Origin of the sequence: Niabella sp., assembly GCF_030150205.1 — a bacterium.
Taxonomy (GTDB): Bacteria; Bacteroidota; Bacteroidia; order Chitinophagales; family Chitinophagaceae; genus Niabella.
Genome location: NZ_JASLGT010000034.1, coordinates 173,015 through 216,656, shown reverse-complemented (window position 1 = coordinate 216,656; position 43,642 = coordinate 173,015). Strand labels below are relative to the sequence as shown.

Sequence of the window (43,642 nt, the reverse complement as noted above, 5' to 3'; positions counted from 1 at the left end):
TATTTAGCGTTCAGCCCGCTCTCACTCTCCTCTCACCTTTATTAAACTCAAAACTATTGGTAACTTTGATCTATATCTCAAAGAACTTTTTATAATCAAACATAGGAGTTCTCAGTTTTCATTCATTGTTGTCCCGTGATCGGTGATTTAACCTTCAACATCAAGTACCAAACAGAATTAACCTGGAACCAGGAACTGGCATTCAGCGTTCAGTTATCAGCTATCAGTTTTCTCAGTGTCATAGCTCCCATTCGGGGTTATAGATCTATACAAGATCCACATTGAATAATGATCTTCTTATTCAAACGTTCCCATCTGATAACTGATCGCCGATAACTGATAACTCTGATAGCCGATAGCTGAATGCCGGATCTTTGACTTTTAAAATTTGCCCATTAAATATTTCACAGTACCTCCGGTTCAGTACTTCAGCCATTCTCTATTCACTGTTGCCTATTCACTACTCCCTATTGACTACTTCCTATTCACTATTGCCTATTCACTATTGCCCACTGCCTGTTCCCTCCCTACAACATCCCCAGCACTTTTTTCGAATGACTCTTAAACCGGTATCCGAGGGTAAGGGATAATTCATCATCACGGGTGTTCAGCTTTCTTACAATAAGATGGGTTTGGGTTACCTGCAGGTTTCCGTTTATATAGGCATAAAATACCGGGCCGCTGTAGCCCGCATTTATCCAGGCCTGCAGGTTGAGTACGGGTTGTACGGACCGGGCATTATTGAGCTCCTTAATACCGCCAACACCTCCGATCAGTGCAGGCGATATGATCCATTTGCCCTTCTGGAATACCCAGTTATAATTATAGCCGGCGCCTACGACCATACTCAGCCATTGGGGATCCGAAGCCAGCAGCTGGTAAGTAACCGAATCATGGATCAACGCCCGCGAAGGGGTTTTCCAGTTGATCTTTTGCCATTGGGGAGTTGCACTCAAAACGATCCCCCCTGCAGAACGAAGCTGCCGTTCTGAAAAAGAAAGGCCCGCCCGGTATCCGTAACGTTCAGTATTGGTAAAATAATATAATTGCGTGCCCGCGCGAAATAACTGCATACCGCGGAATGAATCAAACCGCGGATGTGGCTTTGCCGTTTGAAGCAGCAGCCCGTCGTATCCGTCAAAAAAAGGATAGATGCTTAATCGGGGCCGGTTATAACGGAATGAGAAAGAAATATGTTTCAGCTTAATGCCCTTGGCCAGTTCTGTACCCGGTATGCCCCAGGCATATTGAAACGCCAGCCATTTATAGTTTACATAGAAGCCGGCATAGGCATTGGTATTTGCCGTAAGCTGGAAATGCGAGGGCCTTTTTCCGAAGCCCGAAAAATTGAACCGGGTCGTATAATATCCCGGGTATACTTCAACGGTATTTTCCCGGGCGTATTCGCCAATATAAGCCGTGTCCCTTTTTGTTTGGGCCTGCGTCGTATGCAGCATAACCAGCAAGCCGCATACCATCACATACCTGTAAAACGTTTTCATCAGAAATGACCGGCAACTATTTTTACAAGATCCGCTGTATCGCCTCCAAAATGATGCCCACCTTTTAAAACGGTTGTTTTAAAGCCCGCGAGCTTCACCGCCTGCACGGGAAAATCGTTGCCATCACCCGGCAGGATCGCCACGATCCGCTGACCGGCAGCCCGGTTGATCTCAGCCACCACATCCATGCTCCTTTTTTTGGGTGTGCCCCACATATCAGACACACGGATAACAAAGTCTGTAGTAGGTGATGGTGCCATCAACACGGTACGCAGCACATGGCTTTTAACAAAACTACCTAACCGATTCAGGATAAAAGGCGTTACATCTGCTCCGAAGGAATACCCCACAATCAGCAATTGCTGGTTGGGCCGGCTTTTGAGTACACCATCCAGGTAGGCCGTAAGTTCTGTTCCCACCTGCTCCGGCGTTTTTTTACTCCAGAAATACGATTTTGAATTGATCGCCGTAACGGCGTAGCCCGATTGGCTGATACCCTTGCAAAAATCATTGGTAAAGCTGTTTAATCCGCCATCCCCGCTTATATAAAGTACCAGGGGCATTTTATCATTGCCCTGCCAGCTCTTCAGCGGCAGATCTGCCGCACCGGCAGCTGCCGTATACAAAGACAATAATATTCCACAAAAAAAACAGATCGTTTTCATATCTTAATTTGTTTCTGATAAAGGTTTCATCGCTTTTCTGAGTGCTCCTGGAATCTGTAACAGGTCAAAATCATTTCCAAAGATCATGTACTTATTCTCCCAGATGGTGGCATACTTTTCTTTAAAATCGCGCAGTGTTTTGTAGTGCCGGAAACTGCCCATACGCTGCGATGCATATTTAATAATCCGTTCAGCGGGGTTGTCCGGAGCATTCATGCCGTTCAGCGGAATCATTCCCAGGTTGAGATATTTGTATTGCTTTGCTTTTGCATACTCCGTTAATTTAACGATCATGGCATCCATACAGCCCCCCGGAGCATCCAGCCGTTTACGGATCAGATCATAGGTACATTCTTCCGGCGTATAATCCCGGATGATGTTCAGGAAGGCCTGCACCGCTCCTTCGGCATCTTTAACCAGGATCACATCCGATTGCCGGATCGCTTCCCGGGTGAACATTCCCTGCGAAAACACCATTTCTTTTTTTTCAAATTTATCCAGCCATTCTTCCGATACCGACTCCAGCTCCTGCAGCAAGGCATCACTGTGCGGCGCCGGAACCAGTATGGTTTCATATCCTTTTTTCTGCAAACTGTTCAGCCCGTTGCGCAATGATTTCCGGTCCTTTCCTTCCAGCGTAAATTGCCCTACTTCCATAATGGCTTCCTGTCCTATAAAGATCTTCATTTTTTTCAGATCTTCAAAATGCAGCAGGCTGCTTTCATCTACCCGGTAGTATACGGTCTTTAAACCTTCCTGTTTGCAATACGCCTCAAACTCCATTAGCACCTCGATCTTGTCTTCTGCCGCACAAACCGGCTCTTCCAGCACCACTGCAAAATCATTCGCTACCCGGTAAGCCGTAAACCCGCTGGTAATACCGGAAAAAAACAACTGTTTATCGGGCATCGTCTTAAAATAATCCACTGCCGACCGGCCATGCTCATCCAGGATCTCCCTTGCCAGCTCAGCCGCCGTTTTGGCATCGGGAACCGTATCCTCAAAGATCCTTGGGCGCAGCAGCGAATAAATCAGCAGCAGCCAGGAACAGGAACCCAGGAACCGCGTAATATTTATAAAGTCGCGGCCAAAATGTGTTTTAGGCGTAAGCTCGTCATCCGAAAACAACAGGAAGCTTCTTAAAGTATAATACAGGGACTGCCGCCAGTTGAAATCGATGCCAAAATGCCGTTTATCAATAAAATAAAAACTCAGAAAATCAAAGAGACAAACCGAAAACAGGGTGATGAAAAATGTGGCGAAGCCGATACGGATCCACCGCGGATTTTCCCGGATCCGGTACTGTTTGCTGTTGGTGATCAGCAGCACCAGTATAAAACCGGCCAGCAGGCTTTCTTCGTAATCCAGCGCTTTAATAATATTGCCAAAAATAGAAAGCGCGGTAAAGATCAGCGCGGCAATCCAGGCAGCCCTTAACCCCTTAATAAGGTAGGCAGAGGTTACCAGCAACGACACCCCCAGTACCAGCACCATCAGCTTGGAAGCGTGAATGGCTTCCACCGGGAGGTAGTACCGGTCCAGCCGCATACGTTCGGCCAGCGGCGGTGTAGCAACCGAAATAATATTTACAATGCCCAGGAAAAAAATTGCAATCGCCGGCATAATGCGCGCCACCAGTTGCCGGCCCCTCCATATAAACGCAAACAATCCCAGCATTAAGGGAATCCAGAATTCAAATACCCGGTACAGTAAGGTAATGCCCAGTCCTTCTGCATGCCGGTAACCATATCCCATAAATATATAGAGCATGGTGAACTCCACCGCTCCCAAACCACGTAAAAATGGTGACAGGATCATTAATACCACCGAAAGTGTATACCCTACTGCTGCTACCTGGAAGGAGGGCGCAGCGCCCAGTGCATAAATGCTGATGTATACATGTGCAATGCCGCAACATTCAATGGCCAGCGAAGCCGCAATGGTTAGCCAAAGCTGCCGTTTGTTGATGGTTCCGGAAAAGATCTCATCCACATTATTGATGAGCGAAGGAAATTTCCGGCTGGTCCACCGGTATAGCCGCCCTTTTTTCCGGAAAGAATACACCAATAAGAACACACCGCCCAGCAGCAATCCCAGTAATAACAGGGAAAGTCCCGCAGCCCCGGCATGTTGCTGTTTGCCAATGGTATAAAGGATAACGGGCACCCCGATCAGGAAAACTGTCAATAAACCAACGTAGCCATAAATGGCACTTGCCTGGTGGATCTGCGTGGCATTCAGATTCCGCTTGCGCAACTGCGATGTGGTATAGGCCAGGGAGCTGATTCCTCCGGCAGGAAGAAATACGCTTAAAAAATTCCGTTTCAGGAAGAGTTCCACGGCATCCGATAATTTAAGCCGCATACCCATGGCCCGGAAACTATAAATATACATCAGCGCCTGCAGCAATACATACAGGGCCGTTACCACCAGTCCGGCAAGGATCCAGCGGCTGTCGGCGGCCCGCAGCTGTGGCAAAATGGATTGCAACTCCTTCCGTTCGCTTCTGAAAAACACAAAGGCCAGCAGGATTACGAGCACCGCGAGAATTTCCTTCCAATAGGTCTTGGGCGAAAACTTCCGGAACTGTTTTAATATCCGCTCTTTCATAATAGATTTGGTTCAGTTTATTTGAGCCGGTAAACATAGCCCAATTTTAATGCAAAACCATGGGGATTTACATCTAAATTGTTAAAAGAAAGATGATAGGCTTTCATGCCCGCCTCGAAGAACAAACCGGATTTACGCGACAATGTATAACGGGTGCCGGCACCTCCGTAACCGAAAAATCCACGTTCTCTTATGGGATAGCGGGGACCGGGATTATCGAGTAATTCTTTATCATACCGGGCAAAACTAATCCCCTCCTGCAGATGCACATAGGGCGCCCAATGATTAAAGTCACCTATGTAAAAATATTCGCTCAGGTAAACCGGTATAAAACGAAGGTTATAAAGGTTCCAGCCATTATCGTCATGAAAAGATGTTCCGGAATATTCGATACCGCCACCCAGCTCCCATTTATGTCCGAAAAACCGGTTATAGGAAGCGCTCACACCCGGAAAATGCGTACCATGCGTACTGTACAGATCCTCAACATTCACCCGGAGATTGGAACCGCTTTGTGCGTCCGTTTTCATAACCGGGAACCAACAGATTACGGTAAACAAGAGGGCGCATCTCTTATAAAAAGCGTATTGGTTTAAAAAATGCATATGCAAAAATAAGGCTAAAAAAAACAACCTCACCAGGTGAGGTTGTCTCAAATATCCAGGCTGCTGCCTGTATCCACATGTATGAAACGGAACGCGATCACTTCGTTTTCTTATCCTTTTTTTCGGTAACTTTTTTCACCGGTGCATGATGCATCTTATCTGCCTTTCCTTTTTTATGCGCTTTGCTCATTTCTGTTTTTGCGGGTTTATCCTGCATATACATACCTGTTGCATTTACGGCGGCGCCTGTGGTTAATAAAATCATCGCGGCAACTAAAATCTTTTTCATTGTTATACTTTTAAAGATGATTAAATATTGTCTTTCTGAGTTAAAGCTACGCCAGGGCAACAGCCATTCAATGACGCAATAGGCAGATCGGCAAAACGGATCGTTGAAAACGGAGCATCTGTTTATTAACAACCGGTTCCCTTAACCACCATTTGTCTTAAATTGCGATGGCGGCATTTCACAAAAAAGCCCCCTGTTATCAGCAGGGGGCACCTTAACAATCAAGAACTCAAAACGTATTTATTTCTTATTTTCTTTATAACGCTTGTCGGGTGTGCCGTCTTTTTTAACATGTTGGTTTTCTTTGTAACGTTTGTCTGGCGTACCATCTTTTTTTACATGCGCTGTTGCAGGCGGCGTTGCCTTTACTTCAGCCGTCGCCTTCTTTTCTGCAGCCTTGGGAGCTGGTTTTGCTGCCTGTGTTTTTGCAGCGGCCTTGGCTGGCTTTGTCTGAGCGGGGGCTGTTTGTGCCTGCGACAGGTTAAAAGTGATCAGCGCAAGCAGAGCGATAAAAAGTTTTTTCATTTTTTCTATTTTTATATTTACCTGTTAAAGATACATCCGATCTGCGAACCATTATATGTTCAATAGACGAAAAGGCAAAAACAATCGTTGAAACTAAAAAAGAACGCGGCCGGTACCTAAGACCGGGTTGCGGTTAAAGGTTAAATCGCAAGGGACGCAAGTTTTTTTTGCAAAGGACGCGAAGGGATACCGATAGCCGCAGAAGCACTGAAACACCCAGGCGTTGATGTTACGTTTTTACCGCAAGATCAGAATATCCAATATCACCCCCTTGCGACCGTTGCGGATTTTTTGCGCACCTGGCGTTTAACCCTAAACCGCAAGGAGTGCAACGGTTTCGCAAAGGACGTGAAGGGATACCGATAGCCGCAGAAGCACTGAAACACTGAAGTGTTGAGGTTAAGTTTTATCGCAAGGGCAACATATCCATTATCATCCCTTACGACCGTTGCGGATTCCTTGCGCACCTAGCGGTTCAATAGCAGTCGCAAGGTTGTTCGGGAACATTCTAAAAATATTATCCCTATAAGTTCCATTAACCATAATGTTCCGCGTAATATGCAGCAGCTTCTTCCAGGGCATGCCGGCACAGTTCCTGCAAATGCTGAAACACCTGCGAAAAAGCAGGATCTGCAGGCTCAATATGTTCCAGTGCCGACAGATAGGGCTCCGTATGATCCGTAAGTCCCAACGCAGCCACAGTTGTTTTCATACTATGCGCCGTTCTTCGTACCCGGTCCGTATTACCCTGGTCCCAGGCCATTTGTATCCGTCCCAACTCTTCCGGCACCATTTCACAAAATTGTTCCATGATCTCCTTTTCATATTCCCGGTTGCCCCTGCTTACCATAAACAGATAATCTAACTGCAAATAATGCAGCTGGTTATTTACCGGTAACGCAACCGCTTCCGTTGCCGTATCCATCCGCTCAACGGGCGTATCCAGCCATTGTGCCAGCAGCTGGTATAATACCGTCTCATCCAGCGGTTTTGAAATATAGTCATTCATGCCCGCGTGTAAACATTTCTCCTTTTGAGTGGTCAGGGCATTGGCCGTCATGGCAATAACCGGCACCGTACATTGCAGTTCATTCCGGATCACCGCAGTGGCCGTATAGCCATCCATCTCCGGCATCTGGATATCCATCAATACCAGGTCGTATTGTTTTTCCTTCAGCAACCGGATCGCTTCGCTCCCGTTAGGCGCCATCTCAAACCCAATCTGCCAGCCCTTAAGCAATTGTGCCAGCAACAGCCGGTTCATTTCATTATCCTCAACCACCAGTATCATTTTGTGCGACCAGTCTGCCTGAAATGCTTTTTCCGGTACCGCAAGCCGTTCATCTTTTGCTAATCCGTGCACCAGGCGGAAGGGCAGCTGTACGGTAAACACCGTACCGGTACCTTTTTCTCCCGCAACCTCTATACTGCCATCTGATAATTGCACCAGGTCTTTTACTATGGTTAGCCCCAGCCCTGTTCCCCCATACCTGCGCGTAATACTTTCATCGCCCTGGCGAAAACGGGTAAATACTGCAGCGCGTTCTGCCGCATCCATACCAATACCGGTGTCCGACACCGTAAAGGCCAATATTACTTTATTGCCGGAGTGCTGTTCCTGGTTAACGGCTACCGTTACCTGCCCTTTATCCGTAAATTTAATGGCATTGCTGACCAGGTTAACAATAATCTGCGTTAGCCGTACCTCGTCACCTTCAACGGTTTCCGGAACGTCTGCGGCCACCAGAACAGCAAACTCCAGTCCTTTTTCCTGGCTCCGCTGCCGGTAAAGATGTTCAATATTTGCCACCGTTTCACGGAGATTAAATGCCGTTTTTTCCAGCGGCATCATGCCCGCCTCAATTTTCGAAATATCGAGGATATTATTTACGATCTGCAGGAGGTTTTCGCCTGCCTTATGGATCAGATCTGTGTAACGGCTCGTTTCCGTATCCGTTTGCTTTTTTTGTAAGAGCCCGGTAAATCCTAATATGGCATTCAGCGGTGTGCGGATCTCATGGCTCATATTTGCCAGGAAATTTTCCTTGGCCTCTGCCGAGCGCCGGGCACGCTGTTCGGAAACATTCAGTTGATGAATGAGCCGTTGCTGTTCCCCGATTTTATACGAGATATAACCAAAGGCCAGCAATGAGGCCACGGCCGCAATTACGGCAAGAATGGTTCCAAATGTTTTGGCATTCCTTCCGTTCCGGTCTGCATTCCGGATCAATTGCGTAACACTTACCTGGTATTGCTGATCGATCTGGTGCGACAGGCTGGTGATGGAGTCTGAAAGCAGGGTTTCTTCCTGGTCGTTGATCAAGGCTTCCGCAGCATCCTTTCCGTCGCCCGCAAAAGTGCGCAGCACCTCCTTATTCAGTTCGATCTTTTTATTTACCTGGCGTTTCAGCTGCAAGATGCCGGCACCAACAACCGGGTTGATCTCGAAGGAATCCAGTGTCTGGAACGACTGGCTTACCTTTTTTGCCTGTTGCTCAAACCGGCCATCCCGCAGGTCATGCCCGCGGATCACGATACTTTTGGTTTCGGTTTCCAGCTGTGTTACGTTCTCCTGAACCTTCTGCAGTTCCATTTTCAGCTTTAACACATTCATCAGGTCTTCATTACCATTGATGAGCTGGTTGATGCTTTGACTGGAATTAAACTGCAGGAACACAATGACAATAACGGCCACAATAAATGTAACTACAAGTATGTATCGAAAGGAAGATTTCATAACCCGGCAATTCCTGTCAAATATAGTTTAATTCTCAGGCATCGTCGCGGCGACTGGCTGTAATGTTCCAGAACAGTTTTACAAAAACAATGAGGTCCGCTACAATAAGGGCTAAAAAAAGGAAGATGATCAGCCGGTTCCGGACTACGTATAGTTCATAAAGCAGGCCATATACAAACCCTATCAGCAGCAGTACTGAAAGCGCCATGTATATGATTTTCCACGTATTCACGATTCCGGTTTTTATCTTAATGATAAAACTACATCCTTACCCGAGGGGTGTACAGAAAAAATCGCCGAATCGGCAAAAAGGATCGGTGGGGGTTTTAGAGCGATCAGTTTTCAGCTATCAGTTATCAGATGATTCGTTCGGGATAAGCAGATCTTTAATTCAATGCGAATCCTCAACTGATTTATCACACCCGAACGGGAACGCTACAACTGATAACTGAAGACTGAGCACTGAAAACTGATCGCTCTCGTACTGACTATCAGTTTTCAGCTATCAGTTATCAGACGATTCGTTCGGGATAAGCAGATCTTTATTCAAATGCGAATCCTCAATTGATTGATCACACCCGAACAGGAACGCTACAACTGATAACTGAAGACTGAGCACTGAAAACTGATCGCTCTTGTACTGGCTATCAGTCATCAGCTATCAGTTATCAGCTATCAGTTATCAGCTATCAGTTATCAGATGATTACGGACGGGTTAGCAGATCTTTATTCAAATGCGAATCCTCAATTGATTGATCACACCCGAACGGGAACGTCACTGCTGAAAGCTAAAGGCTAAACGCTGATCGCTCTCTACTGGCTATTAGTCGTCAGCTTTCAGCTTTGATCATCAGGCATGAAGGCGCTACCTGAAACATTCCTAAAGCACATTCAGCCGTTTATTAAGGGCATTTCTGTAGGCATCGGCAACCGGTACGGGTTTGCCGCCAATGATGAGCGCTCCCTGCTCCACGCTGTCGATCTTATCCACCGCTACAATATAAGAACGGTGTACCCGGATGAATTGCTGCACCGGCAACCGCTCCTCTACTGTTTTTAACGGGCTATGCACCGCGTAAAACTTTTTAGCCGTATGTAATTTTACATAGTCGCCCATAGCCTCAGCATAAAGGATCTCTTCAAAGCCCAGGCGTTTTACCACGTTAGAGTCCCGTATAAAAAGAAAGGCATCCTTGTGCACATTCAATTGTTGCTGGTTGCTGGCAATAATTTCCCGGGCACGGTCAATTGCCTGTAAAAAACGTGCCGGCTGTACCGGTTTAATAATATAGTCCGCTACATTCAGTTCAAACGCTTCGATCGCATATTCCTTTTTTGCTGATATAAAGATGATCACCGGCCGGTTGTCTCCCAGTAGCCGTGTCAGCTCCAGCCCCGTCATTTCCTCCATTTCGATATCCAGCAGCAACAGGTCTACCGGCTGCTGCCGCAGCAGGTTGCTGGCTTCCAGTGCGCCGGCAGCCTCGCCCGCTATTTCCAGGTCGCTTACCTGTGCCACCAGTTGTTTCAATGTGGTACGCGCAATCTTATTATCATCAACGATCAAACAATTCATAATACCGCTCTTTGAATCAACTCAAAAATAGGGCTTATTTTTGGTTTGCACCAATCCGTTACGGAGGCATGGCGTCCCTGCTTCCGACAACGTATTTAAAAAAAAATGTAAAAAGCCGGGCTTCCGTTTCCAATAATTTTCGTCTTAACCCCGGAACTTTGCATAAGTTTTTGAAACGGATACCGATGTTTTATCAGCGGCCTTATTCCCCCACTCTTTAAAATGGATATCTAAACAGGATGTTTTATTTTTAGCTCTCCATTACGATTATCATTCAATATATGAAACCAACCATCGCATTCCGAAAAGGCATATTCCTGTTCCTGCTGTTCTTTTGTCAAACCGCCTTTACCCAACCGGGGTTTCCCAAACCCTTGCGGCTGGGGTTTAATATCGGGGTAGATAAAGTAACCGTTGAAGGCATGAAGGCGGCAAAAGCTGCCGGTATCGACTGCATCGAAATTGGCATGGGCGGCATTGTGGATACGGCACGCAATTTTTTAAAGGCCGATGAAGCCTTCCTGGAAACCGCAAGGCAGGCCCGGAAGGCTGCGGATGAAGCCGGCATACAGATCTGGTCGGTTCATATGCCCTATGGAAAAAACATCGATCTTTCCCTGGGCGATGAAACGGAGCGGAAGGCGGTGGTGGCCATGCATGCGCGGGTGTTAAAATACGTTGCGGTTCTAAAGCCTCATATCGTTCTTTTTCATCCCAGCTGGTTTTTAAACCGGGATGAACGGCCGCTGCGCAAAAGGCAGCTGGTACAATCCGTAAAAGATTTAAACCCGATGGTAAAGCAACTGGACGCTATTATGGTCATTGAAAATATGCTGGGACCGGAATTGCAGCACGGACCTGTACGGGAACGGCCGCTGTTGCGCACCGTGGAAGAAGCGGTTGAAGTAATGAATCTGCTGCCCCGCGATGTGTATTCAGCCATTGATCTGAACCATATCAAATACCCCGAAAAGCTGATCCTGGCAATGGGCAGCCGTTTAAAAACACTGCACGTGGCCGATGGTACCGGCCGGGAGGAGAACCACTATTTTCCCTGTAACGGTAAAGGAGAGAACAACTGGGTTGCCATCCTGCAGGCCCTGGACCAGGTGCATTACGACGGTCCTTTTTTATATGAAAGTCATGCGTCAAATGTGGCCGATTATAAATCCTGCTACCAGTCGCTTTACGCTGCCGCATTCGGTACCGGCGCATCGCTTAGCCCCACGTTGGCACAGAAAAACTTCCCGCTGACAGCGCAGTTGAACGACTTACAAACGACCCCGGCTTTTCAAAGCAGTATACAGGCTCCTACCCAGGGCTATGCGGCTTCGTTGCAACAGGCAATTCAGAACTGTACGGATAAATCCTGCATGGCCGCGGCCTTTAGCCTGTCGCCCGAACTGATCCGGCAAACCGGTGATGCCTGGGTAAACGAATATGCCCGCAATGCACGGTTAAAGGCCATTGTTGCCACATTAAAGAAAACGGAAACCTATTACCGGTTCCATACATTAAAAGACACCGCCTACCTGCGCCAGGTTTGGGAAAGCGAGGCCGGAAATATCAACCGCATCTTCAATATTTATATAAAAGGCGATGCGCCCCGGTATCCGAAAATCGATTCCATTCGCTTTAGCGCAAAAGATAAAGTCTACCCCAAAACCCTGAAAGATTATCTCGTGCAGGCTGCTGCTGCTGTAGCATTACCCGCTACGCCGTTCCGGGCGGCCATCCGGGTACTGGAACTCAACGGGCGCTATGAGGCGGCCCGCTTCGAGCCCCTGCAGTCGGGTCTTAACCAGTCACCATTTAAGCAACTGAAAAAAACCAGCTGGAGCCGTTATGCTTACAGCCTGATCCTGGTACCGGGGTTAGGTCCCGAAGATCCGGTTGTAACACTGGACTCGGGTGGCGCCCGGCGGTGCCGTGCTGCAGCAGAACTTTATAAAAAAGGGCTGGCCCCGTTTATTGTGGTATCCGGCGGTAACGTACACCCTTTTCTAACGCCCTACAATGAGGCGGTAGAGATGAAACGGTACCTGACCGGTGTAATGGGTGTACCGGAATCTGCCGTTTTTATTGAGCCCCATGCCCGGCATACTACCACCAATATCCGCAATACCAACCGGATGATTTACCGGTTTAAGATACCGGCCAACAAACCGGTACTGATTGCCACTGATGCCAGTCAAACCGCCTATATCCGCAATAATATGACCAAAACGGCGATGCGGGATCTGGGTTATCTGCCCTACTATAATATGCAGTCTGTTGAAGCCGAGCTCACCGCTTATTATCCGAATAAAGACTGTTTGCAAACGGATGCATCGGATCCGCTGGACCCGTAGTATGGGCATCTGCCAGGAACTATATAAAACGGACCGGGGCAAACCGACAAGGGTGTTAACCAGAACGCCGGGCCACTGAAGATGTTTCCGGTCGGCAGGGACATTCCGGCTGAATATTATATCCTAACGTATAAAAGAGATTACAAAAACACTGGAACAAAGATTTGTTGCTGAATAATGAAAAAAATCTTGGACAATATCAAACAATCCTTTATGTTTGCGCTCCACTTGGGGGATTAGCTCAGCTGGCTAGAGCGCTTGCATGGCATGCAAGAGGTCACCGGTTCGAATCCGGTATTCTCCACCAGATTAAGAGGCCGTCTCAATACGAGACGGTTTTTTTATTTCATTTTAGCCGGTTTTATGGATCAGGTTGAATACTTGGGGATTTGTAGGTTAGGCATAAATTTTAGCGCGTCTAAACAGGAAAAAGGAGATATCTCTTTTAAGTATTCTTCAACTGCACTCGCAAGTGATATTAACGGTACCAAATTATATTAAATATCTTTTTGCGCCCAAAAAGCAACCTTTGCAGGGATAATCCTGTGCAAATTTTACTATATTTAAAGGATTCCAGTTATACAAACCTGGAAGTTCGTTACCGAAAATGAGCACACTGCAATTCTTCACTCCTGAACTGAAATTGGAAAATAAGTCCGTTTTATTAAGACCAACCGCGATGGCCGATTTCGATGTACTAAAATTAATTGCCGATCCTGCTATTTGGGAACACACTTCCACTACCCTGGATAATGAAGAGCAGTTCAGATGCTATCTACAAAATGCCCTGGAAGAGCGCGAGACAAAAAAACGCATACCGTTTACGATCATAGAAAAAAATACCGGACAATTGATCGGTAATACCAGCGTCGGCAATATTTCCTGGAAGAATAAGAGGGCCGAAATTGGCTGGACCTGGATGGGCAAAGCATTTCAGGGAAAGGGATACAACAAGCCGATGAAATTTCTTTTATTGCAATACCTAATAGAGGTGGCAGGTTTTATGCGGATAGAATTTCGCACCCGGGGCACCAATCTGCAATCGCAAAAAGCACTGGAAAAGATAGGAGCTACCCGCGAAGGAGTCTTACGTAATCATTTTGTAGATGGCGGTATTTATTACGACATGGTTTACTATAGTATTTTATCGGGCGAATGGCCGGCCATAAAAAATTCCATCTTCTCCAGCGAACTTTAATCTACCCCATAAATAACCTGTATGCCGCGCTATCGACCTGCTTATTGTATTTTATCTTCACGCACCTTTGAAGCCGTGCGGTGCAACAGCCTTGCGATCTGATCACCTGCCTTTTCACTGATAAAATAAGTAGCCACTTTTTGCACCAGCACCGGGGCCACCAAGCGCGACAACCAGCCTGCCTTGCGCAGGATCCCCTTTCTGATTACAAGGTCGGTCAATTTGGTAACGCCCATTGCGATTAACGGGTTAGAGGCATCTGCATTCCAGATATCCTTGGTGGTTTTAGCGATCTGGCTGATCGGATTCAACTCCTGCTTGATTTCTTCGATCGACTGGCGCATCGCGGTTTTACGCTGTCGTAGCCGGGCCTTGAGGCGGGCCTTTTCCTGCATGAGCTCCTCATGCGTGGTTATAAGGGGCTTAGTCATACAAATTCTTAATGATGATGTTACGGATAATGGGTTGAATTACTTTTTTGTTCAAAGCCAGGATCAGGATCAGCACCAGCAACAGGAATCCTGCTACCACAAAAAAGCCCAGCATCGGGTTACCCAATGCCTGCCCGATCCAGTAACTGGCTCCAAACCCGATAAAGAGGAAAATAAAAAATGCCAGGCCGGTAACCAAAGCCAGGATGAGGAAAGAAGAACCCATCTTACTTCCCTTATCCACAATATTTACCATGGATAGCCGGTAATAGGTCTTTGCAATCTCTTCCACATCTTCGGCAACATGCTCCAGCTTTTCTTTTAATTCAAGCATAGTTTGTGTTTTATAGTTACAATAAAAAAAGGTTGCCTTAAAAGTATATTGTTTTTATCGAACCAACGATTCCGATTTAAACAACAGACCTTGCAGACAACCCGGTTATAGGGATGTATAAACTATCTTACCTTACCGGCGCTGTACTCATCAGCCACATCATTGTATGCGCCCTTGAGATCATCATAACCTTCTTCAGCCTGGTTTTTGAATCGCTGATAACCTTTTTTTGCCTTTTTCACCGCTTTGTGAGAAAGATCAGAAAGGCTTTCCTTACCTGAAGCGATCAGGCTGCCCAGCGAATCGGCCCAGTCATTGGCGGTGTTCTTCATTTTCTTACGGGTCTTTTTGCCTTCTTCTGTATAAAACAGTAACCCGATTGCGATACCTGCCAGTGCAGCCCCGGCAATGCCAAGCATGTATTTGTCTCTATTTTTCATAAACTTCTTATTTATTTTAGTTTATTAATAAGATATCATCAATATCCATAAAAAACCGTACCAAAAAAGTGCTGTCCTTCACAATTCCTGTTTCCCTGATATACTAAAAATTCCGCAGTTGCAGTCCGCTTAGTCGCCCAGGTTTTCTACCTCTTTATTCAGCCACCGCTTTACAGCAGCCGTAGTAACGGATTTGGGACGCTCCAGCGGCATGCCCAGGGCACGATCCCAGCAAAGACTGGATAATACCCCCAGGGAACGGCTAACCGCAAAAAGAACCGTATAGTATTCATACTCCTTCATACCATAATGTACCAGTAACGCACCACTGTGCGCATCTACATTGGGCCAGGGATTTTTAACTTTTCCCAGCGACTGCAGAATCCCCGGAACGGTTTCATAGATCCTCCAAACGGTATTAACCAGCGGATCATCCGGCATATGCTTTTTACCAAATTCCATCTGGGCCGTAAAGCGCGGATCTGTCTGACGTAATACCGCATGGCCATAACCCGGTACAACCTTGCCTTCACTCAGGGTCTTCTTCACATATTCACCGATCTGTTCCGCGGTAGGTGCCTCTGTGTTCAGCTCCTTCTGCATTTCAAAGATCCATTTGATCACTTCCTGGTTGGCCAACCCGTGCAGCGGACCTGCCAAACCGTTCATACCGGCAGCATAGCTCAAATAGGGGTCGCTAAGCGCTGAGCCCACCAGGTGGGTGGCATGGGCCGATACGTTTCCGCCTTCGTGATCTGCGTGAATCACCATATAAAGCCGCATCAGCTCTTTAAACTCCTCATTGTCGTATCCCAGCATATGGGAAAAATTAGCCGCCCAGTCCAGCATACCATCCGGCTGCACTGCTTTACCGCCCTTGTATTTCCGGCGATAAACGAATGCCGCGATATGCGGCAACCGCGCAATAAGATTCAGTGTATCTTCCAGTGTGGCTTCCCAGTAATCTTTTTTTGAAAATCCGTCAGCATAGCGCTTTGCAAAAACACTTTCCGCCTGTAAGGCCATCACCCCTACTACAAACTGTGTCATAGGATGGGTATCCTTGGGCAAAGCTTTCATGGTATCAAATACATAGGTGGGCACGTGGCTGCGGCGCTGCAGGATGGCGCTCAGGTTCTCTACATCTTCTTCTGTAGGAATTTCACCGATCATCATCAGGTAAAACAACGCTTCCGGCAGTGGTTCAGAACCACCCTTTGCTTTTGGAAGCTGCTCTCTTAACTCCGGAATGGAACGTCTTTTAAAACGGATACCATCCTGGGCGTCCAAAAGGGAAGTTTCGGTAACCAGGGCTGTCATCCCCCGCATTCCCTGGTAAATCTGCGCCAGGGTGGTTTCTCCAATAACCGTATTCCCGTGTTCCTGGAGCATCGTTTTAATTTCAGCGCCCAGCTTATCCGCCTGCTCTTTAAACTTCACTTTAAAATCTTCCATATATGCTTCTTCGTCTTAACTATTAAAAAAATGGTTTGCGCTAAAGATAGTTAAAGCCAATTGCCACAACAAATTATATTTTAGTATTTTTTCAGGGGCAATAATTCCTTAACAAATTAGCAGCAAAAGGGTTTAAAATGAGCCGGTTTTAACCGTTGGAGGGACAAAAACAGGCATATCCGGAACGATTATAACCAGCCGGTATGGGCCTTTTTATCATGTTTTTTTGCCAGCCGGCAAACAGCAAAGATTTGTATCCCCCAGGATCTTTTGCGCCAGCATCTCCCAGTCGCCAACCAAGCCCGGATCCTCCCTGTTTCTTGTTGTGATCAAGTGATTTGTAATAGTAATTTTTATTACAAAACTGATGATTACAAAATTTGTGATCATCAGTTTTGTAATCGTAAAAAATATTACAAAAATGTTGATTACAACCGGCAGCGAAGCTCAGCGCACCTGTTCTCCGATCGGGAAATTAGAAATTTAATAAAAATGGAATACTCCGGGGTATTTATTTGGGTGCCGTTTTGTATAACTGCAGCGCCACCAATGTAAAAACAAGATTGGGCATCCAGGCGGCGAGCAGCGGGGGGAAATTGCCTTTGGTGGAGAATACCGTCGAAAACTGGTCGGCCAGGATGAACACCGCTGCGATAACAATTCCCAGGGCCAGGTGCATACCACTTCCTCCACGGGTTTTACGACTGGCAATAACCGCACCAATGAACGTAAGCAACAACACGGTAAACGGTGTTGAAGTGCGTTTATACAACTCTACCTTTAAGGCGTTGAGCCCTTCAGTACCCCGCATTTCTTCATTTTTGATCAGCCGCTTTAACCCCGGTGTGGTGAGTTTATCTTTCAGGTATTCGTCTTTTATCAGTTCATCAGGTGCCATGTTCAACCGCACCACTTTTTCTTTGGAATGGGTTACCCGTTCACCCAAACTATCTACCAGGCGTTCCACCACATTTTCGGCGATCCATTTCCGCTGCCTGTTGGTGGTATCCCAGCGTACAGACTCTGCGCGCAGGTTGTAAACCAGTTTTCCTCGTCTTACCCGGTCCATAAAAAAGGCGCCGCTTTTTTGCGTGGTGGCATCAAAATTCTTTACCCCCATGTACGTAATACTGTCTACCCGTTTATAAAAACAGCTGCTGCAGGCACTCTCCGACCGGTTTTTCAGCGGATCGTTTTTATCGATATACGTCTTCCGGAAGTTACTCATTATGTTGTTGGCCATGGGAATAAAATAAGCCCGGCCAAAAAAGAGAATGGTGGCCAGCAATAGTCCCCCAATCATATACGGACGCAAAAAGCGGGTAAACCGGGTGCCGCTGGCAAGAATAGCGATCACTTCCGAACGAAGGGCCATCTTACTGGTAAAGAAAATAACCGCAATAAATACAAAAAGGGGAAACAATAAACTCCATATATAAGGTATGAAGCCCATGTAATACTTTGTAAAGATCTGCCAGGAAGACAGGCCCGATTTTACAAAATCGTCTGATTTTTCACTGGTATCAATGGCCACAGCAATTACTGTAAATAGCAGCATGCAAAATACAAACGAAATCAACAGTCTGTTGAATATATACCAGTCCAGTTTCTTCATGAAATATAATCTGTAAAAATAACCGAAAAAAAGATACGGTCCTACAGGCGCGTTTTTAACTTAACAATCATTTGGTTTTTCCAGGAATGATAGGTTCCTGAAAGGATCTGCCGGCGCGCTTCTTTTACCAGCCACAGGTAAAAGGCCAGGTTGTGCACGCTGGCAATGGTCAGCGCCAGGAGCTCTCCGCTTTTGAACAGGTGCCGCAGGTAGGCCTTACTGTAAAGATTGCTCATGGGGTTTGGAAGCTGCGCATCGATGGGCGAATAATCAAACTCCCATTTTTTATTGTCGATATTGATCACCCCTTCCGAAGTAAATAACATCGCATTCCTGCCGTTGCGGGTAGGCATTACGCAGTCAAACATGTCTATTCCCATGCCAATGCATTCCAGGATGTTCCAGGGCGTGCCCACGCCCATCAGGTAGCGCGGCTTTTGTACCGGCAGGTGCTGACAACACCAGTCGCAGATCTCATACATCTTATCTTCCGGCTCTCCCACGCTCAACCCGCCAATGGCATTCCCCGGCGCATCTTTCTGCGCAACAAAATCGCAGGACTCTTTTCTGAGGTCCTTAAAGGTGGCGCCCTGCACAATCGGGAACAGGTTTTGGGTATAGCCGTATTTATCCGGCGTGGAGGTAAACCGCTCCCAGCAGCGATCGAGCCAGCGGTGCGTCAGGTCGAGGCTCTTGCGGGCATAGCTGTATTCACTGCCACCGGGCGGACATTCGTCAAAGGCCATAATAATATCCCCCCCAATCACCCGCTGAATGTCCATGACCCGCTCCGGGGTAAACAGATGTTTGCTTCCGTCAATATGCGAAGCAAAGGTTACGCCCTCCTCTTTAATCTTACGGGTGCCCGCCAGTGAAAAAACCTGGAACCCGCCGCTATCAGTAAGAATAGGCCTGTGCCATTGGTTAAACTGGTGCAACCCGCCGGCTTTTTCCAGTACTTCCAACCCGGGCCGCAGGTACAGGTGATAGGTATTTCCCAGGATGATCTGGGCCTGCACGTCAGTTTCCAGCTGGGCCTGGGAAACCGCTTTTACGGAACCGGCCGTACCTACAGGCATAAAAATGGGGGTTTCGATCTGTCCGTGATCGGTCTGGATCAAACCAGCCCTGGCGGCAGATCCGGTGTCGGTATGTTGTAACTGAAAACTGAGTTGTGCCATAAATTGGCCGCAAATTTACGTAATGGGGGGAATTTGAAAATTTGGAAATGTGGAAATGTGGAAATGTGAAAATGTGGAAATGAAGACTCGGGAGTATACCCAAAGGGCAGGCAGGCAGTTTTCAGCGATCAGCAATCAGCTTTTAGCCGTAACTTCTCCTGTTCGGTGTCATAAGTCTATAGAAGATCTACATTGAATAATGATCTTCTTGTTCCAAACGCACATGGAAAGACCCGCTTTTAGCCTTTAGCAATCAGCTTTTAGTTGTAACTTCTCCTGTTCAGTGTCATACGTCTAATAGAAGATCCACATTGAATAACGATCTTCTTGTTCCAAACGCACTCATCTGATAACTGATTGCTGATCGCTGATAACTGATCGCCATGGAAAGACGAACTTTCAGTTTTTAGCCTTTAGAAATCAGCTTTTAGTTGTAACTTCTCCTGTTCAGTGTCATACGTCTAATAGAAGATCCACATTGAATAACGATCTTCTCGTTCCAAACGTACCCATCTGATTACTGATTGCTGATAACTGATTGCTGATCGCTGATAACTGATCGCCATGGAAAGACGAACTTTCAGCCTTTAGCCTTTAGAAATCAGCTTTTAGCCGTAACTATCCTATTCAGTGTCATACGTCTATAAAAGATCCACATTGAATAACGATCTTCTTGTTCAAACGTACTCATCTGATAACTGATTGCTGATCGCTGATAACTGATAGCCATGGAAAGACAAGCTTTCAGCCTTTAGCAATCAGCTTTTAGCCGTAACTTCTCCTATTCAGTGTCCTACGTCTATAAAAGATCCACATTGAATAATGATCTTCTTGTTCTAAACGTACTCATCTGATAACTGATTGCTGATCGCTGATAACTGATAGCCATGGAAAGACGAACTTTCAGCCTTTAGAAATCAGTTTTTAGCCGTAACTTCTCTCCCCTGGGGATCTCTGCCGGATACTATTCAGTGTCATACGTCTATAAAAGATTCACATTGAATAACGATCTTCTTGTTCCAAACGCACTCATCTGATAACTGATTGCTGATCGCTGATAACTGATAGCCATGGAAAGACGAACTTTCAGCCTTTAGCAATCAGCTTTTAGCCGTAACTTCTCCTATTCAGTGTCATACGTCTATAAAAGATTCACATTGAATAATGATCTTCTTGTTTCAAACGTACTCATCTGATAACTGATTGCTGATCGCTGATAACTGATAGCTAATGTCTGGGCGCTAACCACTGAAAGCAGATAACTCTGTCCCTAAATTAAAAATTAGAGCCCTATATTTGCGGCATGCCGGATCTAACCCCTGGATATATTATATTTATCGCTTTACTGCTTTTTACAGCTGTTCTCCTGTTCTATTATTTTTATTTTTTTATCCGGCTGGTGTTTTTTAAGCCCCAAACGAAAACCAGCATGCAGCAGCACCCGGTAAGTATCATCGTGTGCGGCAAGGATGAGGCCCGGAATTTTGCCCGGAACATTCCCGGCCTCCTGTTCCAGGAATACCCTTCCAGCCACCAGATCCTGGTAGTGAATGATAATTCGGTTGATGATAGTCAATATATATTACAGGAGCTGAACGCCCAATACGGCGGCTTAACCATTTTAAACCTGCAGCAAAAAGCCCAGCATATACCTGGTAAAAAATACCCGTTATCGATGGGAATCCGGGAAGCCACGCATGAAATTCTTTTATTGACGGATGCCGACTGTGTACCGGCTACCGAATTTTGGCTGCAAAAGATGCAGGAGCCTTATGAAGACGGTGTCGAAATCGTATTGGGTTATGGCGCCTATCACAAACACCCGGGCTTTTTAAATAAGGTGATCCGTTATGAAACCTTTCACAGCGCCCTGCAATATTTATCCTATGCCCTGGCCGGACATCCATATATGGGCGTGGGCCGGAACCTGAGCTATAAAAAAAATCTCTTCCTGAAAAACAAAGGGTTTTCCGATCTCAATCATCTCCCCGGGGGTGATGATGACCTGTTTATTAATAAAGTAGCTACCGGGAAGAATACGGCCATCGTTATTGACGCAGCGGCTCATACCCTCAGCAGCCCCAAAAAAACCTGGAAAGACTGGCGTTATCAAAAGACAAGACATTTCAGCACCTCAAAGTATTACAAGTTTAAACACCAGGTTTTGTTGGGATTATACAGTCTGTCTCATTTTCTTTTTTACTTTCTTGTGGCAGCCTGTTGCATCTGGTACGACTGGCGTGTTGGACTGGGCATTCTTTTAGGGAAATCGATCATTCAGCAGGTGATTTTTGCCCGGTCTTTAAAAAAGCTCAATGAGGCCGATCTCCGGAAATGGGTATTGCTGATGGATCTTTGGATGGTGTTCTACTACCTGCTTTTCGCCCCCGCACTGATAAGAAAAGAAAAAAAAACCTGGAATTAATTATTCCGGCTGTTGCGAAACGGTTTATTCCCGCGTCTTTGTCTGGTGTAACTAATTAAACCAGACAAACCATGAACCAATGGCGATTGTTTTACCTGGCCGCATGCACGGCAATGCTGGCGGGAAGCTGCTCAAAGGCCCCGCTGGAAAAGGCGCCTGTTGACCAGGGGCAACCAATTCCGCAAACGCCAAAATCCAAAGCAGAAAATGAAAATCCGGTACTGATCTCTGCGGCTGTTCACCAATCCATGTCTGATTTTTCATTCTCCTTTTTTAAAGCGCTTCAAAAACAACAGCCGGCCGGCAGCAATATTTTTGTATCGCCTTTAAGCCTCCATATGGCATTAAGTATGCTGGCAAATGGCGCTTCGGGAACAACTAAAAAAGAAATATTGAACGCGCTGCAGGCAGCAGATCTATCTGATAGTGCGCTGAATAACGCCTGTCGCACCCTTTTAGAGGAATTGCCCAAGGCCGACCCTGCGGTAAATTTTCAACTGGCCAACGCCGTATTCTATAAAAATGTGTTTCCTGTTAAGGCGGGCTTTTTGAAAACCCTGGAAGACTATTATAAAACACAGACACAGGGGTTGTCTTTTCAGCCCTCCGACCTGCCCCTGATCAACAAATGGGCCAGTGATCATACCAACGGGAAGATTCCTGCCGTGTTGAGCGAGCTGGACCCCGAGCTGGTGCTGCTATTGATGAATGCATTGTATTTTAAGGGAGACTGGAGTACAAAATTTGATAAGCAGCAGACTGTAGCCGCCCCGTTTATAAAAGAAGATGGCTCCCGGATGCAGACAGCCATGATGCGGCAGACCGATACCGTGCTATACGCTGCAACAACCGATTTTCAAACCATTCAAAAACCATACGGCAACGGACAGTTTACCATAACCATTCTTTTGCCAAAAACAAGTGCCGTTGCTGACCTTTTTAACCAGATGGACACTCAAAAGTGGAACGCCCTGCTGCAATCTTTCAAACCGACCAAGGTGGGTATTGAAATACCCCGGTTTAAGTTGCAGCAGGAATTCAAATTGAAACCTGTATTGGAGGCTATGGGAGTAAAAAGCGCTTTTATACCCCAGGCCGCCAATTTCAGTGCATTCAGTCCCCTGCCTACCTTTGTAAGCCTCATACAGCAAAATACATTTGTTGCTGTTGACGAAGATGGTACAGAAGCTACGGCGGTTACAACAATTGGGGCTGTAGGCACCAGTGCACCGTCGTATCCTTTCTTTATCTGTAACCGTCCTTTTGGGATCATCATCAGTGAAAATACTTCAAAAAGCATCCTGTTTATGGGAAGCATTTATCAACCCGTAGCGATACCATAAAGAACACACCAGATCAGCGCCCTGCACGCCTTTCGGCCTGCAGGGCTTTTTCTTGCCGCACCGATAACACTATTTCTCCAGGTGCTTCTTTAAAAGATCCAACAGGGATTCAAACTCCTTTTTATCGTATCCCACCGACCGGTAAATGACCTTTCCCGTTTCATCCAGCACCAGGTTCCGGGGAATAAAGCTATCGGCAAAAAGCGAGAACACGCGCCGGTCGGGATCGGCCAGTACAGGAAAGCTAAATTTCGTTTGCTGTACAAAAGCGTTCATTTTTTCCCAGCCTTCCTCCCGTCCAAAAACGAACAATGCGAAACGGGGATTATTTTTATACAGGTTCCAGATCTCCTGTTGCACCCTTGGCAACTCTGCCCGGCAGGGACCGCACCAGGTGGCAAAAAAATTGATCAGCACCAGCTTGCCTTTGTAGTCGCTGATCCTTACCGAGTCGCCTCCCTTTTTAAGCGAAAAGCCAAAGTCGGGAACAGGTGCGCCCACCGGTATTTTCCAGACACCACTGTCCTGGGCCCCGGCGTGAAGCAAGCTGAGCGTAAGCAAGCCCATTAGCAGGATATTTTTCATCATAATGCGTTGGTTCTATACCCGCGAAATTAGCATTCCTTTTAAATATTCCGGGGCTTATTTATACCGGCTTATGCAGATTGCTGAAGGCTAAATTGTATATTCGCAGTCCAATTTTACTAATATTTAAGTACAGATGATCATATCCTACAAATGGCTGAATGAATACCTTCCTGTAAATGAAGCAGGCCTCCCGATAAGTGTGGAACGACTCAGCCAGATTTTAACTTCCATCGGACTGGAAGTAGAAGCGATTCACGAATACGAGGAACTGAAAGGTGGTTTAAAAGGCCTGGTAGTGGGTGAAGTGCTGGAAACCCAGCCCCACCCCAATGCCGATAAATTAAAGCTGACAAAAGTGGCCATCGGTACAGACGCTCCGCTGCATATTGTATGTGGTGCTCCCAATGTGGCCGCCGGTCAAAAAGTGATTGTAGCACCTATAGGTACCACCATTTATCCCTTAAATAATGAGCCGGTTACAATGAAGCTGGCCAAGATCCGTGGTGAAGAAAGCCAGGGAATGATCTGCGCCGAAGACGAGATCGGACTGGGCGCCTCTCATGACGGAATTATGGTATTGCCGGCAGATGTGAAGCCCGGAATACCGGCATCTGAATATTTTCAAAGTTATTCCGACACCATTTTCGAGATCGGGCTTACCCCCAACCGGATGGATGCGATGAGCCATTGGGGCGTGGCGCGGGATGTTTGTGCTTACCTCTCACACCATGATAAAAAAGCGGTACGGCCGAAACTTCCCGGTACCAACAACTTTAAAGCCCCCAAAGGCAAAACACCTTTGAAGATTACAGTGGAAAATAAAACTGCCTGTCCCCGGTACAGCGGCATTTGTATCGACGGCATCAAAGTGGCAGCATCGCCTAAATGGTTACAACACGTGCTGAAGGCTATTGGATTGAGGCCCATTAATAATATCGTGGATATCACCAATTTTATCCAGCATGAAACCGGGCAGCCGCTTCATGCTTTTGACGCAGATAAGATCCGGGGCAACCAGGTCATTGTTAAAAACCTGCCGGAGGGTACGCTTTTTACCACACTGGATGAAAAAGAACGCAAACTCAGTGCGGATGACCTGATGATCTGCGATGCGGAAGGCGGTATGTGTATCGGTGGTGTGTTTGGCGGACTGGAAAGCGGTGTGACCGATCAAACCACCCGCATTTTCCTGGAAAGTGCTTGTTTTGACCCGGTAACCATCCGTAAAACCTCCTTCCGGCATGGGTTAAGAACCGATGCTGCTACCCGTTTTGAAAAAGGAACGGATATTTCGGCCACCGTACAGGTACTGAAACGTGCCGCCGCGCTGATCCTTGAGATCTGCGGAGGCAGCTTGAGTTCCGATATCTATGATGTTTACCCCGAACAACAGCCCCGGAAAGAGATCGCCCTGAAATACCATTATATTAAAAAATTAAGCGGTAAAAATTATCACCCGGATGCGGTAAAATCGATCCTGCAATCGCTGGGATTTGAAGTTGAAAAAGACACCATCGACTCATTACTGATCTCCGTTCCCTACCATAAACCGGATATCCAGTTGCCGGCAGACGTGGTAGAGGAGATTCTGCGCATTGACGGACTGGATAATGTAGAGATCCCCACTTCTATAAAAATAACACCTTCAATGGATGAAACTATTGAAAGTGAGGCAATAAAAGAAAAGGTCGTATCTTTTTTAGTAGGTTCGGGTCACCACGAGATCCTGACCAACTCCATCACCAACAAAGCCTATTATTCCGAACAGGAACTGAGCACTGTAGTAAAGATGAAAAACAGTCTTAGTGCCGAATTAAATATCATGCGGCCGGATATGCTGGAAACCGGGCTTGAGATCGTAGTGCGGAACCTAAACCGGAAGAACGATAATTTAAGATTATTTGAATTTGGCAAAACATACAGTATCAATAAGAAAGGAAAGTTTGAAGAACCCGAACATCTATGTATTTACCTCACCGGTAATCAACAGAATGCCGGCTGGAAACAACAGGCGGTCAAATTCGATTTCTTTGCACTGAAAGGTATTGTTGAAAAGGGCCTGCAGTTATGCGGTCTTACCGGCCTTCAATTCGGCGAATTACAGGAAACCAATTTCCTGTATGGACTGGAGTTAAAATCAGGAGCTGTAAGTCTGGGTAAATTAGGCGCCGTTCATAAGAACCTGCTGACGCGGTTTGATATTAAACAATCGGTATTTTATGCAGACCTGAACTGGACCGCTATTTTAAAGGCCGCCTTAAAACATAAAACCCAGTTTGCCCCCATCCCCCGTTTTCCGGCGGTACAGCGGGATATAGCCATGATCGTTCCGCAGGAATTACCCTACCGGTCTGTTGAGGCAACCATTCAAAAATTAAATCTCAAGAAATTGCAATCTGTGCAACTTTTTGACGTTTTTGTTAGTGATAAACTGGGGGCTGGTAAAAAGTCGCTTGCGATCAATTTTACCTTCCTCGATGATGAAAAAACATTAACCGATACGGAAATTGATGGCTGGATGAAGAAGATCATGCAAAGTTTGGAAAGAGATTTGCAGGTAGAGATCCGGAAATGATCGTAACCGTTCACATGAAATTGTTTACTGATGAGTCAGGCAATCGAAGAAAAAATAAAGCAGATACAGGAAAAACTGATCCAGCTGAGCCGGAAAAACGCAGCTATTGAAAAAGAGAATAACGCCCTGAAGCAGGAGCTGGAAGAAACCCGCACTGCAGCAGCCATGGCCGTTGCCAATATGGAAACGGCGCAGCAGCAGCTGGATATTGCCCGCTATGGCAACACCCCGATGAGTGCGGAAGAGCGAAAGAACTTTGAAAAAAGGATCAACGGCTATCTCCGCGAAATAGACCGGTGTATTGCATTGCTGAGTGTTTAACCTAAATGTAAAATCATGTCACAGGAAGAAAATCTGATTCCCGCCAATATTATGATCGCCGACCGGCATTTCCGCATCAAGGTAGAGCCGGCCGATGAAGAAACCGTTCGCCACTCCATCAGGATCATCAATGACAAGGTGATGGAATTTAAAAAAACATTTCCGGGTAAGGATATGCAGGACTATGTATCGATGGTACTGATCTGGTTTGCCACCGAATTTAAGGCCGAAGCTGCTTCATCAATGGACTCCGGCAGCATTATGGAAAAGCTGGACCAACTGGAAGCGATCCTCGACAGCGAGCTGGGGAGTTAAAGAACCTGAAGCAAAATTTTGCTCCCGAAAACGTTATAGCAAAATATCTGTTTTTTAGACATCATTATTCCGCTTTGTTGGCTAAATTTAACCTGCAGTGCATCGGTATACTGTTTTGCACCGCCATTAAAACGAAGCCATATGTCTCAATCAAGAAGAAAATTTATTAAACAGGCCTCCCTCGCTACCACCGGTACCTACCTGGCCTCGATGGGGTTCTCAGCAAAAAGTTATGGAAATATCCTGGGCGCCAATGACCGGGTACGTGTGGGTATTGTAGGGTTCTCCGACCGGTTCCGAAGCTCCCTGTTCCCTTCTTTTATGAACCATTATAAAAAACTGAACTTCGATATTACCGGGGTATCGGATCTGTGGAATTACCGGCGTGATCAGGGTACGGAATTCCTGGGGGAAAAGCTAGGGCATACGGTAAAAGGATACCGCAATAACGAAGAACTTTATTCGGCCAAAGATGTGGATGCCGTGATCATCAGTACAGCCGATTTTCAGCATGCCCTTTGTGCCATTGAAGCCGTAAGTGCCAAATGCGATGCATATGTGGAAAAGCCTTTTGCCGAAACTATGGAAGATAACCGTGCGGCCCTGAAAGCGATCAAAGCATCCAAACAGATCATCCAGATCGGATCTCAGCGCCGCAGCGGTGCCAATTATAAAGCCGCCGACGAATTTATTAAGTCCGGGAAATTCGGTGATATCAATATGGTAGAACTGACCTGGAATGTAAACCAGCCGGGACGCTGGCGCCGGCCAGAGCTGGTGGCAAAACTAAAAAAAGAAGATACGGATTGGAAACGGTTCCTGATGAACCGGCCTTATGAAGACTGGGATCCGCGTAAATACCTGGAGTACCGCCTGTTTTGGCCCTACTCATCCGGTGCCTTTGGCCAATGGATGAGCCACCAGATTGATACGGTACACTGGTTTAGCGGACTAAAACATCCCCGCAGCGTAACGGCCAACGGAGGCATTTACCAGTGGAAAGACGGCCGCCGGAACTGGGATACCACCACTGCAGTATTTGATTATGGGCCAGAAAACGATGCATCCAAAGGATTCCAGGTGGTGTTTATGAGCCGGATGACCAATGGCGATGAGCGGCCGGCTGAGGTTTATTACTCCAATGGTGGTGAGCTGAACCTGATCACCAACAAGGTTTCACCCAAAGGCGGGCTGGAAGAAAAATTTGCCAAGCCCATGGGTATGCAGCCTAACCTGCTGCCGGAATTTTCGCTGACCGAGAAAGCGGAGAAAGTAGAAACTTCTGCCAATACCGGCGCGGATCCGCTTACCAGCAGCCATATGCTTAACTGGATGGAGTGCGTACGCAGCCGAAAACAGACCAATGCCCCTGCAGAAGCCGGCTATATGCATGCCATTGCTAATATTATGGCCACAGCAGCAGCCCGCACTGGCATGAAAGCTACTTTTAATGAGCAGACACAGGAGGTGATGGCTGGAGGAAAAGTGTTTAAGTATTAAAATGCAATGCTGTTCGAACTAGGCTCTGCGAAACTTGAAGTTTCGCAGAGCCTAGCTTTACAACCGCACTCTATGCTGAGCATTCAGCACAGCCTCCGGCTATTCAGGCGAACCTATTTGATCCTATCCATTTTCCCGGTATCTTTTCTGTACTTCGGTAGCAAACGTGGTAATTCATCTTCAAACAGACCCACTTGAAAATTGTCGTTAATAATCGCCCCTTTGTCACTGACAACAGCATACCTTGGAATACCATTGAAACGGAATAATTCCCTTAAATATCTGTAATCATCTATATTCAGGTAAACAGTATTTTCCAGTTCCTGTTCTTTTATAAAATCGTCATAATCTTTTTTAGGAGACTCGTTTTCAGAGGTAATAAACAAAAAAACAAAATCAGGATTATTCTTATACTTTTGTCTTGTGAGCTTCATATTTTTAATACCACCAACACAGGGAGCACAGGTTGTGGCCCAAAAATCGATAAAAATTGTTTTCCCTTTATATGGTGCAACGATCTTCTTTAATACCGATCCCGCATAAGATGCAGGCATATTAAATCCTTTTCCTGAATCCAGTGCTTTGGAGCGCGCAAGTATAAAATCGGCTTCGGCTTTGTAAAAATCGTTCTCCAGCGTTGCTTTCAGTTCTTCGTTATACTGGACTTTTAAAGAATCATTGTTTTGCAGACTATATCTGTATGCTTTTAGCGCATACTGTAATTTTAAGGCGTCATAAATCCTCCCTTTCTCCATGTAAAATATAGTTCGGCTTATGGAATCACGAAGGCGATTCATTTTCCGCTCCTTTTCCAAAGGCGCTCCCCAGAATTTATTAAAAAAATTATTTACCGCATTGAAAGCTTCCTCATATTCCAGGCGATTGATCAAATAATAAAATTCTGTAGAGATCATCAGGGCATTATTATTTTGGTCCAGGCGTTTCAGGAAATCAAAAAAATCAGCAGGCAGGGGCTCTTTCAGGGCATTGTTTGTTGAATCTGACATCTTTTCAAATCTTCTATGCATTGTATAGCTCAAAATAAAAAGAGTAAAATCCATATCCTGCTTCGCTTTAATCAGTCTTTTTAACTTGACGGGATAATTATTCCCGGATAACCCAGCATCCAATTTACTGCGTTGCTCATCCCAGTTCTTAAGCACACGGTTTTTAAACAGTTCAGGGGTTACTGTTGTTACATCCTTAGCCAGCTGATCATAATCCAACTCCACAGCTGGAAATTGATTTAACTGCGTATTTATTTCTGCAAGCGGTCCGTAATATTTAAATACCGATCTATCCTTTTCGTTTTTCTGAAACGCTTGCCAGTCCAGCACCATTGCCAGCACTTGCCCTGGTTCTGCATAAAAGGTTACCCATATGTCTTTTAAATCCATATTCAACACTTTGGGATACCACATGGGCACCGTTGTTTCAAACCTACCATCTTCATAAATCTTTACCACAGTTGGAAAATCCATACCATTTAAATCATTTTTGATATAGATAATCCCCGTTTTAAACTTCTGGGAAATATCATAACCTTTCAAATACCCCACCAGCCGAAAGGAATCCCTGAAGAAAAAATCGTTACTGTCAATATTTTGGAGCACCTGCTTTGAAGATTTTTCCAGATGCTGCTGAAACCAGCTCAGTACATAGGGAGGTACTTGTGTCTTTACCTGGCTATACGAAAATGAATGCGCCAGAAATAATAAAACAGCTGTTACTAAACGGCAATTCATAAAGGCATGTTTTGGATTTATAATACCTGTAATTTACCATTATTTTCCGGGAACACAGCATTGTTTATCTACAACTCAAAACTTTCAATCCGGTGCTCCTTTACCAGGTAATCTTCGAGCTGCGATAACTTTTTGGTGGGAATCATTAAATTGAGCGAAACAATCATTTTCTCCGGAAAGGACTCCAGTTTTACCTGTTCAAACCGGGATATATACGGTCTTAGATTGCGGATAATTTCATCCTTTACCTGGGTGTTATTGTGTACCAGCACAATCTTTAACAGGCGGTTGGTTCTGCCCGAAAAAAGTGCCAGGTTCAGATAGCGCCCGGTATAAATAATCAATAAACAGGTAGCCAGGAAAATCGCCGCTAGGTAGATCTTCCCAAAGCCAATAGACATTCCAACCGCTGCCGCCATCCAGATCACACTGGCCGTGGTTAAGCCCGATACCCCGGCACCGTCTTTAAAGATCACGCCGGCACCCAGGAAGCCGATACCACTGACTACATAGGAGGCGATCCGCGCCCCATCGGCATCGGGGCCCATTACTTTTAAGGATAAAATAGAGAACAAGGCCGAACCCAGGCAGATCACAGAAATGGTCTTGAGCCCCGCTGCTTTGTCCTTCAGCTCGCGCTCCAGTCCAAGGATCACGCCGGCAAGCAATGCCAGCAGGGCCTTGTACAGATCTGTTATTTCAAAAATATCCGTCATTGCTTCCATATTAAAAATGCTATGCGAAACTTAAAGTTTCGCATAGCCCTGAACTTCTTTAAGTTTCGCATAGCCCGCCATATCCTTTAAAACAATTCCTGCTGATTGGTCGGCTTTTCATTTTCTACCCACTCCATCACCACCGATTTGTTATAATCCGTAAGCTTTGCACCCACCGCTTTCCAGCCCATTACGTCGGTGATCTTGGCCAGTTTGAACTTGGCGTTGCGCACCTGGCTGCCCTTCCCGCTCTGTACCATCAGCACCGGTTCTTCCATGGTGGTTGCACATTCCAGGTAATTGCCATCCCCTTCTTTTATAAACAGGAATTTATTCTTCAGTGTGGAGGTTTCAATTTTAAACCGCTTCACATTAAATTGTAACAGTTTCTGATCTACATAAACGGCCGTAATGATCTTCTCCGGATCAAACCGTTCAATCAGCAATACTTTATCCGCATCCAGTTTCTGGGTCATTTCCTGGTCGGTTATTTCATAATAGCCGTCCGTATACAGTACCAGTATCCGATCATCCGGTTCAAACATACCCAGGTACTGCCCTTTTTCTTCGGCGCTCAGGCGGCCAAACTTATCATCGAACCAAAGTTTTCTTCCGCTAAGGGTGGCACGGCCTGCCTCCTTAAATTTCACCGATTTGATGGGATACTTGGTTACCTGGTTCCCCATGCTGCTGCGCCCTTTAATACCCAGCTCTTCAAAATAAAACTCCAATTCCTTAACTCGTGCCGAAGAATTCGGACTCAGGGTGATCTTTACTACTTCCGCTTCCCCGTTGGGGTTTACGGTAAAGTAATGCACTTTACTTTTCTCATCTCCTTTTGTAAGGTCGTATACTTTATCGCGGGTAATACCGGTTACGTTAAAACGTTTGGCATAACTTACGCCCGTTTTACCATCTACGTAGATCATATTATACGTGGTGCGTTCATCATTCTTTAAAAAGACGGCGGCATGCAGGATGTCCTTACCCACAAAGGTCTTATCAGACACTTTAATCACCTTCATGATCCCGCGCTTCGTAAATACGATGATATCATCCAGGTCGGAACAATCAAATAAGAATTCTTCCTTTTTCAAACCGGTACCGATGAATCCCCCGGAACGGTCCATATACAGTTTGGTATTTGCGATCACCACATTCCGGGCTTCAATCACCTCAAACTGTTTGATCTCTGTTTTCCGTTCCTTGCCTTTACTGAATTTTTTCAGCAGGTTTTCAAAATAAGCCACGGCATAATCCACCAGGTGCTCCAGGTCATATTTCACCTGTTTGATCTCTGCTTCCAGTCCTTTGATCTGCGCGTTCAGCTCATCAATATCCAGGCGGTAGATCCGGCGAACGGGTTTCTCTGTCAGCTTCAGGATATCTTCCCTGGAAATATCCCGCTTCAACAGCTTTTTAAAGGGCACAAAGGCTTTATCGATGGCATCGATCACTTTATCCCAGGTCTCATATTTTTTTTCCAGTTCCTTATAGATCTTTTCTTCGAAGAAGATCTTTTCAAGGGAGGTGTAATGCCATTTCTCATTCAGTTCAGCCAGCTTTATTTCCAGTTCTTTTTGCAACAGACCCTTGGTATTGTCTGCCGAGATCTTCAACAGGTCAGGAACGGCAAGAAACCGGGGCTTCTTATCCACGATCACGCAGGCATTGGGCGAAATGGAAATTTCACAGGAAGTAAATTTATACAATGCGTCGATGGTGATATCGGGTGAAATACCCGGCGCCAGGTCTACCTGCACCTCCACATTAGCCGCGGTATTGTCCGTTACTTTTTTAATCTTTATTTTTCCCTGGTCGTTGGCTTTTACGATCGATTCGATCAGCTGATCGGTGGTTACAGCATAAGGAACGCTTTTGATCAGCAGTGTTTTCTTATCCAGCTCCTCAATATGCGCCCGCACTTTTACCTTACCGCCTCTTTTCCCGTTATTATAGTCCGACACATCGATCATACCGCCGGTCTGAAAGTCGGGGTACAGCTCAAACTTCTTTCCCTTCAGGTATTTGATCGATGCATCGATGAGCTCAATAAAATTATGTGGGAGGATCTTGGTGGATAAGCCCACCGCAATCCCTTCGGCACCCTGTGCCAGCAGCAGCGGAAACTTCATCGGCAGGGTGATGGGCTCATTATTTCGTCCATCATAGCTCAGCTGCCAATCCGTTGTTTTAGCATTAAACGCTACCTCCAGGGCAAATTTGCTCAGGCGTGCTTCAATATACCTGGATGCCGCCGCGTCATCACCGGTTTCCACATTTCCCCAGTTACCCTGGGTATCGATCAGCAGGTCCTTCTGCCCCATATTTACCAGTGCATCCCGGATGCTCATATCCCCATGCGGGTGATACGACATGGTTTGCCCCACAATATTCGCTACCTTATGCAAACGGCCATCATCCATCTGTTTCATCGAATGGAGGATCCGGCGCTGCACCGGTTTTAGTCCGTCCTCAATAGCGGGTACCGCCCGCTCCAGGATCACATAGGAAGCATAATCCAGGAACCAGGTTTTAAACTGGCCCTGTAACCCGCTTGCTTCATTATATCCGGCATTGTCTATTACGTCTTCTTTCATTTAAATATCCTGTCTTTAGTTAAAATCCAAAAAATAAATATAGGTTGAAAAGAGCGCTACGAGGGCGCATGAGGTGTTACAACACCTCCTCCATTGCCTGTTTTACCCGGTTAGCGTATGTATAATTCAAGTTTTCTGTTAAGGCCCTGTTCAATCAATTTATAAAGCGTTGAAAGCTGAATATCAGCATGACCATTTTCAATTCTTGAAATATAGCTTTTTTTAGTACCCGTTTTTTCTGCCAGTGCCTCCTGGGTAAGATTTGCTTTGCTGCGTTCTTCTTTTAAAAGCTCACCAATAACAAATGCCTGGGCCCTGGATTCAAATTCAGTTCTGGTGGCGGAACCCGTTTCCCCGTATTTTTTGTCAAGGTGATGTTCCCAGTTCACTATTTTATTTTTTGATCGCTTTGTTGCTTTCGTTGTCATCATCTATTTTTTTATCGATGAAATATTGTTTTTTAAGTTTTTGGGCCAATACAATTTCTTTACCAGGCGTTTTCTGTGTTTTTTTCTGAAACGCGTTCATCAAAATCACCAGATTCCCTTTATCAAAAAAGCATAGAATCCTGTAAATATTGCTTTCATATTCAACCCTGATTTCAAAGATTCCATCTGTGCCGGTCAAATGATCAAAGTACTTTTTAGGAATATGTCCTGCGCTTTTGATCAGCTCAAATACCCAATCTATTTTTTCCTGGGCACGTAGGGGTAACCCATTATAAAAATTTAAAAAATAGTTCCCATAAGTTAGCAATTTCCGTTGCATCCGCAAAGTTAACCAATTCGTTAACCCGGTCAAAAAATCTTTTAGCAATAAAGCCGCGTTAACTATGCAGGATTTTCCGCTGCAGCTTCCTTTTTACCGGCCAGCCGCACATCAAAGCTCTTCCAGTCTTTATCCGTTTCTCCTTCTGCCGCTATCTTTCCCTCAGCGATCAGTTCCTTCATCCGCCACATAATAAACACATCCCCGGTTTTGATCTTCATCCGGTTTAGCGTATTAGACAATACCCGTGTGGCCTTCTGCCATTCGCCGGTGAGGTTCTTTAAAATCTCCTCATCATAAAACGAAGCATCCCGGCCCGCGATCTTTTTGCCGCCTTCCAGCATGCGCACTGCTGCGTTTTCCTGAACCAGCTTGTTCCATTCATCCGGATCAATTTCAAACTCGCTCAGGGTAACGGGTCGTGCCAGCTTTCTTGCCTTCAGAAATTCCGAAGGCCGGATCTCCGACAACCAGGAGGGGTAAAAGATCTGTCCTTTGTCGTTAATAAACGGCAGGTTGTTCATATATAATACCATGATGCGTCCCTGGAATTCCTTTAACTGAGGAATGAGCCAGTAGTAGCCGCTTACGTCATGCTGGTTTTGTCCCATCCATATCCAGATCACTTCCTCCGGATCTGCGGTAAGCTGGGCCTTTAAAGCAGCTACGGTTTTGCGGTCGTCGAAACTGCCCGCCAGGTCATCCGGGTACGGTGATCCCTTCAGCAGCTCGCGCCACCAATCCAGCCGGGCCTGCCACCCCTCTTCTGTATCCAGGCCGGTCAGCGGACCCACGGCAAAATCATCGCGGATCTGCACTACGGGTCCCTGCAAGCTTTCGTCCAGGGCAGTTACCTGCTGCATCAGCTCCACTTCTACCTGGTTAAATACAATATGGATCATCTTTTGTGTTTTATAGTGGCGGCAAATCTAAAAAAAAACAGCCTCAAACCCAAGACGGGTTTAAGGCTGAAATAAAGTTGGTTTCCGGGATCGGTGCAACTGTTTAGCTGAACAGGTCCCTTATTTTATCAAAGAAACCTTTTTCAGCCTTTTCCGGCTGCGGTTTCAGGTTGGATGATTCCGAAAGTTTATCCAGCAGGGCCTTTTCCTCGTCGGTCAGCTGCTGTGGCGTCCATACATTCACCTGGATCAGCTGATCGCCTTTTTCATAATGAGAATGTACATTGGGAAAGCCCTTTCCTTTTAAACGAAATATTTTACCACTTTGAGTACCCGGCGGAATTTTGATCTTTGCCCTGCCATCGATGGTTGGTACTTCCAGGTTGGTACCAAAAACCGCATCGGTAAAGGAAATATGCAGGTCGTAAGCCACATTCAGCCCCTCCCGGTGCAATTCCTTATGTGCTTCTTCTTCAATCAGCACAATCAGATCACCGGCTGCACCGCCGCGCTCACCGGCATTTCCTTTGCCGCTCACGCTCAGCTGCATACCTGCCTGTACCCCGGCCGGCACATCAATAGTGATGGTTTCTTCGGCATAAACCCTTCCTTCACCTTTACAACTACCACATTTTGCTGTAATAGTGGTGCCCTCTCCGTTACAGGTTGGACAGGTGGTTACGGTCTGCATCTGTCCCAGGAAGGTATTTTGTACCCGGCGTACCTGGCCGGATCCCTGGCAGGTACTACAGGTTTGTACACTGCCTTTATCTTTTGCGCCACTGCCGCCGCAGGTAGTACAGCTTACATATTTTTTAACCTTGATATTCTTGGTTACCCCTTTGGCGATCTCTTCATAACTCAGTTTCAGCTTTACCCGGAGGTTGCTGCCCCGTACACCGCGGGCCCGCTGCCCCTGCCGGCCGCCACCACGTCCGCCTCCAAAAAAGCTTCCGAACAGGTCTTCACCAAATACATCTCCAAACTGGCTGAAGATGTCATCCATATTCATTCCCCCTCCAAAGCCACGGCCATTGTTACCACTTACACCGGCATGACCAAACCGGTCATACTGCGCCCGTTTATCCGCATCGCTCAAAATCTCATACGCTTCGGCCGCCTCCTTAAATTTATCTTCCGCGGCTTTATCGCCAGGATTCCGGTCCGGGTGAAACTGCATCGCTACTTTACGGTAGGATTTTTTTATTTCCTCTGCAGATGCGGACTTTGAAACGCCCAGGACCTCGTAATAATCTCTCTTTGACATTTTATTTACCTACTACAACTTTTGCGTGACGGATAATTTTATCATTCAGATAGTAGCCCTTCGTTACTTCATCCACCACCTTACCCTGAAGGCCCGCATTGGGTGCAGGAATTTCGGTAATGGCTTCATAAAGATCCGGATCAAAATCCTTCCCGATCGCTTCCATCGGTTTTAACCCTTTTGACTGCAATACATTTCGGAGTTTATTAAACACCAGCTTTACCCCCTCCTTGAGGGCCGTATTGTCATTTGATTTATCCAGTTCGGCCTGGGCACGGTCTGCATCATCCAGCACGTCTAACAGGTCTGTAATCACCTCCCTGCCCGCGGTCTGAAATAACTCAAGCCGTTCTTTTGCCGTTCTTTTTCTGAAATTATCAAATTCAGCCGCCAGGCGGATGTATTTATCCTTGCTCTCGCGCAGCTCTGCCTCCAGTGCCTCCTGGTCAGATTCTCCCAACGGATCTGTCAAATGTTCCGTTCCACTAACATTTTCATCAGCGTTGATATTCAGACCATTATTCTCTTCCTCAGGAAGTTGCGTATTTTCATTCATATTTCTTATTTATTTAGTTGGCAAACCTATGTAGTCAATAATACTGCCAATAGCCGTATAAGGACAAAATGGCGGTTATTTTTTAAAACCGCTGCCGCAGAAAAGTAATTTTTCAAAAAAAACTGCTTCTGTTTTAAGCTTTTATGATCTTTATAAGTCAAAAAATCAGTAGTTTCAATTTCCAAAAATAACACTAATCTCACATGAGTCTGAAAAAGCTGTTCATTTTAGCCATTACCATCGGCGGCTTTCTGGCTGCAAAAGCACAAACACTGGAACAAACACTTGACAATTGGGGCGAAAAAAACACCATTGAGAAGTTGTATCTCCACCTCGACCGGGAGTCGTATATCGCAGGACAATCGATCTGGTTCAAGGCTTATTTTTTGTCGGATTTTATTCCCAGCACTAAAAATTCTTCCGTGTATGTGGAATTGCTCGACAATAAATCAACCGTCCTGATCCGGAAGGTATTTCCGGCCTTTATGGGTGTTTCACTTGGACAGGTGGAGCTTCCCGAAAACTTCACGTCCGGCTCTTACCAGCTACGCGCCTATACCCCCCTGATGCTGAACCAGCCGGGTTTTACCTACAACAAACGCATTGAGATCTTTGGAACGGCTGCCAAAGAAACGAAGGGCAAAGAAACCCCCGGCGCCATCAGCCTGCAATTCTTCCCGGAAGGCGGCAATCTCATCAATACGCTCCTGAACAACGTGGCATTTAAAGCCGTTGATCAAAACGGGTTTCCGGTAGATGTATCCGGGCAGCTGAAAAATAACAAAGGGGAGGTTATTTCAGCGCTTACCACCCGGCATGATGGTATGGGCATCCTCACGGTTGTGCCCCAACCCGCCGAAACCTATTACGTGGTACTGGATAAAGACCCGTCCAAGCAATACCCCCTTCCGGCGGCTACAGCTAAAGGGATCACCTTCAGCATCGCCAGTTCATCAAAGGGAAAACAATTCAGAATTGAGCATCCCCAGGGATTGCCCCAGGAGTTTCATGCCGCTTATATGATCGGGCAAATGGGAAACCAGGTAATTTTCAAACAATCGTTTCAGCAAGGAAAAGACCTCCTCGGGGGTGTTATTCAAACCAACAACCTGTTGTCCGGTATCCTGCATGTTACCGTGTTTAATAAGGATAATATGCCCCTGGCTGAACGGCTTACTTTTGTCGACAATAAAGAATATATACTACCGGGAGAACTGGTAGCCGACACGCTGAATACAACGGCCCATCAAAAAAATCACCTGAGCTTTCAGCTAAAAGATACCATCATCGGCAACTTCAGTGTTTCCGTTACCGATGCGGATTATGAAACCGATGCGTATCGACCGTTAAATATTTATTCATACTTTCTGCTCAACAGTGATCTTAAGGGGTATATCCACAACCCTGCTTACTATTTCCGGTCGGATGCCGATTCTGTAAGAAGCGCGCTTGACCTGGTAATGATGACCAATGGCTGGACGCGTTTTAAATGGAGCGAGGTTGCCAGCAACACCCTTCCGGCTAAACAGTACCTGGACCCTGGCTTTATCAATTTCAAAGGAAAAATAACCATCGAAGGTACCCGCAAGCCGTTTGCCGACAAAGATGTAATTATGATGCGGACCCCGGTGGATACGCTCCTGAGCAAGGCCCGGACTACAAAATTCATTCATACCGATTCCCTGGGTAATTTCCGCCTGGATTCCCAGATGTTTTACGAAGCCAACCGGATCCTGTTTGCCGATACCAAGGGTTCCAAAAGCAAATTCATAAAGGTTCAGATGGACGGCGATTCGCTACGCCGCAATTTCCAGATGCCATTGATCCAGATCCCTTTCAGGGATACGCTTCATACAGAGGTAGCGGAAAAAATGCTGAATGCCTATAACGACTACCTGAAAGCGGAAGGACTGACCTTAAAAAATGTAACCGTTAAGGCACGCCAGAAATCCGACAAGGAGAAACTGGAAGATGAATATACCAGCGGCCTGTTCTCCGGGGGTATTAATTCCCGGATCCTCGACCTCCGGAATGAACCGGGTGGTGGCATGAATATTTTTGAATACATCCAGGGACGGATACCAGGCGTAACGGTAGGCCGCGACCAGGAGGGGCAATACGTGGTAAAATACAGGGATGGCGGTTTTGGAAACGGGAAAATGGCGCTTTACCTGGATGAAATGCCAACGGACCCCGTATTTATCGAATCTATCCCGGTAAACCAGATCGCCTTTGTAAAAGTAATGGGCAATTTTGTGGGTACGGCCGGAGGCGGTAGCGCACTGGCCATCTATATGAAGAAAGGTGCCGACCTTGCAGCCGCTACGGATGCGGCCACTGATATCGTACAGTACAGGGGATACTCCATTATCAAACAATTTTATACCCCCGACTACGATCTTAAAAATGTAGATCTATCGAAGCCGGACGACCGCCTGACCCTGGCCTGGTTGCCGGATATCTACCTGGCCAATATCAGTCCCAAAGTGCCCGTTGTTTTTTATAACAATGACCGCACCAAGCGCTTTCGGGTAGTGGTTGAAGGGCTTACCAGTGATGGCCGGATGCTGATGATCGAAAAAACGATCGGGGGCAACTGATTTTTCCGGCGTCCCATTGTGTAATATCCGGCAAAAGCGCATCTCAGAATAGCTGCAATTGCAAAACCATTTGCAGTTTATTTTGTAATTTCTTTATAAAACATCAGGTAATGATGCGCTTTTTAAAACTCATGGCAGTGCTGCTGGCTATTGCCGGCGCGGCCCCGGCATCCGGTCAGGATTTTGTTACCCGCCTGAACGCATGGAATGAAAAAAATCCCATCGAAAAAACATACCTGCAGCTTGATCGTGCAGCGTATTTCTCCGGGCAAACGCTTTGGTTCAAAGCCTATTTTATGTCCGGCTTTCTGCCTTCGGCGGCCAACTCAACCTTATTTGTAGAATTATTAAATAACCGGTCTAACCTGGTTATTAAAAAGATCGTTCCGGTGTTCGGAGCGCTTTCCTATGGCCAGTTCGACCTGCCGGACTCCCTCCCTACCGGTTCTTACCAGTTACGGGCCTATACGCCCCTGATGCTCAATTTTGATAAAGGCTACCTGTTTTCGCAACGCATCCTGATTTACGGACGCAATAAACAACGTACGGCGCCGGCCTCTGCTCCCGCAGCGACGGATCTCCGCTTTTTTCCTGAAGGCGGGAACCTGGTCTCCGGCCTCGCCAATAATATTGCATTTAAAGCTGTTGACGCCAACGGACTGCCGGCAACGGTTTCGGGGGAAATCAGGGATGAACAAAACCGGATCATTACCCGGTTTACCAGCCGTCATGATGGTATGGGTCAATTTACCCTTACCCCTGCTGCCGGCATGCGTTATCATGCTTTGCTTGCCGGACAGCCACCGGTGAGCCTGCCCGAAAGCAGCGCTGAAGGTCTGGTGGTTCAGCTAAAGAACAGCAATACCGCTAAAACTTTTATCCTTAATTACAATGGCAGCCGGCAAACACCGGCGTATATGGCAGGCCAGATGCAGCATCAGATCGTATTTAAACAGCAACTGACACCGGCTGCCGGCAACAGGATCAGTGGTGTTATTCAAACCGGCAACCTTCCGTCCGGTGTATTACAGGTTACGTTCTTTAATAAAGATGGCATACCCCTGGCTGAGCGGTTAACCTTCATTAACAATAAGGAATACATACAGGCGGCAAGCTTTAAAGCCGATACGCTCAATAATGCGCCCCGCAAAAAAAACCATTTCAGCATCCTGCTGCCGGATAGCGTAACCGGCAACTTTTCCGTTTCCGTTACTGATGCAGATTATGAATCGGGAGGATATCGTCCCCAGAACATTTACAGCGCATTTTTACTCACCAGCGATATCCCAGGCTATGTACATGAGCCCCGTTATTATTTCAGCAATGATCCCGGTGCGGCCGAAGCGGTGGAGCTATTGATGCTGACCAACGGCTGGCGCCGGTTTAAGTGGACGGATGTTGCGGCCAATACCTTGCCGGAACCGCAGCATAAGGATCCGGGTTTTATCAGCCTCTCCGGTAAGGCAACCATCGCCGGCTCCGGTAAATCCTTTGCTGACCGCGATCTGCTGGTGTGGGTAGCCACCGATTCGGGACGCAGTCTGCAAACCATTAAAACAGACGCCGAAGGCCGGTTCAAAATGGATTCAATGATCTTTTTTAATAAGGCCCGGGTATTGTTCAGCGATGTGATGGGGAAGAAAAATAAATTCCTTACAATAAAACTCAATGCCGACTCCCTTACCCGCTCTTACGCATTGCCACCGCTGAAGCTACCCTTCGACCCTGCAGCGGGTACCAGCGGTACCCTTGCCTCAAAAATGGGTACGGCCTATTTCGATTATACCTGTGGCGAGGGCGTGATGCTGGATAGCGTGGTAGTGCTGGGCACCAAAACCCGCCTGCAAAAACTGGAAGAGCGTTATATGAGCGGACTGTTTGCCGGCGGCATCAATGCCCGCACCATGGACCTTACACGGGAATTTATTCCGAACCAGAATATTTTTGATTACCTGCAGGGACGGATCCCCAGTTTAACCATTGAACGTGGCGGGCAATTTGGCAATTACCGGCTGTTTTACCGGCAGGCGGGTGCCCGGCAACCGATGCAGCTATACCTGGATGAAATGCCTGTAGACGCCGGCATGATCGAAGCCATCCCCCCATCCGACATTGCGCTTGTAAAAGTATTTCCCAATTTTGTAGGAGCGCCTGGCGGTGGAGCGGGCGGTGTACTGGCGGTATATACCAAACGTGGTGATGAGCTCAACAATGCCATGGAATCTTCCGCCACCATTGTAGATTATGAAGGATACAGCATAATGAAGGAATTTTATGCCCCTGACTATGCTACCCCTGCGGACAATCAATACAATGACTACCGGCTCACGCTTGACTGGAAACCCGAACTATTTGTATCCGGCAAAGACCAGCGCATTGCCATTCCCTTTTACAATAACGACCGTACCAAACGGTTCAAGATCGTTGCCGAAGGCATCACCACTACCGGCAAGCTATTGATGCTGGAACAGTATGTGGAACCCGGGCGGCAATAAATGTAAAATGAAAAATAAGGAATATTGCATGTAAAACTGGTGCAGTAATAAGCGGCTCTTTACCTTTAAATTTAAAATTCCATATTGGTTATTTTAAATTCCGCAGGCTTATCTTTATTGCCAAACTTTTTATATGACCATCGGTTCTATTATAAAAATCCTGGAGGATATCGCCCCGCCTGCCCTGCAGGAAAGCTATGACAATGCCGGGTTACTCACCGGCCGGCCGGGTTGGCAATGTACCGGTATCCTGTGCTGCCTGGATGCAGTTGAAGCTGTGGTGGACGAGGCCATCGAAAAAAGCTGCAACCTGGTGGTTGCCCATCACCCTATTGTTTTTTCAGGGCTCAAAAAGATCAATGGCAACAATTATGTGGAACGCACGCTTATTAAGACCATCAAACACGATATCGCCATTTATGCCATTCATACCAACCTTGACAATGTGCTCCACGGTGTAAACGGAAAGATTGCTGAGAAACTCGGATTGACCAACCTGCAAATATTAGCACCGAAGGAACGCCAACTCGAAAAGCTTTATTTCTTTGTACCACCAGAATACGCGGAAAAAGTACGCGCCGCCATTTTTGCGGCCGGTGGCGGAGAAATCGGTAATTACCGGGAATGCAGTTTTAGCGCAACCGGAAAAGGCACTTTCCTGCCGGGAGGTGATGCCCAACCCTTTACCGGGGAAATCGGGGTCCGGCACGAAGCCGAAGAACTAAAAATAGAGATCCTGTACCCGTTTTACCTAAAAAACAAGATCCTCACCGCGCTACGCGAAAACCACCCCTACGAAGAGGTGGCGTATGAAACCATTGCATTAAACAATCTCCACCAGGAAGTGGGGGCCGGTATTATCGGTGAATTCAAGGAGGCCCTGGAAGAAGTTGACTTCCTTCAGCAACTGAAGGCCGTCTTCAACCTTTCCGTAGTACGCCATACCGCTCTCCGGGGAAGAAAAATCAAAAAAGTAAGTATCTGCGGCGGTGCTGGCAGCTTTTTAACAAAAGCCGCAATCAATTCAGGATCAGACGCATACGTTAGCGCAGATATCAAATACCACGAATTCTTTGACGCAGATGGGAAAATCCTGCTGGCAGATATCGGACATTACGAAAGCGAGCAGTACACCATAGAATTGCTTCAACACGTTTTACAGGAAAAAATCCCTAACTTTGCCGTCCTTAAAACAGCAATAAATACCAATCCCGTGCACTATCTGTAACGCGGATTTTTTGATTGTCTGATTTTTAAAACACATTCAAACAGTAAGAAACATATGCCACAAATTAAAGAGTTTTCAATTGAAGAAAAACTGGGCTCCCTGATCAATCTGCAAAAAATTGACAGCAAGATGGATGAGATCAAAATTTTAAAAGGTGAGCTGCCAATGGAAGTAGCTGACCTGG

At 46.4% G+C, this 43,642-nt stretch carries 36 protein-coding genes and 1 tRNA gene (1 of these 37 only partly in view); 13 read left to right on the top strand and 24 right to left on the bottom strand.

Going from position 1 to position 43,642, the window contains the following annotated elements:
• Positions 1 to 527: 527 nt before the first annotated feature.
• The 9 genes from Q1V85_RS25145 to Q1V85_RS25105 all read right to left on the bottom strand — a co-directional run bounded on the left by Q1V85_RS25145 (position 528) and on the right by Q1V85_RS25105 (position 10,509).
• Complete coding sequence (locus Q1V85_RS25145) at positions 528 to 1,502, bottom strand: DUF4421 family protein (protein ID WP_300604978.1); 975 nt, start codon at positions 1,500 to 1,502, stop codon at positions 528 to 530.
• Positions 1,502 to 2,167, bottom strand: a complete 666-nt coding sequence (locus tag Q1V85_RS25140; protein WP_300604975.1) for an AcvB/VirJ family lysyl-phosphatidylglycerol hydrolase — start codon at positions 2,165 to 2,167, stop codon at positions 1,502 to 1,504. The genes Q1V85_RS25145 and Q1V85_RS25140 overlap by 1 nt, the downstream gene beginning before the upstream one ends.
• Positions 2,168 to 2,170: 3 nt before the next feature.
• Entirely contained in the window at positions 2,171 to 4,777 is a 2,607-nt protein-coding gene (locus Q1V85_RS25135) for a phosphatidylglycerol lysyltransferase domain-containing protein (RefSeq protein ID WP_300604972.1), read from the bottom strand.
• A 17-nt stretch (positions 4,778 to 4,794) separates the two neighbouring features.
• On the bottom strand, positions 4,795 to 5,382 hold the full coding sequence (locus tag Q1V85_RS25130; protein ID WP_366914028.1) for an outer membrane beta-barrel protein: 588 nt from the start codon (positions 5,380 to 5,382) through the stop codon (positions 4,795 to 4,797).
• 97 nt (positions 5,383 to 5,479) lie between these two features.
• Positions 5,480 to 5,671, bottom strand: coding sequence for a hypothetical protein (locus Q1V85_RS25125; protein WP_300604966.1), 192 nt, complete (start codon positions 5,669 to 5,671; stop codon positions 5,480 to 5,482).
• Positions 5,672 to 5,911: 240 nt separating this feature from the next.
• The gene (locus Q1V85_RS25120; RefSeq protein ID WP_300604963.1) at positions 5,912 to 6,196 is read right to left on the bottom strand and encodes a hypothetical protein; all 285 of its coding nucleotides are present in this window, start codon (positions 6,194 to 6,196) and stop codon (positions 5,912 to 5,914) included.
• Positions 6,197 to 6,731: 535 nt separating this feature from the next.
• A complete protein-coding gene (locus Q1V85_RS25115; RefSeq protein WP_300604960.1) occupies positions 6,732 to 8,933 on the bottom strand; it encodes a response regulator in 2,202 nt (733 codons plus the stop codon).
• Positions 8,934 to 8,967: 34 nt separating this feature from the next.
• Positions 8,968 to 9,165, bottom strand: coding sequence for a hypothetical protein (locus Q1V85_RS25110; protein ID WP_300604959.1), 198 nt, complete (start codon positions 9,163 to 9,165; stop codon positions 8,968 to 8,970).
• A gap of 648 nt (positions 9,166 to 9,813) precedes the next feature.
• On the bottom strand, positions 9,814 to 10,509 hold the full coding sequence (locus Q1V85_RS25105) for a LytTR family DNA-binding domain-containing protein (RefSeq protein WP_300604956.1): 696 nt from the start codon (positions 10,507 to 10,509) through the stop codon (positions 9,814 to 9,816).
• Between the two features lie 281 nt (positions 10,510 to 10,790).
• On the opposite strand from Q1V85_RS25105, the gene Q1V85_RS25100 reads away from it, so the two are divergent.
• The 3 genes from Q1V85_RS25100 (at position 10,791) to Q1V85_RS25090 (ending at position 14,058) form a co-directional block, all read left to right on the top strand.
• Positions 10,791 to 12,860 carry a TIM barrel protein gene (locus Q1V85_RS25100; RefSeq protein WP_300604953.1) on the top strand — a complete coding sequence of 690 codons (2,070 nt, stop codon included), beginning with the start codon at positions 10,791 to 10,793 and terminating at the stop codon, positions 12,858 to 12,860.
• Positions 12,861 to 13,090: 230 nt separating this feature from the next.
• Positions 13,091 to 13,167 (top strand) — tRNA-Ala (locus Q1V85_RS25095).
• Positions 13,168 to 13,467: 300 nt separating this feature from the next.
• The gene (locus tag Q1V85_RS25090) at positions 13,468 to 14,058 is read left to right on the top strand and encodes a GNAT family protein (protein WP_300604950.1); all 591 of its coding nucleotides are present in this window, start codon (positions 13,468 to 13,470) and stop codon (positions 14,056 to 14,058) included.
• Positions 14,059 to 14,099: 41 nt separating this feature from the next.
• On the opposite strand, the gene Q1V85_RS25085 is transcribed toward Q1V85_RS25090, so the two are convergent.
• The 6 genes from Q1V85_RS25085 to tgt form a co-directional block, all read right to left on the bottom strand.
• The gene (locus Q1V85_RS25085; RefSeq protein ID WP_300604948.1) at positions 14,100 to 14,489 is read right to left on the bottom strand and encodes a hypothetical protein; all 390 of its coding nucleotides are present in this window, start codon (positions 14,487 to 14,489) and stop codon (positions 14,100 to 14,102) included.
• Positions 14,482 to 14,823 carry a phage holin family protein gene (locus Q1V85_RS25080; protein WP_300604945.1) on the bottom strand — a complete coding sequence of 114 codons (342 nt, stop codon included), beginning with the start codon at positions 14,821 to 14,823 and terminating at the stop codon, positions 14,482 to 14,484. Before Q1V85_RS25080 ends, Q1V85_RS25085 begins: the two co-directional genes overlap by 8 nt.
• 122 nt (positions 14,824 to 14,945) lie before the next feature.
• Positions 14,946 to 15,263: a YtxH domain-containing protein gene (locus Q1V85_RS25075; RefSeq protein ID WP_300604942.1), complete on the bottom strand. Its 318-nt coding sequence runs from the start codon at positions 15,261 to 15,263 to the stop codon at positions 14,946 to 14,948.
• A gap of 129 nt (positions 15,264 to 15,392) precedes the next feature.
• Positions 15,393 to 16,718 carry a citrate (Si)-synthase, eukaryotic gene (locus Q1V85_RS25070; RefSeq protein ID WP_300604939.1) on the bottom strand — a complete coding sequence of 442 codons (1,326 nt, stop codon included), beginning with the start codon at positions 16,716 to 16,718 and terminating at the stop codon, positions 15,393 to 15,395.
• Positions 16,719 to 17,229: 511 nt separating this feature from the next.
• Positions 17,230 to 18,333 (bottom strand): LptF/LptG family permease, encoded by a 1,104-nt coding sequence (locus tag Q1V85_RS25065; protein WP_300604937.1) that lies wholly within the window; start codon positions 18,331 to 18,333, stop codon positions 17,230 to 17,232.
• 41 nt (positions 18,334 to 18,374) lie between these two features.
• Positions 18,375 to 19,514, bottom strand: a complete 1,140-nt coding sequence (gene tgt / locus Q1V85_RS25060) for a tRNA guanosine(34) transglycosylase Tgt (protein ID WP_300604934.1) — start codon at positions 19,512 to 19,514, stop codon at positions 18,375 to 18,377.
• A 1,429-nt stretch (positions 19,515 to 20,943) separates the two neighbouring features.
• Here tgt and Q1V85_RS25055 point away from each other — a divergent pair.
• Positions 20,944 to 21,939, top strand: a complete 996-nt coding sequence (locus Q1V85_RS25055; RefSeq protein WP_300604931.1) for a glycosyltransferase — start codon at positions 20,944 to 20,946, stop codon at positions 21,937 to 21,939.
• Between the two features lie 71 nt (positions 21,940 to 22,010).
• A complete protein-coding gene (locus tag Q1V85_RS25050; RefSeq protein ID WP_300604929.1) occupies positions 22,011 to 23,282 on the top strand; it encodes a serpin family protein in 1,272 nt (423 codons plus the stop codon).
• A gap of 69 nt (positions 23,283 to 23,351) precedes the next feature.
• Here Q1V85_RS25050 and Q1V85_RS25045 read toward each other — a convergent pair whose 3' ends face one another.
• On the bottom strand, positions 23,352 to 23,870 hold the full coding sequence (locus Q1V85_RS25045; protein ID WP_300604926.1) for a TlpA disulfide reductase family protein: 519 nt from the start codon (positions 23,868 to 23,870) through the stop codon (positions 23,352 to 23,354).
• A 133-nt stretch (positions 23,871 to 24,003) separates the two neighbouring features.
• Here Q1V85_RS25045 and pheT point away from each other — a divergent pair, with 133 nt between their 5' ends.
• The 4 genes from pheT to Q1V85_RS25025 all read left to right on the top strand — a co-directional run bounded on the left by pheT (position 24,004) and on the right by Q1V85_RS25025 (position 28,581).
• Positions 24,004 to 26,445: a phenylalanine--tRNA ligase subunit beta gene (pheT, locus tag Q1V85_RS25040; RefSeq protein ID WP_300604923.1), complete on the top strand. Its 2,442-nt coding sequence runs from the start codon at positions 24,004 to 24,006 to the stop codon at positions 26,443 to 26,445.
• A gap of 30 nt (positions 26,446 to 26,475) precedes the next feature.
• Positions 26,476 to 26,766: a hypothetical protein gene (locus Q1V85_RS25035; RefSeq protein ID WP_300604920.1), complete on the top strand. Its 291-nt coding sequence runs from the start codon at positions 26,476 to 26,478 to the stop codon at positions 26,764 to 26,766.
• Positions 26,767 to 26,781: 15 nt separating this feature from the next.
• Complete coding sequence (locus tag Q1V85_RS25030) at positions 26,782 to 27,081, top strand: cell division protein ZapA (RefSeq protein WP_300604918.1); 300 nt, start codon at positions 26,782 to 26,784, stop codon at positions 27,079 to 27,081.
• 141 nt (positions 27,082 to 27,222) lie between these two features.
• Positions 27,223 to 28,581: a Gfo/Idh/MocA family oxidoreductase gene (locus Q1V85_RS25025; RefSeq protein WP_300604915.1), complete on the top strand. Its 1,359-nt coding sequence runs from the start codon at positions 27,223 to 27,225 to the stop codon at positions 28,579 to 28,581.
• Positions 28,582 to 28,694: 113 nt separating this feature from the next.
• Here the strand turns inward: Q1V85_RS25025 and Q1V85_RS25020 are convergent, their stop codons facing one another.
• From Q1V85_RS25020 to Q1V85_RS24985, 8 genes are all read right to left on the bottom strand, one after another.
• On the bottom strand, positions 28,695 to 30,326 hold the full coding sequence (locus Q1V85_RS25020; RefSeq protein ID WP_300604912.1) for a redoxin family protein: 1,632 nt from the start codon (positions 30,324 to 30,326) through the stop codon (positions 28,695 to 28,697).
• A 68-nt stretch (positions 30,327 to 30,394) separates the two neighbouring features.
• The gene (locus Q1V85_RS25015) at positions 30,395 to 31,042 is read right to left on the bottom strand and encodes an MgtC/SapB family protein (RefSeq protein WP_300604910.1); all 648 of its coding nucleotides are present in this window, start codon (positions 31,040 to 31,042) and stop codon (positions 30,395 to 30,397) included.
• Positions 31,043 to 31,128: 86 nt separating this feature from the next.
• Positions 31,129 to 33,642 carry a DNA gyrase/topoisomerase IV subunit A gene (locus Q1V85_RS25010; RefSeq protein ID WP_300604907.1) on the bottom strand — a complete coding sequence of 838 codons (2,514 nt, stop codon included), beginning with the start codon at positions 33,640 to 33,642 and terminating at the stop codon, positions 31,129 to 31,131.
• Between the two features lie 110 nt (positions 33,643 to 33,752).
• A complete protein-coding gene (locus Q1V85_RS25005; RefSeq protein ID WP_300604904.1) occupies positions 33,753 to 34,031 on the bottom strand; it encodes a helix-turn-helix transcriptional regulator in 279 nt (92 codons plus the stop codon).
• A gap of 4 nt (positions 34,032 to 34,035) precedes the next feature.
• Positions 34,036 to 34,410, bottom strand: coding sequence for a type II toxin-antitoxin system RelE/ParE family toxin (locus Q1V85_RS25000; RefSeq protein WP_300604902.1), 375 nt, complete (start codon positions 34,408 to 34,410; stop codon positions 34,036 to 34,038).
• A 62-nt stretch (positions 34,411 to 34,472) separates the two neighbouring features.
• On the bottom strand, positions 34,473 to 35,312 hold the full coding sequence (locus Q1V85_RS24995; RefSeq protein WP_300604899.1) for a DUF1835 domain-containing protein: 840 nt from the start codon (positions 35,310 to 35,312) through the stop codon (positions 34,473 to 34,475).
• Positions 35,313 to 35,415: 103 nt separating this feature from the next.
• Positions 35,416 to 36,579: a molecular chaperone DnaJ gene (gene dnaJ, locus Q1V85_RS24990; protein ID WP_300604896.1), complete on the bottom strand. Its 1,164-nt coding sequence runs from the start codon at positions 36,577 to 36,579 to the stop codon at positions 35,416 to 35,418.
• Position 36,580: 1 nt separating this feature from the next.
• Positions 36,581 to 37,135, bottom strand: a complete 555-nt coding sequence (locus tag Q1V85_RS24985) for a nucleotide exchange factor GrpE (RefSeq protein WP_300604893.1) — start codon at positions 37,133 to 37,135, stop codon at positions 36,581 to 36,583.
• 203 nt (positions 37,136 to 37,338) lie between these two features.
• Here Q1V85_RS24985 and Q1V85_RS24980 point away from each other — a divergent pair, with 203 nt between their 5' ends.
• The 4 genes from Q1V85_RS24980 to Q1V85_RS24965 form a co-directional block, all read left to right on the top strand.
• The gene (locus Q1V85_RS24980; protein ID WP_300604890.1) at positions 37,339 to 39,735 is read left to right on the top strand and encodes a hypothetical protein; all 2,397 of its coding nucleotides are present in this window, start codon (positions 37,339 to 37,341) and stop codon (positions 39,733 to 39,735) included.
• A gap of 110 nt (positions 39,736 to 39,845) precedes the next feature.
• The gene (locus Q1V85_RS24975; RefSeq protein ID WP_300604888.1) at positions 39,846 to 42,230 is read left to right on the top strand and encodes a hypothetical protein; all 2,385 of its coding nucleotides are present in this window, start codon (positions 39,846 to 39,848) and stop codon (positions 42,228 to 42,230) included.
• Between the two features lie 133 nt (positions 42,231 to 42,363).
• On the top strand, positions 42,364 to 43,458 hold the full coding sequence (locus Q1V85_RS24970) for a Nif3-like dinuclear metal center hexameric protein (protein WP_300604885.1): 1,095 nt from the start codon (positions 42,364 to 42,366) through the stop codon (positions 43,456 to 43,458).
• Positions 43,459 to 43,512: 54 nt separating this feature from the next.
• Positions 43,513 to 43,642 carry the 5' portion of a C4-type zinc ribbon domain-containing protein gene (locus tag Q1V85_RS24965; RefSeq protein WP_300604882.1) on the top strand. The gene runs 626 nt beyond the window's last position, so the window shows 130 of its 756 coding nt (coding positions 1–130); it begins with the start codon at positions 43,513 to 43,515; its stop codon lies off the right edge, out of view.

Excerpts from the sequence above, each read along its gene's own strand:
- Q1V85_RS25145 (WP_300604978.1), bottom strand. The coding sequence starts at position 1,502 with ATGAAAACGTTTTACAGGTATGTGATGGTATGCGGCTTGCTGGTTATG.
- Q1V85_RS25140 (WP_300604975.1), bottom strand. The coding sequence starts at position 2,167 with ATGAAAACGATCTGTTTTTTTTGTGGAATATTATTGTCTTTGTATACG.
- Q1V85_RS25135 (WP_300604972.1), bottom strand. The coding sequence starts at position 4,777 with ATGAAAGAGCGGATATTAAAACAGTTCCGGAAGTTTTCGCCCAAGACC.
- Q1V85_RS25130 (WP_366914028.1), bottom strand. The coding sequence starts at position 5,382 with ATGCATTTTTTAAACCAATACGCTTTTTATAAGAGATGCGCCCTCTTG.
- Q1V85_RS25125 (WP_300604966.1), bottom strand. The coding sequence starts at position 5,671 with ATGAAAAAGATTTTAGTTGCCGCGATGATTTTATTAACCACAGGCGCC.
- Q1V85_RS25120 (WP_300604963.1), bottom strand. The coding sequence starts at position 6,196 with ATGAAAAAACTTTTTATCGCTCTGCTTGCGCTGATCACTTTTAACCTG.
- Q1V85_RS25115 (WP_300604960.1), bottom strand. The coding sequence starts at position 8,933 with ATGAAATCTTCCTTTCGATACATACTTGTAGTTACATTTATTGTGGCC.
- Q1V85_RS25105 (WP_300604956.1), bottom strand. The coding sequence starts at position 10,509 with ATGAATTGTTTGATCGTTGATGATAATAAGATTGCGCGTACCACATTG.
- Q1V85_RS25100 (WP_300604953.1), top strand. The coding sequence starts at position 10,791 with ATGAAACCAACCATCGCATTCCGAAAAGGCATATTCCTGTTCCTGCTG.
- Q1V85_RS25090 (WP_300604950.1), top strand. The coding sequence starts at position 13,468 with ATGAGCACACTGCAATTCTTCACTCCTGAACTGAAATTGGAAAATAAG.
- Q1V85_RS25085 (WP_300604948.1), bottom strand. The coding sequence starts at position 14,489 with ATGACTAAGCCCCTTATAACCACGCATGAGGAGCTCATGCAGGAAAAG.
- Q1V85_RS25080 (WP_300604945.1), bottom strand. The coding sequence starts at position 14,823 with ATGCTTGAATTAAAAGAAAAGCTGGAGCATGTTGCCGAAGATGTGGAA.
- Q1V85_RS25075 (WP_300604942.1), bottom strand. The coding sequence starts at position 15,263 with ATGAAAAATAGAGACAAATACATGCTTGGCATTGCCGGGGCTGCACTG.
- Q1V85_RS25070 (WP_300604939.1), bottom strand. The coding sequence starts at position 16,718 with ATGGAAGATTTTAAAGTGAAGTTTAAAGAGCAGGCGGATAAGCTGGGC.
- Q1V85_RS25065 (WP_300604937.1), bottom strand. The coding sequence starts at position 18,333 with ATGAAGAAACTGGACTGGTATATATTCAACAGACTGTTGATTTCGTTT.
- tgt (WP_300604934.1), bottom strand. The coding sequence starts at position 19,514 with ATGGCACAACTCAGTTTTCAGTTACAACATACCGACACCGGATCTGCC.
- Q1V85_RS25055 (WP_300604931.1), top strand. The coding sequence starts at position 20,944 with ATGCAGCAGCACCCGGTAAGTATCATCGTGTGCGGCAAGGATGAGGCC.
- Q1V85_RS25050 (WP_300604929.1), top strand. The coding sequence starts at position 22,011 with ATGAACCAATGGCGATTGTTTTACCTGGCCGCATGCACGGCAATGCTG.
- Q1V85_RS25045 (WP_300604926.1), bottom strand. The coding sequence starts at position 23,870 with ATGATGAAAAATATCCTGCTAATGGGCTTGCTTACGCTCAGCTTGCTT.
- pheT (WP_300604923.1), top strand. The coding sequence starts at position 24,004 with ATGATCATATCCTACAAATGGCTGAATGAATACCTTCCTGTAAATGAA.
- Q1V85_RS25035 (WP_300604920.1), top strand. The coding sequence starts at position 26,476 with ATGAGTCAGGCAATCGAAGAAAAAATAAAGCAGATACAGGAAAAACTG.
- Q1V85_RS25030 (WP_300604918.1), top strand. The coding sequence starts at position 26,782 with ATGTCACAGGAAGAAAATCTGATTCCCGCCAATATTATGATCGCCGAC.
- Q1V85_RS25025 (WP_300604915.1), top strand. The coding sequence starts at position 27,223 with ATGTCTCAATCAAGAAGAAAATTTATTAAACAGGCCTCCCTCGCTACC.
- Q1V85_RS25020 (WP_300604912.1), bottom strand. The coding sequence starts at position 30,326 with ATGAATTGCCGTTTAGTAACAGCTGTTTTATTATTTCTGGCGCATTCA.
- Q1V85_RS25015 (WP_300604910.1), bottom strand. The coding sequence starts at position 31,042 with ATGACGGATATTTTTGAAATAACAGATCTGTACAAGGCCCTGCTGGCA.
- Q1V85_RS25010 (WP_300604907.1), bottom strand. The coding sequence starts at position 33,642 with ATGAAAGAAGACGTAATAGACAATGCCGGATATAATGAAGCAAGCGGG.
- Q1V85_RS25000 (WP_300604902.1), bottom strand. The coding sequence starts at position 34,410 with ATGCAACGGAAATTGCTAACTTATGGGAACTATTTTTTAAATTTTTAT.
- Q1V85_RS24995 (WP_300604899.1), bottom strand. The coding sequence starts at position 35,312 with ATGATCCATATTGTATTTAACCAGGTAGAAGTGGAGCTGATGCAGCAG.
- dnaJ (WP_300604896.1), bottom strand. The coding sequence starts at position 36,579 with ATGTCAAAGAGAGATTATTACGAGGTCCTGGGCGTTTCAAAGTCCGCA.
- Q1V85_RS24985 (WP_300604893.1), bottom strand. The coding sequence starts at position 37,135 with ATGAATGAAAATACGCAACTTCCTGAGGAAGAGAATAATGGTCTGAAT.
- Q1V85_RS24980 (WP_300604890.1), top strand. The coding sequence starts at position 37,339 with ATGAGTCTGAAAAAGCTGTTCATTTTAGCCATTACCATCGGCGGCTTT.
- Q1V85_RS24975 (WP_300604888.1), top strand. The coding sequence starts at position 39,846 with ATGATGCGCTTTTTAAAACTCATGGCAGTGCTGCTGGCTATTGCCGGC.
- Q1V85_RS24970 (WP_300604885.1), top strand. The coding sequence starts at position 42,364 with ATGACCATCGGTTCTATTATAAAAATCCTGGAGGATATCGCCCCGCCT.